Origin of the sequence: Lysinibacillus sp. A4, from assembly GCF_024919535.1 — a bacterium.
Classification (GTDB): Bacteria; Bacillota; Bacilli; order Bacillales_A; family Planococcaceae; genus Lysinibacillus; species Lysinibacillus capsici.
Genome location: NZ_JANWTB010000008.1, coordinates 1 through 57,671, shown reverse-complemented (window position 1 = coordinate 57,671; position 57,671 = coordinate 1). Strand labels below are relative to the sequence as shown.

The window sequence follows — 57,671 nt, the reverse complement described above, 5'->3', positions numbered from 1 at the left end:
GAGATGAAAATGTTGCAACAATAGCAAATGGATTAGTAACTGCTGTAGGTGAGGGCACGACTACGATTACTATTTCATATGGTGATCATGAAGTTATGGTAAATGTTACAGTTAAAGCACCTGTTGTAGAAACACCAATCGTAACACTAGAAATTGACCAAGCTCAGGTTGAAACTAGAATAGGTAAAGAGGTTATGGTTAAGATTACTGAAGTAACTACTTTTGAGGGTAGAACAACAGAAAAAGATGTTACTACGCTTGCAACCTACGAAGTAGCAAATGATAAAATAGCTACTGTAAAAGCAGGGGTTGTAAAAGGTAAAGGTCAAGGGACTACGACAATTACAGCAACGTATGGTGACCACACATTAACATTTGATGTATTGGTTGAAAAGCCGGGCAATGGCAATGGCAACGGCAATGGTAACGGCAATGGCAATGGCAATGGCAATGGCAACGGCAATGGTAACGGCAATGGCAATGGCAATGGCAACGGCAATGGTAATAATGAAGTTACCGAAGTTAAGTTATAATTAAATAAGTACAGTTCCAGCAAAAAGAGAAATTGCGCTTTGCAATTTCTCCTTTTGCTATTTAAATTTCACTTACTCATGATAAGGTTGGCTGTAACGAGTCTATGTGCAGTTTTTCTGTACAAGCTTTATCTAGTAATCATATATTTAATGCAAACCCATAAGAGATCCAAACCTTACCATTCAGAACCTTTTAGTTTTATTTAAGCATTGTCGCAGTTAAAAATTCTCGTGTTCTCTCCTCTTTTGGATGATTGAAAAATTGTTCAGGTGTGCCGCGTTCAATAATTCTCCCATCATGCATATAGACAATCCAATCAGCTACCTCTTTTGCGAATCCCATTTCATGGGTTACAACAACCATAGTCATTCCTTCTTCAGCCAAATCTTTCATGGTTGTTAAAACCTCTCCCACAAGCTCAGGATCGAGTGCCGATGTTGGCTCATCAAAAAGCATAATGTCTGGTTCCATCGCAAGTGCTCTAGCAATCGCCACCCGTTGCTTTTGCCCCCCTGATAGTTTACTAGGATAGACATCCGACTTATCCTCCAAACCTACTTTTTTCAGTAATTGTTTTGCTTTGATGATAGCTTTTTCTTTGTCTACACCCTTTACCATAACAGGTGCTTCAATAATATTTTCTAAAACCGTTTTATGTGGGAATAAGTTGAAATTTTGAAACACCATCCCAACCTTTTCTCTAATCTTGTTAAGATCATCTGTCCGTGGATTGACTTCATTTCCCTCAATTATAATATTGCCATTATCTTTTCTTTCTAAAAAGTTCAAGCAGCGAAGGAGGGTGCTTTTTCCTGACCCACTCGATCCTATTAGACAAACAACATCGCTCTCGTAGACTGTCATGTCGATATTTTTCAATACATGTAAGTCTCCAAACGATTTATTCAATTTACTTATTTTAATCATTTCCTTAGTGTCCAATTTTTTCAACTCCTATCTGTCGCTTACTGCTAATTTTAGTTCAGTTCGGTTCACTACAAATGTCATCAACGCTACCAGCAATAAATAGTAGACTGCTACAATGAGTAAGTAGGTCATTTCATCGAAATTATTCGACCCAAGTGTTGTCGCCACATTAAACAGCTCATTCATGGAGATAAATGCGGCTAATGATGAATCTTTTAAACTGATGATAAATTGATTGCCTAAAGGCGGCAACGCTCTACGGAATGCCTGTGGGAGAATAATCCTTCTTAATGTCAGTGTCTTTGTCATTCCCAACGAGCGTCCTGCTTCAAATTGGCCATTATCGACTGACTGAATTGCTCCACGAAGGATTTCAGAAATATAAGCTCCATTATGTAGCGCTAGAGCAAGTGAAGCAGCCCAAAAATCAGGAAGAAGGAAAATCCCGCTAATTCCGAAGTAGAGGATAAATATTTGAACAATCAGTGGTGTTCCTCGAACCAAATAGACATATATATCTGAAATAAGTTCTAAAATTTTTATATTAGAAATTTTTAATAAGGCAAAGACTAGTCCGATGATGATTCCCAGTAAGATAGAAACCACCGTCAGCTCTAATGTTAAAAGCATAGCTTTAAAGAATACACCTTTTGTTTCGATTAGTATTTGAAAAAAATGCGAAAAACTTGGCAAAGTACTACTTCCTTTCTTTTATAGCATTGGTTTATTCTGATTTTTTGGTAATGTCCTCACCAAAATATTTGATACTGATTTGAGTCAATGTTCCATTTTCCCGAAGTTGTTCCAAAGATTCATTAACTCGCTTCACTAGCTTTGGATTATCCTGAGGCAACACAATCGCTTGTTCACTGCGATTAATTAATTGCTGTCCCTTAATCTTAAAACCTTCCTTTTCAGCAGTTTTTCCTGTAACAAAATCTGTGATTACTGCATCATGACGCCCACTACTCAACGCCTTTAATGCCGTAATATCGCTGTCATATGTTTTGATGTTGTCTGTATACTTGGAAGCTGTATCGGCATATGTTGATCCTTTTGCAACAGCTACTTCCTTTCCCTCTAAATCTTCAACAGTCCTAATTTTACTATCCGGTCTGGTGAAAATTTTCGGTCCTGAATAATAATAGGGGGTAGAGAAAGAAACATGTTTACTCCGCTGCGGGTTAATCGTGTGACTTGCAACGGCTGCATCCGCTCTTCCTGTTTTCACCCCTTCCACAATCCCTTTGAACTTGATTCGTTTCTGAACCGGCTCAAGGCCCATTTCCTTTGCAATCGCTTCTCCAACCTCAATATCAAAGCCCGACATTGTAAGATCGTCATTTATATAACTAAATGGCTTAAATTCACCAGAAGTAGCAAAAACAAATTGATTTTTATTGATCAGTTCAGATCCATCTTCAAGCTTCTGCTTCTCTCCACAACCAGATAACAAGCAGACTACGATTGTGCTAAAGACCAATAGTAACTTTTTACTCAACAACATGTTGCTATAACTCCTTTCTCTTTCGTTTATTCCTACAATACCTCTTGCTATATAACTTGCTTATGCTAGTTAATACCCAATCCACTCCCAATAAAACAAAAAAGTATCAGGCACTTTTAATAGTGCCTGATACTTTTTCTACAAAGTTCGCATTATATAATTATCTTTCAGGTATTCTCTTTACCCTAAAATGCTGCTTTTTGAATGTATAAAACTTAGAAAACCGCACTTACTTATGATACGGTTCACCGTGATGTGGCTAAGATTGCAGTTGTAACTTGATTGGCTGAAGTCGCAGCTCTAGTTCCTCTAATCCTTTATTGCAAGTCCACTGTAGCAAAGGACGGTTTTAATAGATTTATAAATCTAATGAATCTAATACAACTTGATGAATTTGATTCACCATTTCGTCTAACGTTTGCTTACTTGTATTTAACGCATATTTGTCGACTATATAAGGATTATATTGTCTAACTTCATCCACAGAAACATCATGCCAGATAGGAAGGATAATCACTCTTTTTTCATTGATTTCTCTATTTAAAAAACTTTTGAACTCATATTGTGACCAACCGCTTTCAATAAAGTTTTTGGATAAGAAAATTACAACAAATCTCGAATTCAATATCCCCATATTCATCATATCTGTTTGACTCTGTCCTATTTTAAATACCTTAACATCTTCAAAAACTTTTAATCCTTTATTACTAAGCTTCTCCGATAACTCTGAAACAAAAATGTCTTTATCGAGGCTCGAATGCGATAGAAATACATCAAACTCTATTATTTCTTTATCTTTAACTGAATGCTTAATATCTAATGAAAGTTCATTTAATTTTTTCGACATCTCAGAATAACTGTTTAAATACTCTACGTTTGTGCTGGTTTGTGATTCCATAGATTTTAGCATGGTTTTAAATTGCTTTTCCTGCTCTTTTGCCAGCCGACCTTTATACCTGTTCATACCTTCAGTATTTTTGCGTATCTGTTCCACAAGCGATGTAATATCTTTGTCTTGTTTCAATAAATCTTTATTATATTTCCCCATTTTCTGAATATCCGTTTTTGTTTTATTTCTTTTATTTGAAAGTTTAATAAGCTTATCCGCTAATGAGTTCCTTTTCTTTCTAGTATCTGTCAATTTTTTTTGAAGTTGAACGTCTTTTTCAGTAAGCCTTTTTAAGTTAGTTTCATTTATCCCCATAAAAACACCCTCTTAAATATAATGTGGTACACAAAAAACAAACATTAGTTCCTATTTTACGGTATTAGGAGACAATTTTCAATTTTCTATCATTTCTTTTTGAGGAATACTTGACACTAAACTAGTAGCTAACCTAACTCCCATTTCTAAAACAAAAGAGAATAGCTTTAATTAGCTATTCACTCTAATTTCTTACCTTACAAACAGTGTATAGTACAATTGAAATCACTTATCTCCAAAGCTCAGCCAGAACTTTTAGCTAATTATTGGACATCTAATCCTGTAATATAAAACTCACCATCTATTAATTCAACTGGATATCTGCTGTTTTGTTCCGTATCGCTAAAACCTTGCTCTGGGTTATCTATTGTGAAATATTCCGTCCTTTACTTCTTGGAGACGCTCATCTACATACACGACATCTGACAACTTTTGATGGTCATAGTTAAAAACACCTTGTTTTGTTACATACACATCAGCGTATTTAATGGTTTGACCAGCCTTTAATTCTTCCCACATCATCTCTCACCTCCTCATTCAATTGATTTTTTACTACTATTTATTAGAAGTAATTGATAATGACTAATATTGTAGATTGAGACATGCTTCTTCCACCGAACGAAACTAGGAATGACGGTTTGGGCAACAAAAAAAGCCCAAACATAACAACAGCTAAATTGACCTAATAAAAGGCAATAGCTATTTGTTATGCTTAGGCTTTCTGATACAATCCCTTAACTCGATTGTAGGTCAGTGAAAAGTTAGCATGCGCGTGACATATTGTCGGCAGAGGCTTCCTGTGCATATCATCTTATCTAGTGATTATTCGTTAAAAAAGTAGCTTATTCATACTACAATTCATCATCTGTTCCAACGTTAGTTGGTATTTACAATATATAATAGCAATAATGATTTTTCAATCTAAAAGTCTAAAAACCTTTTATTTTAAGTAATCCCTGAACTATAGTAAGTGAAATAAATTATATTAAAATATATTTTTCTTTTATTCATTCGGCTAAACCCCGGCACGTCCTATCGGTAAAGAAGATTGCTATTTTTTTACCGTCTATTTACTATACAGTTAAAAGTAAATATTTTGTCTAAAATGTGAACGATGACTATTTATTCCCTATTGTGATTCCCATGTAAATCGGAGAAAAAATATTGCTTTCTACTGTAAGTTACGGGTTTTCGGGTTTTTGGCTCTTAAATGATTAAACGAACCTCCTCTATGCAAAAAAATAACTAGCAGCAAATGAATCTACTGCTAGTTACTTAATCATTTATTCTCGTTGATAATCTCTCTTGCCACCTCAGTTGCAACAGCTACTACAACCGCTCCGATTACTTTTTCCCACATTTCATAACACCTCCTCCACTATTGAAATATCGGATTGCTTACTAAACTTCCAATTCAACTGGCACATGGTGAATAAACCACTTTACATATTTGGCATATATCAACTCTTCATTATCAACGCTTTTTATATTGAATCCTCCTGTTCAGATTGCATTATTACTTCATCATTTTTTAGTAATACCTCATAATTTTCTATGTTCCCCGTCTCAACATCAATTAACGTATAGTAATCACCCTTCTCATCCGTATAGTTTGCACTTTCACAAATTACTGGGTCTGCTAAATGTGCAATAACGTGTATTGGCACTAGTTGCTCGTCTATTTCGTCTGGCATCAACCAAACTGTTTCATAACCGATTTCATGAAGCTCAATTACCTTCCCTAATTTCTCCTCCAGTATCTCGATTAATCGTTTAACTGCAATCACCTTCAATATCCTCCTATTCTTTTGAAAATAAAAAGCCCCAACATCCTTTTCAGATGTTAGAGCCTATAAGCCACTTAAATTCATTTTAAAAATATCCTTTCTCCTTTAATGATACATAACGGTCATCACCCAAAATGATATGGTCGATTAACCCAATTCCAACAATTCGCCCTACTTCTGATAATCGCTCCTTTACTTCAATATCTTCTGGACTTGGTGTAGGGTCGCCTGATGGGTGTGGATGACAGCAGATAATGGAAGCAGCATTGCTTAGAATATCTGTTTTCATGACCTCTCTCGGATGAACGATACTAGCGTTGATACTGCCAATGTGAACTGTACTAATGTTTGTTAGTTGATTTTTTGTATCCAAGCACGCAACGATGAAATGCTCTCGATCAACTTCCCCTAGATATTCTCGGAACAGCTCTGCAATATCTTGTGGGCTACGAATATGTCGGTTTCTGTACAACATGCTGGATTCCTTAACTAATTTAACTGATACGATGTTTACTCGTTTTGATGGTTGCATATAATTACCTCCTAGGATGTATTCAAGGAAATAATATATGTCATATTTTTTGTTGAAACATCTTTACAACTAATCCACCTGCTCTACAGTTGGCGTATCGTAAGGTATTAATTTCCATTCATTTTTTTCGCTGGGTACAAGGGATGAAAACCTTTTCTACCTTTTGGACATTCGATTTGAAGTAAGTTTGCTTGTTTATCAAGTAAAATCGCTACCATCATTTTCAAGCGATTAACCGCTAACTTGTTTGACTCAATACCAGTACCAATAGCAATAACGACATCATCCACTTTTGTCATTTCCTCTTGCAGATACTTTAAATTTTCAACTGCTGACTCATTGGAGTTTGCACCTATAATAGTAGGAAATAAATTCATAATGATTACAGAGCCATAGTCTAACCTTGCTAAGTTGTTTGTCACATACATGGTCGTATGATCTTGTTCAACTTCGTTTGTTTCACCAGCACTTTTCATGATAACAAGAGCCGCCTTTTTGCTTTTGTTCCATTCCTTACGTACAACATACTTATTTGCCAATGCATCATCAAAAACAATTTCTGTTTTTAGCGTACTTTTAAAAACCTTCATCTGCTTCAATCCTTTCATTGCAAACTAAAAGCCCTAACACCGATGACCGATGTTAGAGCTTATTTAAATTGCTTATTCATATTAGAAATAACCTTTCTCTTTTAGTGAAATAAACTTATCATCTCCAAGAATGATATGGTCAAGAAGTTCAATAGAAAGTAGTTTACAAGCTGCTGCTAAACGTTCTGTCACTTCTATATCTTCTGGACTTGGAGTTGGATCGCCCGACGGATGTGAATGGCATATCAAAATCGAATTTGAATTTGACAAAATTGCAGTTTTCATTACCTCACGTGGATGTAAGATACTGGCATTAAGACTACCAATGTGGACTGTACTGATGTTTGTTGGTTGGTTCTTTGTGTCGAGACACGCAACGACAAAGTGCTCTCGGTCTACGTCTCCAAGGTAGTCTAGGAAAAGCTCGTAGCTATCTTGTGGACTGCGGACTCTACGTTGCTTGTAGAGCATACTTGATTCTTTTACTAATTTTACTGAAACAATGTTTACACGTTTGGCTGATTGCATCTAGTAACCTCCTTTATTTATATCAATAAAATAATATATATTTAAAAATATATTTAGTACACTTTAAATTTACTATTACTAATTTTTAGACTATTATTGAATAAAGGAGGGAAATTATGGATTTTAAAATTTATGAAAAAGAATTATGTACTGCAATTAAAAATGTTGTTATAAAGATTATCGAAGAAAACCCTATTATGAATATTCCTTCTCGCTCAAGATCTGGAGCAGAAATAAGTGATTTTCTTGAGGCTTGCTTCGTATCAAAAGTAAACGATAATGCTAATCCTCTATTATCAGATGCTTCCCAAGCTCCACCTGGTGCAACAAAAAATCCATTTGATGCAAAATGTACATTTGAATTTCAGGATAGAGAAGAATTAATTTGGATCGACTTTAAAGCTTGTAAGATTTCTTCGGCTGATAGTAATCCTGATATCGGTACACCAAAAAAAGTTGTTGAATTTATAAAAGATGGGCATTTTTACTTAGTTTATGTGATTGTTTATTACACTGCTGAAGGAGATACATCTGTTTTCGCTAAATTTAACAATGAATTTGTAAAAGTCTATTCATTAAAAGATGTTAATCATACTTTTAGACTAAATCCAAAACCACAGCTACAAGTAAATATTTCAGCTGAGCCAGAATATCGTACACGTGAAGAATTTATTGAAATTTTGATTCAAAAGCATTATGAATCATATGATCGACAACTAAAAAGTATAGCTGAAAAACGAAGTAAGTTAGAAGATTTAAAAGAAGATTTAATTAAAGCAAATAAGGTCTCGGAAAGCCGAGTAAATTATAAAGTTAAATAAAAATTATATTAGATTACAAATAAAAAATGTTAGACATACTGTATGTCTAACATTTTTTGCTGTATCACAATATATCAATACTTTATTTGCCCAAAATACCATTGACTTTAAAATGACTTAATATATTCTTCAATATAATTAATTTCCAAAGATGATAATCCATAGTAAGAATACAGTATTTCATCAATTTCTTTCAAAGCTTCTTCTATTTTTACGCTCTCAGTATAAATTGCATTAGTTATTTTTAATAACTTATCGTAAACTTTAGAGCTATATGTTACTCTAATTTTTTTTAAATCTCCTACTTTTATTTGAGGTTGCTTACCTTTAGCTGTTCTGATAATTCTTGTACTTAATGCGTAAAAAGTGCTTAATTTCGAATTTAATTGAGAACAAGTTACTTTCAAATCGTTAATTGTTTCTATAGTTGAGTTCGAAAGTGACAAACAGTATAAGCTGTTATTTGCAGCAGAAAGTTCATCAGTATAAGTAGCTATTATTTCTTTTGCAGATTGTCTAATAAATAATTTGGGAGATTTATACACTTCTAAATCCCCTAAACCTATTCTCTTTTTATTTTTTATCCCTTTTGCTTCGAGTTCCAACTTTAATTTATCATTTATTTCATCTTGCAACGATTTATTATAGATAAAGTATTTTTCAAAATTCAAACTTGAAAATTTGTTTTTTAAACTTTTAGAACCTACATAATACGGCATTACTGGCAGATCATCACTTACATTTGATTTATCAAAAGTAGTAAATTGTTCTTCCATATCTAACATCATTGTGCACGTTCTTAAAGATTTTTTAGGATACTTTGATGCCAGTTCCTTCGATTGTTTTTCAATTTTTTTTATTATTTCTATCGCCTTATCATCAATAACTGAAAATTTATATTCATCTTCATTGTACCAATTTAATTGAGGAATCTCATACTTTTTATTCGTTTCTAAATCTGTTACTTTAACAAGATTATTTAAAGCCTTTTCAGTGCTATTAATTTTCTTGAGTTGAATAATTACTTGCCCACTACCTACATTTTCAAAGCTAGAAAAATCTCTAATTATATTTATAATTTTGGAGTTTATTAATAGATATTTTCTTAAGTCTGCAAAAGCAGTTTCAAATATGCTAATATCTACGATAAAAATTAATTCTCCATTTTCCTTCAACCAATGTAATGACTGTTCAAAGAAAAACATCGTAATATTAAATTTACCATTCTTAACCGTCTTGGGTACAAAATCATAATTATCAATGTAATAGTTTCTAAGTTCCTCTGTTTTTTTCATATCTCTCCTACCATAGAGAGTAATATACGGAGGATTACCGATGATTAAATCGAACTTCGAATCGTCATTCTTTAATTGCTTTTTAAAATTGGTTCCTTCTTCAGACTCAACAAATTCGGTTACATTACCAAATAGATTATCTGATAATAAATCCTGTCCATTATTTTTAAAGGTCGCATCTGTTTGAATTAGTTTTAGAGACCATTTATCAAGTTCTTCTAATTCAATTTTATATAATGCTCGAATACAATTTTTAATATTCAATTCTGTAAAATATAGCATTTCACTAGAAATATCAAGCATGTACACATTTTCAATGATTTCCTTTAAATCATTCAATTTCACATCTTGTTTATACAGTTTATGAATTAAACCGATTACAAATAGACCTACGCCAACAGAAGGCTCTAATAGCCTTTTTCCAATTAAACTTTTATAGTTATTAAAATCTATAACATGCTCTAACATTAGTTCTACAATCTTGATGTTATTTGTATGAAATTGCCCAGTTTTTTTGAGTTCATCGCTTTTATAGACTTTATTAATCTTGCTAGACATTTCAAAAATGAAATTTACTACATTATTTGCTAGATCACTATTAGAATTTATTTTACTAAAGTATGAATTATATTCATCAGTAACTTTCTTGAACTTGTCTTCAATAAGACCATCTGATAATTGCTTTGTTATCATTGTTTGCATTATTTCCACCTTAATATTTTATGTTTTAGTAACTTAAATTCTATCATAACACATAAAAAAACCGCACTTACTTATGATAAGGTTCCCCCTTCATAATCCTAAAACTACGGTAAATCTGCTCGACTAGCACAAGCTTCATGAGCTGGTGAGGAAGTGTCATCTTACCAAAAGATTGTTGCTCATCTGCACGCTTTAACACATCATCATGCAGACCGAGGGAGCCGCCGATGACGAAGGCAATTTTGCTTTTGCCGTAGGTCATGAGGGATTCGATGTCGGCAGCCATTTGTTCGGAGGTTTTCATTTTGCCGTTGATGGCTAGGGCGATTACGTAAGCATCTGGGCTAATTTTCGCCAGGATGCGTTCGCCCTCTTTTTTCTTGACGATATCCATTTCAGCTTCACTTAGTTGTTCAGGTGCCTTTTCGTCTGGCACTTCAACCAAATCCATTTTTGCATAGCCGCCAAGACGTTTTACGTACTCATCGATCCCCATTTTTAAGTACTTTTCTTTTAGCTTGCCGACTGATACAATCGTTATATTCACACGTTATCCACCTTTACAATTCATTTACAAACAAATTATCCACAAAAGTTATCAACATATCCACATGTCATTTCTATATATTGTGTAAAGTTATTTACTTGATACAATATATTCTGCTGCCTGTTCACAGTAGCTACACTTTGTGGATAACTTTTTATCCTCTTCGATTTTATCCATAATTGGGAACACTTTTTGTTCTGCTACAAACATGTCTAAAGCGTGATCTATATGGCTTTCACAGCTGTACTTTTCCATTTTTTGATGTCTCCTTATTTTCCGAAATTTCCACAAACTTATTCACAAATCAGTCTATGTTATCCACAATCTATTGTAACAAAGTAATAGCAGGTATGGAAGAAGTGCCTTTTACTCCCGATTTGCTGTGCGGAAATAGTATTCACAATTTTCTAGTTATCCACAATATTTCATAAAAGTATTTTCTCCATCCTCATAAAAAAGCGATGAAGACCGATTAGATCTCCATCGCTTTTCATATTCTTTACAATGTATTACCGTTTGTTAATGTTAGTGATAGCTCGACTAATTTACCTTGACGGTACACTTTTAATGTTAGCTTATCACCAATTTTTTTGTCATTATATAAATGCTTGCGTAAATCAATGGTTGTTTCAATTTTTTGACCATCCATCTCTACAATAACATCGTATTGTTGAACCCCTGCTTTTAAGGCTGGTGAGTTATTCATGACATCTGTTACAACAACACCTGTTGTCACTTCTGCAGGTAATTTTAATGTTTGTTGTTGATAGAATGATGGCACATCTGTTAAATCTGCAAGTGAAACTCCCATTGTTGGACGTTTCATTTCTCCATTTTTCTCTAGCTCCTCGATAATTGGAATAGCTGAATTAATTGGAATAGAGAACCCTAAACCTTCAACTGAGGATTCAGCAATTTTCATGGAGTTAATTCCTACTAATTCTCCAGCTAAGTTTACAAGTGCTCCACCACTATTCCCTGGGTTAATCGCAGCATCTGTTTGCAAGACTTCTTGTTGCCAATCTTCTGTGCCATCACCATTTAAGTCTACTGGTACAGAACGGTCTTTACCTGAAACAACACCAGTTGTCACAGAACCATAGAAGTCTAAACCAAGTGGGTTACCAATGGCAATCACTGTTTCACCTTGTTTTAATACATCTGAATTCCCGAATGTCGCAACTGTTTTAACATTTTTAGAGTTAATAGAAATAACTGCAAGGTCCGTCCAAACATCGTGACCCACTAATTGTGCAGGTTCTTTTGTTCCGTCTGGCATTGTGACCTCTAACTGCTTTGCCCCTTCAATAACATGGTTATTTGTGATGATAAAGGCTTTGTCACCTTCAATTTTATAAACAACACCTGAACCGCTTCCTGCTTCTTTTGTTGTCGTTGATGGTGGGCTCCAAAAACCTCCGCTTGTGACTTCTTGAATATTTGTGATACCGACAACTGCTTGTGAGGCTTTATCAACTGCAGTTGTCACATCTGTTGTTACTTCTGTAGCTACCTGATTAATTGTTGTGTTATTTTTTCCTGTATTACTTGTTGTTGTTCCAGGCATTTGATTGACAAGTCCTGGTAGCATAAGCCACACAAGTAAAGCACCTATAATGACACCGACCAGACCACTAAAGAAATAGCCGCCTTTACCTCCTCCACCTTTCTTTTTCATGCGCTTAGTCTGCATTTCTTGCTCCTCGCGCTCTAGTCTTTCTTGAAGAGGTGATTTCGGTACTTCATCCTTTTTAAGGAAATCACTGTTTTTATCATCATCTTGGAAATAGCTCATGTTCGTCATCCTTTCCTTTAAGTGCTATCTAATTAGTTGTTACCCTAATCTTACGATTCAAACATTAAAATCAGATGAAAAACAAATAAAATAGGCATAAAAAAAGCTGCTCAATGCATTTTTGTATGCGTTGAACAGCTTCAAATTTTGTCTAAATAGCCTATGATTAAACCGTCACCAATTTTGTTGGTTCTTCTGCATCCGTATCAAATAGATGAACATGCTCACCAACAAGGATGCCACAAGATTGTAAGGTTTGTGCGACACTCATACGTGCTAGCTCTTTCATATTATTATCTTTACTTAAATGTGAAAGATAAATATTGGTCGTCTTATCAAATACAACCTCACTCATTGCAATTGCTGCATCCTCATTAGACACATGTCCTACATCACTTAAAATACGACGTTTAATAGACCAAGGATAGCGTCCCATTTGTAGCATATTGACATCATGATTACTTTCAAAGACAAAAGAATCAGCGCCTCGAATAATTCCTTTCATACGATCACTGACATAGCCTGTATCTGTAATAATAACAAGCTTGCGATCATTTTCATGAAAAGTATAGAACATTGGATCTGCTGCATCGTGTGAAACAGCAAAGGATTCAACAGCTAAAGAACCAAAATGCTTCACTGTATCCATTTCAAATTCAAAACGTTGCTCTACAGGAATGTCCCCAATAAGCCCATCCATTGCCTGCCACGTTTTGGCGTTTGCGTAAATTGGTACATTATATTTCCGTGCCAGTACACCAATTCCTTTAATATGATCACTATGCTCATGTGTAACAAAGATACCACTGAGCTGCTTCATATTACGGTCGATTTTTGTAAATAACTGCTCCATCTTTTTCCCACTAAGACCCGCATCAACGATAAAAGCATGATCGTCATTCTCTACATAAATCGAATTCCCTGTACTGCCACTTGCTAAAACACTAAATCGCATTATTCAACTCCCCAGTCTTCTTCTTCGCTCTCTTGCTTGTCCTCCTGGATTTCGATGACTTTACCTTCTACTGCATTCACAAAGTACTCCTCTTTTGTCCCATCAGATAATTTCACTTGAACTTCCCATGTTGGCACCAATACCTGAGTACGTGTTAATTTAACAAGCGTTGAGTAACCTAGTTTCATTTGTGTAATGCGAGAATCAGGCTTGAGCGGTCCCTTTGCATACAAAGTTTGAATAATTTGAAGTGGTGGAATAACTGTTTCCTGCTGTTCCATTTCTTCAATATTATCAATCATTGTTTGCTCATACATTGTTACTTCGTTATTAGCATTCCATTTTATTTTTAATGAACCACTATAATAGAACATTCGATTGTTTGTCTTTTGGAAAAAAATTGCGACTCGTTCTTCGCGGTCTATTTTCCATAAAGCATAAGATGCACCTTCAATGATGTTTGCTAGGACAAAATCTGTAAAGCTTGCGTCATCACTTACATTACGTAATTTAACAGGCCTCATAAAAATAACACGAGCCTTTGTATTATTATCATCCTTAAATTTAACTTGCTGGTTACTATTATTAAATTCGGCTGGTGTGAATTTATGCACTTGAGCTGTCATATACGAAGCAGATTCAATATTATTTGGTAATGTGCCGTACGTAATATTATCATCCTTTAAACGAGCTTCTATTGTTCTTTCACCTGGTACCTCAATATCTTTTGCTTCATTATAGCGATTGACATAAAGTGAATACAAGAAGATGTTCAGTATTAAAAAAACGAATATAAAAATAGATTTTGTTCTATTCCAATCCATTTTTAACACCTCCTAATACTTCAGGAGTCAGTTTAGTCCATGTACCATTACGAATAACAAACCAACAAGGTTCAAATATAAATATATTCTGTTCTTGATTTTGTGTTAAATAATAGCCTAAGACGATTTCATCGATATCAGACAGAGGAATACTGTTAGCGCTTTTTAATCTCTCTGCGATCTCCGCACCTGATGCTAACTCTTTGATTTCTTTCTCCAATGATATATCCATATCCAATGAGAAGTATGGACGCTTATAATGGAAAATTCGACTATCTCCCCAAATCGTTGTCATTCGTGTAATGACATGATTGCTATAGACAGGGAAACCTTGCAAATACATTTGATAATCTATTTGATTTTTATTGGTATTGGATGAAGCATAGCGGAAATCTGCGGTAAATCCTCCATGCTCATTAATAAATTCAAAGCTATCCTTTAAAAGCTTGGATGGCTCGACTCTAATACTACTTTCTGCAGCAGGATAAACATAGTTTAATGATTTAAGATTTGTTTCTAGGGTCATTAACGACATACCATCTGTATATTTTTCAGAGGATGCACTTTCCACATTCCGCTGCACAATATTTGGATCTGGGAATAATACATTTTTAAATAGTTCTGGCGTAATATCCTCAATAAAATACGTATATTTTACAGATTCAATATTACTGTTCGCCAAATAAAGAGATGTATAGCCTTCTCTTTCTACTTCTTTAAAAACCTCATATTTTTTGGCAGGCTCTATGACTTCCTGTATAAATTGATTCATGTTTGGCACACTGACATGTGAGCGGAATAATGATTGGTTATTACCACTAATGTAATACAACATCAATTCTTTACTATTGTAATTACTCCAATCTATAATCATACGATTGAACGTTGTTTCTGGTAATTCCTTATCAGTGAACTGAAAGGTTGTGTTAAAAGCTGAAAAAGGAATCTCTCCTGTAAAAAATATTGTCATTCGATGATCTGCGCCAATAATTTGATTCACATAGTTTGCAGAAAGATTATTGTTTACAGACACCAAATCTAAAACATTCCAGCCTTTAAATACTTTCATCATGTCTTTCATAGCTGCATTAGAAACTGTGCCTGTAAACTCTTCTTCAGATCGGAAAATAGCCTTGTATGGTCGAATAATATCCTCCATATCCTTTTGCGGCTTAATTAAAATTTCCTCGCCCTCTGTTTTTTCAATATATTTATAATCAGGTGTATAGGTCCAAATTAAAAAAGTTAAAATCACACTCAGCATAACAAGTAGAAATAATACAACAGATTTAACTGGCTCTATATATTTCATTCCCACTCACCTGCCTCACCAAATTCATCTGCATCATATGGTAATGTGAAGAAAATTGTTGTACCCTGTCCTTCTTCACTTTCAGCCCAAATCTTACCGCCGTGTGCTTCAATCATTTCCCGCGCAATAGCTAATCCCAAGCCTGTTCCTCCCATAGAACGAGCACGGGCACGATCCACACGATAGAAGCGATCAAAAATACGGCCAACATTTTCTTTAGGAATACCCATGCCATCATCTGAAATCATGACTTTCAACATGTCATCCTGTCCCGTAAAGCCAAAGCGAATATTGCCACCATCTGGAGAATATTTAATAGCATTGGAAATGATATTATCAATAACCTGTGTGATTTTATCCGTATCAATTTCTACATAAAAGGAGGTTTCAGGGAATAATCGTTCAAAATGTACCTTGTCAGACTTAGACATTTCAAATCTGTCTATAATGCGGTTAAAGAATGAATTAAATAAGACAATATCTTTATTCAACTCGTAATCTGAACTATCCATTCTTGATAACTGCAGTAAATCATTTACTAGACGAATCATACGCTCTGTTTCGGTTTGTGTCACATTTAAAAACGTAGGAGCAATATTTTCATCTTTCCATGCACCATCTGCAAGTGCCTCTAAATAACTGCGCATTGTTGTTAATGGCGTTCTTAACTCATGTGATACATTCGATACGAATTCCCGACGATCCATTTCAATCTTTTCTTGCTCTGTTATATCGTGCAAAACAGTAATCAGACCATTAATAAAGCCTGTTTCTTTTTGAATAACAGAGAAATTAGCACGAAGTATATAGGGAGCATCCGCTGTACTGAAGTTTAAATTCACGGCATCATTCATATGAATTAAGTCTTCAAAACTATATTCCTGATCAATCCCCAATACAGAGGCGATAGGACGTCCTAATGTAATATCTCTTGAAATATGCAGTAATTCCAATGCAGGGTCATTAATGAGAATAATACGTCCCTTACGATCTGTTGCAATTACACCATCTGTCATATTACTTAGAACTGAATCTAGCTTTCGACGTTCAGCTTCTGTGGTCGATTGTGCTTCCTGCAAACGATTGGTTAGATGATTAAAGGTGATGGCTAGTTGGCCGATTTCATCTGTACCATATACACGTACCTTTCGAGAATAGTTCCCCTTCGCCATTGCCTGAGCCTGCTTTCGCATATCAGCAATAGGCTGTGTAATCGTTCTTGCCACAAGAATACCTAAGAAGATGGTAATGACCAAGGACATTGCCGTACCACCAAGGAAAATCTGATTAATATCATTCATTTGTTCAAAAACTGATTCAATATTGGCTTCAATATAGAGTACACCAATGATTTCATCGTCTGGTCCTGCACCCGCACGAATGGGATTCGCTAATACCCACACACGATTTCTCGTCTTATTGTCCAGCTTAATAATATCAAACAATGTTTCGGCAGATATCGCTCGACGTACAAGGTCAGTATTAGAGCGCTGACCTATTAAATTTTGGTTTTCAAGCTCAGATGTTGCAAGTATTCTTTGTCTATTGTCAATGACACGAATTTCTAAAATATCACCATTTGAAACATCCCTTAAACCAGTAGAAAACTCCATAACAATTGATTTTAGGCTCTCCTCTAGTTTAGGCATGCTTTCATCGCGTTCCTTTAAAATTTCCTCACGAAGACTATATTGCATCAAGTCAACTCGCTGAAAAATGGAATCTTGGAAGTTGCTCTTCAAATTTCTTTCTAATTCACGAGCGAAATAGATACCGATAATTTGTAAAGCAAGCAATATTAATAAAATATAAATCAGCACTAGTTTGACATGAATGGATTTAAAGAAGCTCACTTTCTGCATTCCTATTACTCCTGTTCAGGATTTCGTAAATAATAACCTACACCACGTCGTGTGACAATCCAAGCGGGATGACTAGGATTATCCTCAATTTTTTCACGTAAACGGCGAATTGTTACATCAACAGTTCGTACATCACCAAAGTAATCATAGCCCCATACTGTTTGTAGGAGGTGCTCTCGTGTCATTACTTGTCCAATATGTTTCCCTAAATAATGAAGTAACTCAAATTCTCGATGTGTCAATTCAATTGCTTCATCACGCTTCATTACTAAATAAGCATCTGGTTGAATAACAAGCGAACCTACGACAATCTCATTCGACTCCTCCTCAGCCTCTTCTGCTGCTGGAGCGACTACTTGTAAACGGCGCATATTAGCCTTTACACGTGCAATCAGCTCTCTTGTACTAAATGGCTTTGTGACATAATCATCTGCACCCATCTCTAATCCTAATACTTTATCAATTTCAGAGCCTTTAGCTGTTAGCATAATAATCGGAAAATCATATTTTTTACGTACTTCTCTACAAACTTCCATTCCATCACGCTTTGGCAGCATAATATCTAAAAGCATTAAATCTGGTTGCTCTTCCTCTACTTTCTTTAATGCCTCATCACCATCATAAGCACAAATAACTTTATAGCCTTCTTTAATTAAATTAAATTGCAAAATATCTGCGATTGGTTTCTCATCATCAACAACTAAAATTGTTTTATTCATACATACTCTCCCTTTCGCTTCTTATCTATTCTTAAACAATGTGTATTTGTAAATTCACTACTCTTAACTCTATCATGCTTTCGGATTCTATGCATTAATCGATATTCAATCCCTCTAATACTGTGACAAAAAGCGATGTAATTCAACAATTATTTCTCGGGAAATAATAGAAAAAGACAGTCCATTATTCGGACTGCCTTCTATTCAACATGTTTTATCGGCCTACATAAGATAACGGATTTTCTAATGAACCGTTCTTTTCAACTTCAAAGTGCAAATGTGTACCTGTCGAATTTCCAGTGGAACCCATAATACCAATCACAGAACCTTTTTCCACTACTTGTCCGACTTCAACATTAATTGAAGATAAATGTCCATAAAGTGTTGTAAAACCATTATTGTGATTAATAACAATACGATTACCATAGGTGCCAGAAGTGCCAGCAGCAACAACTACACCATTATCAGCAGCTAAGATATTATAATTACTTGGTCGAGCGATATCAATACCACGATGGAAGGCTCCCCAACGTTCACCCATACCACTTGAAATATAGCCCCCGACTGCTGGCCATGCAAATTCTCCAGTTCCACGTGAAGAAATAACCTTTGTACCAACTACTTCAATTTCATCTACTGGTTGTTGAAGTATTTTTTCCTCTAAGGCAACTTTTGATGTCTGTGTACCATTTTCAGATGTTAATGCATAAGTTGTTTCTTTTTTTCCATTAACACCTTCTTGCTTGATGACCTTTTCACCTTTATACATTGTAGGATCTTCTTCAATTACTTTTTTAAACGGAATGACTTCCGCAACTTTCTTTTCCTTTTTTACTTCAAGTGTTACAAATGGCTTTGCCACAGTAACATTTATTTCTTGTCCAATTTGTAAAACTGTATCTACAGTAATACCAGGATTTAGAGCTAGTAGTTCACTTGTTGTTAAATTATGTTTTTTAGCAACTGACCCTAACACGTCTCCTGATTCAATTTTATATGTTTCTTGCTCAAGATAGCCTGTCATTAAAAACTTCACGGCTTGCTCAGGTGATAATATATCAGTTGGTGTCACTTTTTGTGATAACCCTGAAACGCCTTGTTTAAAGGAAACATTTAGAAGTCTAGCCTCACCATCTTTTAATTCTGGTAGATTATTGCTAGCTTGGCGTTTTGATAAGTTATCTAATTCTTGCTGAGAAACATATTGTAGCTTTAACATTTGAACAGTTTTCTCATAAGCTTCCGTATTCTTTAGTGATACTACTGGTTTGTGATTTACTAATAATGTAAAGGCATCTGATTTGGCCACTAAAGATTGCTTAAGTTTTGATAATGTTTCTGCATCTTTTGTTTCATTTGTAAATACTTGTTCTGGGATTATTTTAACAGCTGAGCTAGCATCAATGGATAAACCTTTGAATTGCTGACTTGCCACTTTTTCTTTTGATGCAATTATTTCTTGAATTGCTTTCTCATCAGATACTGCACCAATATATTCATTCCCCACATAGACGTGGTAAATTTTATTTAAGTTTTCTTTGTTATATTCCTTAGCAAATCCCATGTTAATCGTTAGGCTTGTCATTAAAACTACAATGATTGAAGCCTTTTTAAAAGAAGAAAAATTGTAGGTGAATCTATTGTTTTCTTCTTTTCTTTTCCAAAACGAATTCATCAATAAAGCCCCTTCCAACTTTACCCTACTGTAGGATGATTTACCCACAAGGATTTTTTGCACCCCTATAATGTACCATAAAGAAAATGACGTTTGAACGATTTCACTCTTTTGTAATGTAAATGTATTATTTATCTACTTATTGTTACATAGAATATATTTTATATAGTTTATAAATACTGTAATTTTATTCATATATTGGTTCTTAAAATTCAATTTAACTATCATTTGTATACTATTCTCAAATTTTTTCAAGTGAATTTTGACTTAATACTTTTTACTTTTTTAATATTCCGATAAAATATATATAGAAGGTACACTATTTGATTGGAGCGATTAAATTGAGTGATTCACAAACCTCTGAGATCACAACAAAAGTGTTGAGACCTCAGAAAAATAGCATGCGTAAAGTTTTTGCAAGAATTATTATGGTTTCGCTAGGCGCGATTATAATGGCATTGGGCTTGGAACTGTTTTTAGTACCCAACCACATTATGGATGGTGGTATCGTGGGTGTTTCCATTATCACATCTCATTTATTAAAATTACCCCTTGGTATTTTCATCTTCATTTTAAACTTACCTTTTATTTTTTTAGGCTATAAACAAATTGGTAAAACCTTTGCATTGTCCACAGGTCTAGGTATTACCGTACTTTCATTTTCAACACTTGCCTTACATAATATCCATCCATTTACGGAAGACACATTATTGGCAACAGTTTTTGGAGGAATGATTTTAGGAGTTGGTGTCGGAATTGTCATTCGTTATGGAGGTTCATTGGATGGAACTGAAATATTAGCTATTTTAGCTAATAGCAAAACACCTTTTTCAGTTGGAGAAATCATCATGTTCTTCAATATCATTATTTTTACGGTGGCAGGATTTATTTTTAATTGGGAGCAAGCCATGTACTCCATCATTGCATACTATATTGCCTATAAAATGATTGATATTGTTATTCAAGGATTAGAAGAATCTAAATCGGTTTATATCATAAGTGATGACATTGATGAAATTGGACAAACGATTATGGATCGACTTGGTCGTGGCGTTACTTTCCTTCACGGAGAGGGAGCTTATACGGGGAATGACAAGAAAGTCATATTTACCGTTATTACTCGTTTAGAAGAATCTAAATTAAAAACAATCGTCGCTGAAATAGATGACAATGCTTTTCTAGCCATCGGTAATATCGCCGAGGTAAAAGGTGGTCGCTTTAAGAAGAAAGATATTCACTAAAAAAGGGCATGCCGCATTTGGCACGCCCTTTTCATTTTATTTCATTATGCTTCCCAAACGTCCACTAACACGTTTGTTTGCTCACGTGCAGGTCCAACAGAGAAAGTAGCAATTTGAATGCCCGTTAGTTCGCTGATACGCTCCACATAGCGGCGTGCATTTTCAGGTAGCTCTTCTAAAGTTCTGCAGCTTGTTACATCCTCTGACCAGCCTGGAAGCTCTTCATAAATCGGCTCACATTGTTCAATAATATGAAGATTTGCTGGATACTCTGTGATTGTTTCACCTTTATAGTTATAGGCTGTACAAATTTTTACTGTTTCTAAGCCCGATAAAACATCGATAGAGTTAAGAGCAAGATGAGTAATGCCACTTACACGGCGTGAGTGACGAACAACGACTGTGTCGAACCAGCCTACACGACGTGGACGACCTGTTGTTGTACCATATTCGCGACCAACCTCACGAATTTGTTGACCTACTTCATCGAACAACTCCGTTGGGAATGGCCCATCTCCTACTCGAGATGTATAGGCCTTAGATACACCAATAACGCTTGTTACGCGTGATGGCCCAACACCTGCACCAATTGCTACTCCCCCAGCAACAGGATTTGAAGATGTTACATATGGATACGTACCTTGATCGACATCAAGTAAAATTCCTTGTGCACCTTCGAATAGCACTTTACCGCCCTCATCAAGGACATCGTTCAAAATTTTAGACGTGTCCGTAACATACTTAGCAATTTCTTGTCCGTAACCATAGTATTCCTCGAAAATTTCTTCGAATGTTACGCCTTCAACTTCATAGAATTTCTCAAATAACTTATTTTTAATGGCTAAATTATGACGTAGTTTTTCCTCAAAGATTTCCTTATCAAGTAAGTCAGCCATACGGATCCCAATACGTGCTACTTTATCTTGATAACAAGGTCCAATACCTTTACAAGTTGTGCCGATTTTATTGTCTCCACGACTTTCTTCATCCGCAATATCTTGTTTAATATGATAAGGCAAAATCACATGTGCACGATTAGAAATACGTAGATTATCTGTATTAATACCACGCTCTTGTAAACCTTTAAGCTCTGTTACTAATGATTTTGGATTCACAACTAATCCATTACCAATTACTGAAGTTTTATCTTTATAGAATATCCCTGATGGAATTAAATGTAATTTATAAGTTTCACCATCAATTTTAATGGTATGTCCTGCATTATCTCCACCGGCAAAACGAGCGATGGCATCGGCTTTGTGCGAAAGGAAATCTGTAATTTTACCTTTTCCTTCGTCTCCCCACTGTGTTCCTACAACTACTACTGATGTCATAATCAGCACCTCCGTTAGATACCTTTGTATCTCAATTTTCAAGCCTCAATTATTGTAACAATGATAGAAACAACTCGTCAATAAAAAATAGCGAAAAAACACGAACATAAAATCAAAAAATCTGATTCAACGTTCGTGTTTAATAACAGAATGGTATGAATATTATCGAACATTCAGATTAATTTAATCTAAGGGTAATATTTCATTACTAATAGGCAACTTATCTGAATGACGAGTAACTTGACTAATCACGTGGCGGTGGCGGTGGCATTTGTGACCAATCCACATTAATGAATTTATTGAATTCTTTTTTAAAGGCCAATGTAACAGTTCCTGTTGGACCATTACGTTGTTTCGCAATGATAATTTCGATCATATTTTTATTCTCAGATTCTTTATCGTAATAATCATCACGGTATAAAAACGCAACAATATCAGCATCTTGCTCAATACTTCCCGATTCACGTAAGTCACTCATCATTGGCCGTTTATCTTGTCGTTGCTCAACACCACGAGATAACTGTGATAACGCAATAACAGGTACCTTTAATTCACGGGCTAATCCCTTTAAGGAACGGGAAATCTCTGATACCTCTTGCTGACGGTTTTCTCCTGGCTTGCCGCTCCCCTGAATCAACTGTAAATAATCAATTAAGATCATTCCTAGTCCATTCTCCTGAGCTAAACGACGACATTTTGCACGGATTTCATTGATACGTACACCTGGAGTATCATCAATAAAAATCCCTGAATTCGATAAACTACCCATTGCCATAGTTAGTTTACCCCAATCTTCTGTAGTTAAAGCACCTGTACGTAAAACTTGTGCATCTATATTTCCTTCTGCACAAAGCATACGCATGACCAGTTGCTCTGCACCCATCTCTAAAGAAAAGATTGCAACATTTTCACGAGCTTGTACAGCAACACTTTGCGCAACATTCAATGCAAAGGCTGTTTTCCCTACAGATGGACGAGCAGCAACAATGATTAAATCGTTGCGTTGAAAGCCTGCAGTAATGTTATCTAAATCACGGAAGCCAGTCGGGATACCCGTTACTTCTCCCTTTTGTGATTGCAGTTGCTCAATATTATCGAAAGTTTCCACTAGCACATCTTTAACATGCTTAAAGTCACCTGCATTCTTTCGATTGGCAACCTCCATCATTTTCTTCTCTGCCTCGCCTAATAATGCCTCTACTTCGTCTTCACGTGTATAGCCGTCCTCGACAATTTTCGTAGCCACTCGAATCAATCGACGTAAGAGGGCCTTTTCCTCAACGATTTTGGCATAATGAGCGACATTGGCAGCTGTAGGGACAGCATTGGCGAGCTCTAGTAAATAAGAAAGCCCGCCAACGTCCTCAATCTCTTTTTTAGCTGATAATTCTTCTGTAACTGTTACAACATCTATCGCTTTTCCTTGATCACTCAAGCGCAACATCGTTTCGAAAATTTTCTTATGGGCATTTAAATAAAAATCATCTGCCAATAAAATTTCTGATGCTGTTATTAATGCCTGTGGCTCAAGGAAGATAGCACCGATAACCGATTGCTCCGCCTCCCGGTTATGCGGTGGAACGCGGTCCATCATCGGTTCACTCATGGATTGTCGCTCCTTATTCTTCCGTTACATGGACTTTTAACGTTGCTGATACTTCATGATGTAGTTTTACAGGAACATTTGTAAAGCCAAGTGAACGAATCCCATCAGGTAAAGTCATTTTACGTTTGTCAATTTTAATGCCGTGCACTTTTTGTAATGCATCAGCAATTTGCTTTGTAGATACTGAGCCAAATAAGCGGCCACCATCACCTGATTTTGCTTTTAGCTCAACTGTTAGTGCTTCTACTTTTTCCTTTAATGCTTGTGCTTCAGCTAATTCGGCAGCAGCATTTTTGGCCTCTAATTTCTTTTGCCCCTCTATTTGGCTTAAAGCTTGCGCATTTGCTTCCGCTGCATAGCCATTCTTGATTAAGAAATTTTGTGCATAGCCATCAGCTACGTTTTTAATTTCACCTTTTTTTCCTTTTCCTTTAACGTCTTTTAAAAATACTACTTTCATTAGTCAGAACTCCCTTCAAAGACCTCATTTATGGCCTCTTCTAAATGTTTTTTCACACCATCGATGGATTTAGCATCTATTTGGCAGGCAGCATTCGTTAAATGTCCACCGCCGCCAAGCCTCTCCATAATTAGCTGTACATTGACCTCGCCAAGTGATCGTGCACTTATACCAATTTTGCCATCTGCCCGATGTGCAATGACAAAGGATGCACTAACATCCTTCATCGTTAGTAAAATATCGGCTGTTTGCGCAATTAAGACAGAGTCATACACTTTTGATTCCTCACCTACAGCAACAGCTACTCCTGGTTTTACGAACTTAACTGTTTGCACAATTTTGGAGCGCTCTATATATGTGTCCACGTCCTCCTTCAAGAGACGTTGGACCAATACTGTATCGGCACCATTTGTTCGTAAGTAAGAAGCTGCTTCAAATGTACGTGCTCCTGTTCGAAGTGTAAAGCTTTTGGTATCAACGATAATACCCGCTAGTAATGCAGTAGCTTCTAGCATATTAATTTTTGCACGTTTCGGCTGATATTCTAGTAACTCTGTCACTAGCTCTGCTGTGGACGACGCATATGGCTCCATATAAACGAGTGTAGGATTTTCAATAAAGTCCTCACTTCGACGATGATGGTCGATTACAACCACCTTTTCAGCTAATTTCAATAGGTGTGCATCAATTACTAAATTAGGCTTATGTGTATCAACAATAACGAGCAACGATTTCTCAGTCATTTTACCAGCGGCTTCCTCTGGTGTAAGGAAATTTTCATAGAAATCTGATTTACTCTCTATTTCATTCATTAATCGTGTAACGCTACCATTTAATTCATCAAAATTGATAATGACATAGCCCTTTACATCATTCATTTGTGCCATTTTCCGTACACCTACAGAAGCACCAATGGAGTCCATGTCAGGATTTTTATGTCCCATAACAAACACTTGGTCACTGTCTTGAATTAAATCGCGTAATGCATGTGAAATAACGCGCGCTCTAACACGTGTACGTTTTTCGACTGGATTTGTTTTTCCACCATAGAATTTAAGTTTTCCAGTAGGTTGCTTTATCGCCACTTGGTCTCCACCCCGTCCTAATACAAGATCAAGACTGGATTGTGCCAACTCACCAAGCTCCACTAATGAGGATGATCCAGCTCCTACACCAATACTTAATGTTAATGATAAATTCTTTTGAGCTGTTTTTTCTCGAATGGTATCTAATATAGCAAATTTTTTCTTTTCTAGCTCCGTTAAAATGGATTCATTTAAGACTGCTAAGAAACGATCTGATGATATTCGTTTGACAAATACACCATGCTCTGCAGCCCATTCATTGACAATTGAAGTAACCATTGTGTTGGTTAAACTACGTGGTTGATCGTCCATGGCTTGCGTGATTTCATCGTAATTATCGACAAACAATATAGCGATTACTGTACGGTCTGCATAGTATTGCTTTTCAATGGCAATCTGTTCAGTTATATCAAAGAAATACAGTAGTCGTTCCTCTTTTTTATAATAAACACGATATTTCCGATCACGTAGTGTAATCGTCGCCTCATTAGTCTCCTCGGTCTTCATTAATACATAGATGTCATCAGATATATTTACAATACCTTCTCCAACTAATGATTCCATATTTAAAATGCCTTGCATATATGGATTAGACCATTCGATTTCATACTGCTCATTAACCAGCAGTATCCCAATTGGCATTTCAAGCAGTGCCTCTTCCCCTACTTTTTTCATACGGAAGGAGATAGATTCAATGTGCTTTTCTGTTTCCTCAAACGCTATCTTCTCTACTTTCCATGTGTAGGCCATCAGTAAAACAAAACCTACACCATAACCGATACCTATCCCGATATTCCAAATACATAGAAGCACGAACGTCACAGTTCCAAATATGGAAAGAACAAAAAGCGGATAGCGAATTGGTCGTTTTCTAAATGTCCCCATTACAATCAGCCCCTTATTCTTTAGTCTTCCCCTTTACAAGTGAACGTACGTCAAAACCTAAATCAACAATACCGAGTAAGATCATAAAGGATGATAATGGAATTGCTAATAAAGTTGCTACCCATTTAACTCCATTTGGCATCCCCTTTTTAGAGATAAAATAATGGATAAAAGATATTCCTTGTAAAATCAGTAACAACCATAAAATATAAGAAACATTTAATACAATAATATCTAGCGTAGAGCCAGCCTCAGGACGCATGAATAAATTAATACATAAAACGATCATGTAATACCATAAAATAGAGCGTGGTAATCTCATATTTTGGAATGGAGCAAATTTTGGAACATCTACCCCTAGTCGTTTTAGAGCTGGTAAATTGACTGTAATGATAATAAATGCAGCAAAAAATGCTGAGATTGTTATCGTTGCAGGCATAGTCAGTTCAATTGTTTTAAACATTGCCTCAAGCTGCTCTGGATTAATGGCTACTTGGCCTGTTACATTCTTCGCAAATTCATTAGATTGCTCATAATTTTTACGTGCCATCTCTAAACTCATGCTTATGAAGTCAATCCCTGAAAGCTTTACATAAGCAACATAAACAATTGCCATCGAAAGGAGATTAGCAATCCCCGTTGACATAAATAAATAAAGCTTACTCTTCTTCAAATAAATGGCGTTACCCATAACGACACCTACTAGCCCTAAAATAAAGGCAAATGGCAGCATGGATATTCCACTCGTTATAGTGGTTAGGATACAGCCTACTATTGCTACGAGTATTGATGTGGAACGCTTGTAATTTGCGCTATACCAAGCAATCGGTAGTGGAGCGAATAATAAAGCTACTATAAAGATGAATGGTACATATGCAGAAATTAGCATCAAAATTGTAAAAAGTGCAACCATCATTGAGCCTTGTACAAGCGCTTTTGTTTGATTATTCGGCATTGAAAACCTTCCTTTTTTTCAGTCAAACTTACTACCCTTTATTGTACCATTTTTTCATAGTATTGAACAAAAATCACTTAGATCACTATGTACATTGTCATTATTTTTTCAATTTTAATTCGAACTTTTACCTAACTAGCTGATAATTTTCTTTTTAACCATAACAAAAAACCAGCATACCGATACGAATATCGTAATATGCTGGTAGTTAAAATTGATGTAAGGTCAGTTACCTTAACGTCATCAATCTTATTTATCTTCTACTACGAATGGAAGTAATCCCATGATACTAACTAATTTAACTAAATTCAACATAAATTCCGTACCCAACAATACTACCAAGAGTAATAAGTATCCTCGTCAATGTTTGGTTTCTAATCTATCCTATAGATTTTTCTACTAGTTTTTCTTTTCTCTAGTTAACTTAGTTCTTTGTACAGTAGTATTATCATCTCGATTATTTTAATTAAGCTTTAATGAAATAGAATTTGATTCTTGAGTTACAACAATATCTTGTTGTTCAGAGCTTCCATCTGTATATTTTACAATTACTTTGATTATTATGTCGTCATCTATTACCAAATTGCCATCATGAGGAATTGCAAGTGAATATTTATATTTATCCTGTTCATTATACTTAACCGTATAGGTATTTCCAATTTCCTTTGTACCATTGTATATATCTGAACCAGGCGAACTTCCAATCATAAATATCTTTTCTGATAATAACCAGTCTTTGTCTGTATATTCTTTAGCTGTAAGTGTAACATCCTCTATAAACTTGCCTTTGCTAATGGTATAAGTGATTGAGTCGATATGTTCTCCACTTATATTTAGCATAAGCTTTGTAAAGATTAAATTACCTACATCTCCAGTTATATCAGTTGTACTACCTCTAGCTTCAGTTGATAATTCAAAAGTAGCTTTATCTGATGAAAGTTTGGTATTAGGCTGATTCGCATTATCACTCAATGCATAAGCTGTGATTGTAAAATTTGCGACTCGAAAGTTTTCGTTATTATCTAAAAATGGAATACCTATCATAATTAACAATAGGAATCCAAATGCACAAGCTACAGAAATCCGCCCTTTAAAATTTTTCTTTTCTATAATATTGCAATTCTTTTTCACACGATTTTTCATAGTTTTTGACATTTCAATAGAATTAACAGCTTCTTTAATCTTATCAAAGTTCATATTTCATTCTCCTTTCGATATCTTTCTCGAATAAGCTCTCTTCCACGTTGTAATCGTTTTTTAACTGCTGAAGTAGTAATGGCAAGTATTTTTGCTATTTCATCTACTTTATAGCCCTCTACATAATAAAGTAACAATACAATCTTATGTTTATTTGGCAATCTCATAAGATGTTCGATTAAACCATAGTTTTCATCATCCTTACAATATAGTTGCAAATCATTGATATCCATATGTTTACGAATAATATTGTACCTTCTCATATTTTTGCAACGATTTGTAGCAATAGTAATCAACCATGCTTTCTCATGTTCTGAATCGTTAAATGGTGTAGATTTAGTTAGATAGGTAATAAAAGTGTCTTGTACGACATCCTCTGCGTCATTCTCATTGCATAGAATAACAAGACACATTCTAAAAAGCATATTTCCATATTTATCAACAATTCGTTCTATATCTAGTTCGTTCGACCAAACTAATTGTTGCAACATCCATCAACTCCTTTCACTTATAACACACATGAAATTACCATTTGGTGACATTTTATATAAAATAATTTTAGAAAATAATCTTACCTAAAAACTGCTCGATGCATAAAAATTGGAAAAATATTTTCCAATAGTCTTCTATCCGAATCTAATCTTATTATATTGTGTAATTAAGAATGTCATTTTAGGTACCTATCGTTGATCCTTTGCCATATCTATCGTTCCTTAAATAAAACAAGCCCACCGAATAGGTGAGCTTGAAATAATTTTACATTTGATAATTTATTCAACCCAAGCAGAAACTGTTCCCCTGTAATGTCCTCTCCAAGTGCCATTTGTAAGCTTTTCCATTTTGTGAAGATTTATCCAATTTTTATACCATTAACATATATTCTAGGGGGTAAATATATGTTAATGATTAGATGAAAATCATTGAGTTGCGTATGCAGCTCTTTTTTCTTATTGAACTAACCTGGTGCTTTAAGTTCAATAACGATCTTCAACAATCGTGCACGATTGTTGAATAATCCTAACTTTCCTTTATAGCAACAATATTTGAGAAAACAGTATAAATAAAAAAAAGCACCACAAAGGTTATGAAAACCTTGTTGTGCTTTTATTAATAAATAAATTTTATTTATCTTCTGCTACGAATGGAAGTAATCCCATGATACGAGATACTTTGATAGCTGAAGTTAATTTACGTTGGTACTTAGCGCTAGTGCCAGTTACGCGACGTGGTAAAATTTTACCGCGCTCAGAGATGAATTTTTTTAATAAATCTACATCTTTATAGTCGATATGCGTAATGTTATTAGCAGTGAAGTAGCAAACTTTACGGCGTTTGCGGCCTCCGCGACGTGGTGCCATAGTGTGTCTCCTCCTTATCTTTTTTTATCATTTAGAAGCATTAGAATGGAAGATCATCCTCAGATACTTCTATTGGCCCTTTGCTATTCGCAAATGGATCCTCATCTACACGTGTATAATTCGGCTGATTCATAGGTGGTTGATTTTGCTGATACGAATCGCCGCCATAGGAACCCTGCCCTGGCATAGCGCCACCAAACTGTTGTTGTGGTTGACCACCGCCATATGACGGTTGGTTATTACCGTAAGTTTGTCCACCATATTGAGGAGCAGGAGCACCGCTACCATTACGGGGTTCTAAAAACTGTACGCTATCCGCCACGACATCTGTTGTGTATACGCGCTTACCATCTTGTCCTTCATAACTGCCTGTCTGGATACGACCTTCTACCCCAATTAAACTTCCTTTTCGCATGAAGTTCGCTAGGTTTTCAGCCTGTTTACGCCAAGCAACACAGCTAATGAAATCAGCTTCGCGTTCACCTTGTTGATTTGAGAATGCACGGTTTACAGCTACTGTAAATCTTGTAGACGCAACTCCATTCGGTGTATAACGTAGCTCAGGATCTTTTGTTAGTCTTCCAACTAATACGACACGGTTAATCATCAGAATACAACCTCCTTTTCAGCGTTTTGTAAAAAATTAATTATTAAGCTTCTTCGCGAACTGCAATGTGGCGAATGATGTCTTCGCTGATGTTAGCAAGACGTGTATACTCGTTGATTGCATCTGAAGTAGCGTTTACTTTTACGATTTGGTAGTAACCTTCGCGGAAGTCTTGAATTTCATAAGCTAAGCGGCGTTTGCCCCACTCTTTTGATTCGATGACTTCTGCACCGTTAGAAGTTAACATTTCGTTGAAACGTTCAACTAAAGCTTTCTTCGCTTCGTCTTCAATGTTCGGACGTACGATGTACATTAATTCGTATTTTCTCATCTGTTTACACCTCCTTATGGACTTAGGCTCTCCTAATTAAGGGAGCAAGGAGCAAGTAATTAATTATTACTCACATCAATGAATTGTAACATATAGGTACATGTCTTTCAAGTCACAAACTAATAATTCGTTATATAATGGCAGTATATTTCATTATCTATGAAAGGAGTGCCTTCATGTTAACCAACGATAAGGAGCCTATCGTTATCGAATTAGATTTAAAGAAGTTAATGATTGACAATCTTGTGATGACAAGTGGTCTTGTCATATTATTTATTGCCATCCAATATATTTGCTTTAAAGATTTCCATTTTTCTTTTTGGAAGATGATTGGTGGCACAGCACTATTTGTTGTGCTGTATATAATTTTTATTATCCTACACGAGGCTTTTCATTTAATTGGCTTTATGATTTTTGGCAAAGTTCCCTTTAAAGCTTTGAAATATGGCGTAAATTTAGAGCAAGGTATTGCCTATGCAACTACTGAGCAACCTCTCCCCAACCATGCTATGAAAAAAGCTTTATTACTGCCATTCTGGATGACTGGAGTACTCCCAACCATTGTTGGGTTTTATCTTAACAGTACTGTTTTAATATTGATAGGGGCGGTGTTAATAGCTGGAGCTGTAGGCGATTTTGCCATGTATAAAGAGCTACGCAAATATCCACGTAATGCTATCGTACAGGATGATCCTAAATTACCAAAGCTGTATGTTTATCTATTGCAGGAAAAGGATCATCATTAAAGTAAGACTACATAATTAAATAGAATCTGTAGATTAGAAATGAACAACTACAGATTCTATTTATACTTTAAGGAGTTAAAAATCCATGCTGGGCTGCTGTATATAAGTTTCTCCAAATACGGTTAATCGTAGATGTTTCTGTAATGGCATCCATACCGAGACTGCGTATTAAATTATTCGCTATCTCTAAGCATGCAGTAGCTATATCCTTAGCCAATTGAGTAAATTGTGATAATTCCTCTTCCGTTAATTGTTCACCTTTTTGATGCTGTTGCCAAAAGACAGATAATGTTGCATAAAACTGTTCCTCGCATTGCTTGAAACGTTTATGCTGCTGCATCCATAAAAATTGGAAGGCTCCAATTCGTTCAGTTCTGCTTCCATCATGATTTCGTTGCTTCATTAAAGCAAAAGCTTCTTCTAAAAAATTCTCTGTCATCCCAAGACAAACGCCTAAAAAAGAAGCCTCTGCAAAAGTGGTAAATGGAAAGCTATGTACTGAATTGCCATAATCATTTCTGATGACCCCTAATTGAAAAGTAGCTTCCTGTGGTACCCAAACATTGTTTACACGGATTGTATGACTAGCTGTTGCCTTTAAACCCATTGCAGACCAATCATTCAAAATTTCTACATCATGTGGATTTACTGAGCAGCTAATAATTTTTTCGGTTTTGATACCATCTTCTTCAATTAAACAATTCATCGTAAATGTTGATGCATAATTAGAACCACTACAATACTTCCATTGCCCTGTTACATAATAGCCTCCAATTGTTTTTACAGCTATCCCTGTTGGATATCCACTCCCTGCTATAACTGCTTCTTTAGGAGAATAGATTTTTTCACAAATTTCCTTACTGAATGTTGGAATAAATGCGTTTCCACCTGTACCAATAGTAATGAGCCATCCAAAATTGCCATCAAGTGTAGACATCTGTTGAAATATCTTTACACCTTCTACTAAATTTAAATCCATACCACCTAATTCTCTTGGCGTGAACAATTTGAATAATCGTTGTTCATAAATATAATCTAAGACATCTTGTGGTAGCATCCCCAGCTGCTCAAACTCTAAACCACGTTCCTTAATTTGCACAGGATTCATTCATAAGTCGCCTCCATACATTAAAAATTCTGATAACGATGCAATCGAAAAAGGGCAACCATTTTAGATTGCCCTTGTAAGTTTTTTATACATTAAAGCGGAATAACATAATATCGCCATCTTGTACTTCATATTCTTTACCTTCAAGACGTACTTTACCAGCTTCCTTAGCCGCTGCTTGAGAACCTGCCTCAAGAAGATCATCATATGCCACTGTTTCTGCACGAATAAAGCCGCGCTCAAAGTCAGTATGAATAATACCTGCACATTGAGGTGCCTTCATTCCTTTACGGAACGTCCAGGCACGTACCTCCTGTACACCTGCAGTGAAGTAAGTAGCTAGACCTAATAAGTCATAAGAAGTACGAATTAGTTGATCTAAACCAGATTCTTTAATTCCTAATTCTTCTAAGAACATAGCTTTTTCTTCATCATCTAACTCAGAAATTTCTTCTTCAATTTTTGCACAAATAGTAATGACCTGTGCACCTTCAGCGGATGCATACTCACGTACTTTTTTCACATACTCGTTGTTGTCTGCATCTGCTACTTCATCTTCTGAAACGTTTGCTACATAAAGCATTGGTTTAATTGTTAGCAGATGAAGACCTTTAATTACCTTCAATTCATCATCTGATAACTCAGCTGCTCTAGCTGGTTTACCGTTTTCTAGTTGCTCTTTAATTTTTAGAAGCACTGGCTCCTCTAGCATAGCCTCTTTATCTTTTTGTTTCGCCATTTTGCTAACTCGTTGTAAACGTTTATCCACAGATTCTAAGTCAGCTAGTGCAAGCTCTAGATTAATAACTTCAATATCGTCAATTGGATCTACTGCACCAGAAACGTGAGTAATGTTTTCGTCTACAAAACAACGTACTACCTGACAAATTGCGTCTACTTCACGAATATGAGCTAGGAACTTATTTCCTAATCCTTCACCCTTGGAGGCACCTTTAACAATTCCAGCGATATCTGTAAATTCAAATGCAGTTGGCACAGTTTTTTTCGGTACCACTAATTCTGTTAATTTATCTAAACGTGCATCAGGTACTTCAACTATACCAACGTTTGGATCGATCGTTGCGAATGGATAGTTTGCAGCCAATGCGCCCGCTTTTGTTATTGCGTTAAATAATGTTGATTTTCCAACGTTAGGTAAACCAACGATTCCAGCTGTTAATGCCATGGATGGACACAACCTTTCTATACTCAGTTCAAATTTTCTCTCATATAACCTTATCTATTATATTGATTCACCCAGAAAAAGTCTAATATGCCTGATGTTACGACTCTTCCGCAGAAAATAAAACCTTTTTCATTTTTTTCTCAAATTCACGACGTGGAATCATGACACTATGCTGACATCCTTCGCATTTGATACGTACATCCGCCCCCATACGAATAATTTTCCATTTGTTGGTACCGCATGGATGTTGTTTTTTCATTTCAACAATATCATTTAAACCAAATTTTTTTGCCTCCATCTTACACACTTCTCCCCTCATCTTTGCCATAGAACATCATTTTTGGATAGACCATTGGTATATTATTTTCTTCAAAGAGTTTCGTAATATCGCGGCGTATGGTACGTGCTACTCCATATTGTTGCTGCGGTAATGTTTCAGCAACTATACGAATGGTTACTTCTGTCCCTTTAACATTTTGCACACCTAGAAATACTGGAGCTGCAATTAATTCTTTATGCATCTTAGGCAATGTCTCTAAATACTTATTAATAATCCCTTCTGCTTTCTCAAAGTCAGCATCCGTGGCCATTTGTAAATCTATAAAAATTTTGGAGTTGTTAACAGAATAATTGACGACTTCGCCTATGGCACCATTAGGAATGATGAACTGTTCACCAGTAGCACCATTAATTTTTGTTGTACGTAAGCCAATTTCTACAACTGTACCTTCTGCAGCATTTATTTTTATATAATCGCCTACACCAAACTGGTCTTCAAAAATAATAAAGAATCCAGTAATAACATCCTTTACTAAGCTTTGAGCTCCAAAACCTATTGCTAAACCAACAATTCCTGCACCCGCTAATAAACCTGCTACCTTAATATTTAAGGAAGAAAGTATACCAATGATTGCAGAGAAATAAACGACATACGAAATCACACTTTGTAATAATCTTGAAATTGTTCGTTGGCGTCGGTCTGAGTGGCTCAATGGTGAACGCATACGGATTAAAAACACTTTTTTAATAAATTTTTTACCTAATTTTACAGCGATCCACGATACTAATAGAATGAGCAAAATTTCTATAGATGCATCAATAACCTTTTCCCAAAGATCCTCAGATGTGAGCTTGTCCCAGTATTTCTCCATTAACTTTTTATTCTTTTCCATCATTACCACCTCTTGAATAACTTGCTAAAAATTTGCGTATACTGCATAAAAATTGAGCACTTCTAAAAATAAAAAGAAAGTGAGTTTTTTTATGAATACTATACCAAATTCGTTACTACCTTATTCCCTTCATCATGAGAGTAAAAATGCTGTTTGGCAATTAAGTACATTATTTTTAGAACATATACCGTTTCATCATGAAAGACTAATTTTTTGTTGTATTGGCAGTGACCGATGTACGGGAGATACACTTGGTCCATTAACTGGTAGCTTTTTAAAAAAATCTGTTAGCTTTCCTTATGAAATTGTAGGTTCCTTAGAAGATCCTTTACATGCTCTAAACCTAGATTCTACAATGCAACAGCTACACAATCATACTACAAAACCATTCATTATTGCGATTGATGCCTGTCTCGGCAGTGAGCAAAATGTTGGTCATATTTCAGTTCAAAGTGGACCCATTTTTCCTGGAAAAGCTGTAAAAAAAGAATTACCCCCAATTGGAGACATTTCCGTGAAAGGAATCGTCAATATTGGAGGCTTTATGGAAATGCTTGTTTTACAAAATACCAGACTTCATATTTCTTATGCAATGGCTGAAAAGCTTTCAAGAGCATTATTACTAGCTGCTCATCGTTATTCACTAAAAAATGTAGAAGATAGCCACCATAATACCAACAATAACGATACCTGGCAGCAAGTTAGCAGCTTTGATCTTAGCTAAACCTGCAATGTTTAACCCTATTGCCATAATCATAACCCCGCCAACAGCCGTCATTTCTGTAATGAACATTTGTAGTGCTGCATCAGGGATAAAGGAACTTATAACACCTGCAAAAAGAGCTATTAATCCTTGATAAACAAAGACAGGTACAGCGGATAGCATTACACCTATACCTAATGTCGATGCTAGAATAATGGATGTAAATCCATCTATTAATCCTTTAGTAATGAGTACATTATGATCATTACGAAGACCACTATCAAGAGCACCTATAACAGCCATTGATCCTACAACAAAAATTAGTGAGGCAGTGACAAAGCCCTCTGCTATGCTAATTTGATTTTGGTCATCCCTTTTTGTACGAAATAAACTCTCTACCCATTTACCAAGACGATTCATTTGTTTATCTAAATCTAACCACTCACCTACTACTGTACCTACCACTAAACTTACTACCAATATAATAAAATTATCACTTTCAAAGCCCATTTTTATCCCTAATAATGTGACGGCTAAACCAATAATAGAAAGAACCGTAGATTTCATAGATTCAGGGATATTTTTAAAAATGCGCCCTACTAATGCTCCTACTATAATTAACACAGCATTTATCAATGCCCCTAGTAATACCACACTTAAGCCTTCTTTCTCTCTAAAAAATAGAGAGCGCCTATTTGCTTGGCGCTCTGATTAAGTTATAGAAATATTATTTTATTCTTCCTGTATGTTTAATATTTCCAATATTCGCTCTAAATCATCTTCAGAATAAAATTCAATTTCTATTTTCCCTTTATTGCTTGTTTTCTTTATTTGAACATTTGTTCCAAAGTAGTCTCGTAATTGAGACTCCTTTGCAGTTACAAAGATATCTTTTTTCTTAGGAGGGATTGTTTCACGTGAAACTTCTTCATTTAAGTTTTGCACTAATAATTCAACTTGACGTACATTCAATCCTAGATTTATTACCTTATTAGCCACTTCTGATATTCTTCTTTTATTTTTTAAGCCGAGTAATGCCCGTCCCTGCCCCATCGATAAAGTTCCATCATTCATCAATTTACGTACATCTTCTGGTAATGCCAGTAGCCGAACGTGATTGGCAATATGTGGTCTACTTTTTCCTAATCGCTTCGATAACTCCTCCTGAGTTAAATGTAAGTTTTCCATTAAACTCTGATAGGCTTCTGCTTCTTCAATAACAGTTAAATCCTCACGTTGGAGGTTTTCTAAAATAGCAAGCTCCATCATTTGTGCATCTGATAGCTCTTTTATAATGACAGGAATAACCTCGAGGCCAGCTAATAGACAAGCTCTGTAACGACGCTCTCCCGCAACAATTTCAAACTTGCGTGCTTTTTTACGTACAGCAATTGGCTGCAAAACTCCATGTTCTTTAATAGAATCAGCTAATTCTTGTAAACTTTCTTCATCAAAAATTTTACGTGGCTGAAATGGGTTCGCAACAATTAAATCTAATTGGATTTCTTCCACTTGACCACTGTGTTCTAAAGACTCTCCTGGAAATAATGCCCCAATACCCTTTCCTAGACCTTTAGCCATTTTTAATCACTTCCCTCGCCATCTCTAAATAAACTTCTGCACCTCTAGATTTTGCATCATAAGTGATGATTGGTTGACCATGACTTGGTGCCTCACTTAATCGCACATTACGGGGGATTATTGTTTTATATACTTTATCTTGGAAATATTTTTTCACTTCCTCAATAACTTGTAAGCCTAAGTTTGTGCGTGCATCTAGCATTGTTAATAAAACGCCATCGATGTAAAGCTGTTGATTCAAATGCTTTTGAACGAGGCGAACTGTTGATAGTAATTGACTTAACCCTTCCAATGCATAATATTCACATTGTACAGGAATAATAAGCGCATCTGAAGCTGTTAACGCATTGATTGTTAAAAGCCCTAAAGATGGTGGACAGTCAATAATTATATAATCGAAATCCTCTTTCACATTTTGTAAGGCATGTTTTAAACGTACTTCTCGGGAAATAGTCGAAACCAATTCAATTTCTGCACCTGCAAGTGAGATTGTTGCTGGCACGATAGATAAATTTTCTACATTTGTTTTTTGAATGACATTTTGAACATCTTCATCATCAATGAGCACATCATAAATGCAACCCTGTATTTCCCCTTTATTAATACCAAGTCCACTTGTTGTATTCCCCTGCGGATCAGTATCAATTAAAAGCACTTTCTTACCTAAGTATGCTAGGCAAGCGCTCAAATTGACCGAAGTTGTTGTTTTACCTACGCCACCCTTTTGATTGGCGATTGCTATAATTCTACCCATTTAAAAGCACCTGCTTTCATCTATCAAAGTTTACTTTGACAAATCATTTGTAAAATCACTATTTAATCCGCTATCTAACTTTCATTCTATCAAAAAATTTGAAGAGAGTTGTATAAAATATTAAGAATAAATACAAAAAAGGAGATATCTCTATAAACCTTCTGAGATATCTCCCTTGTACAGTGATAAATTTGATCATAAATTATTTTTCCAAAATAATTTATTACACTTTTTTCTTTTTAGGAATCTTCACTGTAATTTGATAGTATTCTTCTGTATCTTCTTCTTCTGTTTTCACCGTAATCCCACTTTTCGTTACCATCGTTAACGACTGTTTGATGGTATTCAAAGCAATACGCACATCTTTACTTATAGCTTTACGTTTCGGCCTAGCTTTCTTTGGAATGGATTCTTCCTGCTCATCAGCTACAGGATGTAATATAGCTTGGATTTGCTCCTCTAACTGTCGCACATTCCAATCATTTTCAATTGCTAGCTGTAAAATTTCTAGTTGCAATGGTTGATCTTTAATAGCAATTAATGCACGTGCATGTCGTTCAGATATTTTCCGCTTCAAAATAGCTTGCTGTACTTCATCTGGCAGCCTTAATAAACGTAATTTGTTGGCTACAGTGGATTGTCCTTTTCCAAGTCTTTGGGCAAGTGCTTCCTGTGTTAGCTCATGAAGCTCTAATAATTTTTGATAGGCTACCGCTTCTTCAATTGCAGTTAACTCTTCACGCTGCAAGTTCTCTATTAACGCAATAGATGCTGTTTCCTTATCAGTTAAATTACGTACAATAGCAGGGACCTCTGTCCATTGTAGCTTTTTCATCGCTCGATAACGACGCTCACCAGCAATAATTTCATATTGATTGTCTGATGTTTTACGTACAACAATTGGCTGAATCACACCATGTGTATGAATGGTTCTTGATAATTCTTCAATTTTTTCATCATCAAAAATAGTACGTGGCTGAAAACGGTTAGGTACAATTTGATCAATAGGCAACTTTATGACTTCTTCCGCTGCATGAACCGCCTCTGCTTGTTCTACTTCATTTTTCACAATAGGCTCTGTTTTACTTCCGCCTCCAAAAAAACGTGAAAAAGGACTTTTCATCCAAGTGGCACCACCTTTAAGTAACTATCTTGCTCTGTGTCATTCTATTATTATTTATTATATTTCTTTAAATGTATATAGTTCATAGATGTCTTTTGCGTGAACCATCCATAACTAGTATGTATGCTCAAAATAGAAAAAATATTTTCCACTTTGAGAAGTTTCACATGAAACACTAATTATTGAATCGGTGTTTTATTTGGTACACCTGGCTTACGCGGATATTTTTTCGGTGTTCCTTTTATTTTATCAAATATATATAAAATGCGTTCACTTTCTTCAACAGGTAGCTTGAAAGAAAATTCCTCTCTCAGTTTAACACCTAATGTTGTTAAAGCTTTTTTAGCATCCTTTAGTTCTTCTGCCCCAGCTGCGGCTTTTAAAGCAACAAAATATCCATCTTGTTTTGCTAAAGGTACACATAACTCTGCTAGAACTGATAAACGAGCTACAGCACGTGCTGTTACTACATCAAATTGTTCACGGTAATTTAAATTTTGGCCAAACTCTTCCGCTCGAGCATGTACAAAATGCATATTCTCTAATTGTAACTCATCACTTAAATGATTTAAAAAGGTAATTCTTTTATTTAAAGAGTCGACAATTGTAACTTGTAAATGTGGGAAACAGATTTTAATTGGGATACTTGGGAAACCAGCTCCTGCCCCAACATCACAAACAGTTATGACTTTTGAAAAATCAAAGTAAAATGAAGGACTAATCGAATCGAAGAAATGCTTTAAATACACGCCTTCTAAATCTGTAATGGCAGTTAAATTCATCTTTTCATTCCACTCAACAAGTAATTCAAAATACTTTTTAAATTGAGCAATCTGTATATCAGAAAGTTCGATACCTTTCTCTTTCAGAGCCTCAATAAATTGTTGTTCGTTCATGTAAAGTCTCCTTTGTTGTTCTAGCTATACAACTCCAACTAATAGTATAGCCTTAAAAATAGGAAGCGGGCACAATGGTATGCCCGCCTCTTATTCACTTTACTGTTGTTGATGATCAGCTGCTTACTTTCGCAATTTTACCTTGTTCAATATAAACAAGCAGAATTGAAATATCAGCTGGATTAACACCAGAAATACGAGAGGCTTGCGCAATAGACAGTGGTGTAACTTGTTTTAATTTTTGACGCGCTTCTGTTGCTAAACCTGAAATAGCATCGTAATCAATATTCTCAGGAATTTTTTTGTTTTCCATTTTGTGTAGTTTCTCTACCTGTTGCAATGCTTTTTCGATATAGCCTTCATATTTAAGCTGAATTTCAATTTGTTCTTTCACTTCATCCGCTAATTCGATTTCTGCCGGAATTAAAGAAGCAATTAACTCATAATGCATTTCAGGGCGTTTTAATAGATCTGCACCACGAATACCGTCTTTTAATTCACTACCACCAACAGAGCGAATAACAGATTGTGTCGCTTCATTTGGCTTAATAATGACTTCACGAAGACGTGCAATTTCATTTTCAATCAGCTCTTTTTTCTCATTGAAACTAGCATATCTTTCTTGTGGAATCATCCCCATATGATAAGCTAACTCTACTAATCGTAGATCTGCATTATCGTGACGTAATAGTAAACGATACTCTGCACGAGATGTTAATAAACGATATGGCTCATTTGTTCCTTTAGTCACTAGGTCATCGATCAAAACGCCAATATAAGCATCCGAACGGCTTAAAATTAATTCGTCTTTACCTAGTACATTAGCAGCAGCATTCATGCCCGCCATTAAGCCTTGTGCGGCAGCTTCTTCATAGCCAGATGTACCGTTAATTTGACCTGCTGTATATAAGCCTTTAATACGTTTGGTTTCTAAAGTTGGCCATAATTGTGTTGGCACAATTGAATCGTACTCAATAGCATAACCAGCACGCATCATTTCCGCATTCTCTAAGCCAGGTATAGATTTTAGTAAACGTGTTTGAACATGCTCTGGTAGGCTTGTTGACAAACCTTGAACATAAACCTCACGTGTATTGCGGCCTTCTGGCTCTAAGAAGATTTGGTGTCTTGGCTTATCATTAAAACGTACAACTTTATCTTCAATAGATGGGCAATAACGTGGACCTGTCCCTTTAATCATCCCTGAATACATCGGTGAAAGATGTAAATTTGCTTCAATAATTTCATGAGTTTCAGGGCTTGTGTATGTTAACCAGCAAGGTAGCTGATCCATAATGAATTCAGTTGTTTCAAAACTAAATGCACGTGGAACATCATCTCCTGGTTGAATCTCTGTTTTGTCATAATTTATTGTACGATTATTCACACGTGGTGGTGTACCTGTTTTAAATCGAACTAGATCAAAACCTAGCTCTTTTAAATTATCAGCTAAGCGAATTGACGGTTGTTGGTTATTAGGTCCACTTGAATATTTAATATCACCAATAATGATTTCACCACGTAGGAAAGTACCTGTTGTCACGACAACTGTTTTAGCACGATAAACGGCACCAATTTGTGTAATGACCCCTTTTACTTCCCCATCCTCAATAATTAACTCTTCAACCATTCCTTGATGGATTGTTAAGTTTGGTGTTTCCTCTAATACTCGTTTCATTTCTTGTTGATACAAAACTTTGTCCGCTTGAGCGCGCAATGCACGTACAGCTGGGCCTTTCCCTGTATTCAACATTCGCATTTGAATATGCGTTTTATCTATCACTTTCCCCATGACGCCTCCTAAAGCGTCAATCTCACGTACGACAATTCCTTTGGCAGGACCACCAATAGATGGATTACATGGCATAAATGCAATCATATCTAAATTGATTGTTAGCATTAATGTGTTAGCACCCATTTTAGCTGCGGCATGTGCAGCTTCTGAACCTGCATGACCAGCACCAATCACAATCACATCAAACGTGCCTGCCTCATATTTTGTTGGCATGCTCGTACCTTCCTTTCTTTCTGAAAATTATTTTCCTAAACAGAACTGAGAAAATAGTTGATTGATGAGGCTTTCTTGAACAGTATCACCAATGATTTCGCCAAGTATTTCCCATGTTCTTGTTACATCAATTTGTACCATATCAACTGGTACACCGTTCTGTGCAGCTGCTATTGCATCTTCTACCGTTGCTTGTGCTTGGTGTAGAAGGGCAATGTGTCTTGCGTTTGAAACATATGTTAAATCGCCCGCTTCGATTTGTCCCTCAAAGAACAATGCAGCAATGGCTTCTTCTAGCTCTGTAATACCTTCCTCTTGTAGCAGAGAAGTTGTTACAATGCGATGCTCACCAGCTAATTCTTTGACACGAGCCAAATCAATTTTTTGCGGTAAATCTGTTTTATTGACAATAACGATGTAATCCATCGCTTCAATTGTTTCGAATAGACGCTCATCCTCAGCAGTTAATTCATCTGCATAGTTTAATACAAACAGAATTAAATCAGCTCCACGAAGAGCTTCCCGTGAGCGTTCTACTCCAATTCGTTCAACAATATCTTCTGTTTCCCGAATACCCGCTGTATCCACTAAACGAAGTGGAACACCTCGGACATTGACGTACTCCTCTATAATATCACGAGTAGTCCCTGCAATATCTGTCACTATGGCCTTATTTTCTTGTACTAAGCTATTTAATAGTGAAGATTTTCCTACATTCGGACGTCCTAAAATAACTGTTGATAATCCCTCACGTAAAATTTTTCCTTGAGAAGATGTTTGCAAAAGTTTTATAATTTCATTTTTTACCCATGTACATTTCTCTACTAATACAGGTACAGTCATTTCTTCTACATCATCATACTCTGGATAATCTATATTAACCTCTACTTGGGCTAATGTCTCTAGTAAAGCTTGGCGCAAATCACCAATAAGTCTCGATAATTTTCCATCCATTTGACCCAGCGCCACATTCATCGCACGATCTGTTTTAGCTCTTATCAAATCCATTACTGCTTCAGCCTGTGATAAATCAATACGTCCATTTAAAAAGGCACGTTTTGTGAATTCACCTGGCTCAGCTAATCTTGCTCCATTTGTTAAAGCAAGTTGCAACACGCGTTTGACTGAAACTAATCCACCATGACAGTTTATTTCAACTACATCCTCACGTGTGAATGTTTTTGGCCCACGCATCAGTGATAGCATTACTTCCTCTACTACCTCATTAGACTTAGGATCGACTAAATGTCCATAATGAATAGTGTGCGAATCTTTCGTTGTTAAACTTTTACCCCCGGGTGATTTGAATATTTTGTCTGCAATCGTCACAGCCTCGTCTCCGCTTAAACGAACGATGGCTATGGCACCTTCACCCATCGGTGTGGATATCGCAGCAATTGTATCGAACTCCATTTAATGACCTCCTCAACGTTATCCACATGTGGATAATCAAAACCGACCAATACTTACTAACACCTTAGACTAACATATTTTCAGCAAAATCTAAAGTAAGGATCATTTCCAAATGTGGATAAAATCAATTTTTCGCTAATCCTATTTTCGACAAAATTTGCTATGTTTCATTAAAAAAGGTCATTTTATCTAAAAGATAAAATGACCTTTCAAAATATATTGTCTGTATGATTATGTGAAATCATCTAATTATTTTTTACTGGTTCTATTACTAAATAACGATTAGGCTCCGTACCTTCTGAATACGTTTCAAGATCTAGACGATTTGCTAATTGATTATGAATTATCTTCCGTTCGTAAGACGGCATTGGTTCAAATGCCACACGTTGATTTAAGCGTAATGCTTTATCCGCCATTCGATCCGCAAGTAATTCTAAAGCTACTTGTCGACGCTCGCGATAGTTTTCTACATCTAGTTTCACCATTAAGAACTGCTTTGCGCTTTTATTTAATACGAGTTGCGTTAATTGCTGTAAGGAATTTAATGTTTGACCTCGTTTCCCTATAAGCAGGGCAGCTTTCTCGCTTTTTAGTTGAAATAATACATATTTCCCTTCGCGTGTCGTAGCAATCTCAAGATCATGAATAGCCAATTGTTCAGCGATATTACTTAAATAAGCCTTTGCCTCTTCAATTGGATTTGCTGAGTCTCCATCCTCATCTTGTTCTTTAACGACTTGTTGAACTTCTTCCATTTCACTTGGTTGTTCAGAAACTTGTGAACTTAGTGTTTCAACATCATCTACTTCTATTGGTTCATATAATTGAGTTACTACCTGCAATTGCGCATTGTCGCTTTCAATTGTCGGAACCTGAACTTCTTTTACTGTTACACGTACCTCTGCAGAACGTGCACCAAAACCTAAAAATCCTTTTTTACCTTCTTGTAAAACTTCAACATCTACTTGTTCACGGGTTTTGCCAAGTTTCTGTAACGCCAATGAGATCGCTTCTTGTGTTGTTGCGCCTATTTGCGTAAGTTGTTTCACTTTTTAGCCCCTCCATTTTGAGCAGGTTGTGTTTTATCTTTATTCCAAGGTTTATAAATGTACAAGTTTTGGAAAATCGAAATAATGTTTCCGATTACCCAGTATAATGATAATGCAGCTGGTAAGGCCATACCAAAACCAATAATCATGAATGGCATAATATACATCATAATTTTCATTTGAGGATTATCCATTGCTGGTCCTGTACGTAACACGATAAATTGCATTAAGCCAGCTGTAATAGCTAATGCAGGTGCAGGATCTGCTAGCGGGAAGATAAAGAAATTCCCTAAATCAAATGTTGATGTTGCATTCATACGGCTAATTGCATGATAGAAACCAATTAAGATTGGCATTTGAATGATTACTGGTAAGCATCCTGCAAGTGGATTTACTCCAGATTCACTCATTAACTTCATCATTTCTTGCTGATATTGTTGTTGTGTCTGAGCATCCTTAGAAGCATACTTCTTTTGCAGTTCCTTCAATTTTGGTTGAATTTCTTGCATCTTTTTAGAACTCTTTGTTTGTTTGATCATCAATGGTAAAATTGCTAAACGAATAATAATCGTTACGGCAATGATCCCCCATGCATACGTACCTAGCAGATCAGCAAAGTATTTTATTGCTGATACCAACGGCCAAACAATGAATTCATTCCAGAAGCCTGTGCTATCTTTGGAAATTGGTTCATTGAATTCTGTACAACCAGAAAGTAGTAAGGCTACCGATACTAGTGACAAAATTACCCAATGTTGTTTTTTCAACCTTCTTCCCCCTACAATTACTATTCACTTTTTCTTATTCTTATGGTTCTTTTTGTACCGACAGTTTCCTATCACATAATCGGTTTAACGTCAGTAGCCTTATCTTTATTTCAGTCCACTTTTGAGAGTCCTCGATGAAGATAAAGTTATCAGTTATTTTATCATGCCTATAACATTCACTCTACTAAATATTCTAACTACACACACTTATTCCTAAGATAAGTTGTGAATTTTACATATTTTTAAGCGAAAACTCTCGCCACAAATACCCCCGTGTGTATAATTCTCTTACATATAATTTTATGCAAAATCACATATTATTTATTCTATTGCTAACAGTACAGGCGTAATTTCACCACTTGGTTGCATACATTACACTTTTTTCATTACCTTTGCGATTCGTAGTACATGCTGCAAACTTTGTTTCACTTCATGAAAATCCATAGTGGCCGCCGGATGTCTGGCGATAATAACATAATCCATATTCGGCTTTAGCTCATCTTTTAATTCATGAATACTTTGTCGAATATAGCGTTTTACTTGGTTGCGTGTTACCGCATTCCCAAGCTTCTTACTAACTGATAAACCTACACGAAATTCCGTTTGTCCCTCTTTTACTAAAAAATAAACAACAAACTGACGATTAGCGAAAGATTTACCTTTTTTAAACACCTTTTGAAAATCATCATTCTTCTTCACTCGTTGGCGTTTTTTCATTTCTTTCACCTGCTATTAGATAATATCTTTTGATCCTCATTTCTAGGTTTACCAAAAATAAAGAAAAAAAAGACCACTGATGTGGCTCAGTGGACTTATTTTATGCTGATAAAACTTTTCTTCCTTTACGACGACGAGCAGCAAGAACTTTGCGACCGTTTTTCGTGCTCATACGTGCGCGGAAACCGTGTACTTTGCTGTGCTTACGTTTTTTTGGTTGGTAAGTACGTTTCATTTATATAGACACCTCCTGATATGAGTTGAATTTTTCAACATACAGACTCGAATATTATATAAAGTATCTAGTTATTTTGTCAATGAATTTCACAAATTTCTTTTAATCCGTCCAACTATCTATTTATTCTATTCTCAATTTTCTAGTGTTTGGAACTCTACTAGAAATATTTTTTCTACATAAACATAAAAATATTTATCCACAGAGTACTTGTTTTTTTTACACAGAGTTGTGTATAGTATTTTTTGCATTATTTTTTATCCACAACAATTATCTACAGGTTTCTCACATAAGCAGTGCTTGTGGACAACTATAAAGTGCATAACTGTAAGCTATGTGGATAAGTTTCACAAACTATTGAAATAGCTTTGTTTTTCTGATACGATTACTGTGCTTCACTTTGTTGAAAACTAAAACGAACATTTTAATTATCCACAACTGTTAATATGCTGTGGATAATTTTCATCACAGCCTTTGGTTAACTTTTATCCACAACTTGTGATTATGTGGACGAGTTATAAAATGAACGTATTTACAATTCTATAAATGCGATTTTTTTTTGTATTGAACACTGTAAAGGAGATTAGCAGCTTGGAACATTTAGAAGAACTATGGAACAATGTCCTGGCTCAAGTTGAACAAAAAATTTCTAAACCAAGCTTCGAAACGTGGCTAAAGTCTACGAAGTTACTATCTTACAATGGTAGTGGGTCCACTGTGACAATTGCTGCGCCAAATTCGTTTGCTCGAGACTGGCTTGAAAATCATTATATTCATTTGATTACAGGTATATTAACGGAGCTAACAGGCGAAGACTTGCTTATTAAATTTGTTGTTCAAAAAAACCAGGATTCGGACGATTTTGATTTGCCAGCGCCGATTATCCAAGCAAAAAATAATGAACATCATGATATTTCACCAGGTATGTTAAACCCGAAATATACTTTTGACACGTTTGTTATTGGCTCTGGTAACCGCTTTGCACATGCAGCTTCGCTAGCTGTAGCTGAAGCACCTGCTAAGGCATACAATCCATTCTTTATTTATGGGGGAGTAGGGCTAGGTAAAACGCACTTAATGCACGCTATTGGTCATTATGTATTAGAGCATAATCCAAATGCTAAAGTAGTGTACTTATCATCCGAGAAATTTACAAATGAATTTATTAACTCAATTCGTGATAACAAAGCACTTGATTTTCGCAATAAGTACCGCAACGTGGATGTACTGCTAATTGATGATATTCAATTCCTTGCTGGAAAAGAATCAACTCAAGAAGAATTTTTCCACACTTTTAATACTTTACATGAAGAATCCAAACAAATTGTTATATCAAGTGACCGACCTCCTAAGGAGATCCCAACTTTAGAAGATCGGCTCCGTTCACGTTTCGAGTGGGGGTTAATAACTGATATTGCGCCACCCGATTTGGAAACTCGTATCGCTATTTTGCGTAAAAAAGCAAAAGCAGACGGTCTAGAGGTACCAAATGAAGTAATGCTTTATATTGCGAACCAGATTGACTCCAATATTAGGGAGCTTGAAGGTGCGCTTATTCGCGTCGTTGCCTACTCATCACTTGTAAACAAAGATATTACAGCGACATTAGCTGCCGAGGCATTGAAGGATATCATTCCAAATTCAAAACCGCGAACAGTGACAATATTAGACATTCAAAATGCAGTAGGGGAACATTTTAGTATACGATTGGAAGATTTCGCTGCCAAAAAACGTACTAAATTAATTGCTTTTCCACGTCAAATCGCTATGTACTTATCACGCGAGTTGACAGATTTTTCGCTGCCCAAAATTGGCGAAGAATTTGGTGGCCGTGATCATACAACTGTCATCCATGCGCACGAAAAAATATCTTCTATGTTGAAAAATGACGTTCAACTTCAACAAGATGTTAAACAAATTCGTAGTATGCTAGGCAAGTAATTGCTGTGGACAAACTAACTATTTAAACACAAACTTATACACAGTCTATCTACATGTGGATAGACTGATTTTATTCATAAAAATACACTTATCCACAAATCCACAGGACCTATTACTATATCTTTTTATTTTATATAAATAAATAATATAAATATGTGAGGGAAAACGAATGAAATTTGATATTTTACGTGACCGTTTATTAGAAGGTTTAAATGATGTCATGAAAGCAGTAAGTTCAAAAACAACTATTCCGATTTTAACTGGGATTAAAATTGACGTAACAGAGGAAGGTATCCGCTTAACTGGTAGTGATGCAGATATAACTATTCAAACATTTATTCCAGTAGAGGAAGATGGACAACAAATTATTCACATTACAGAAACAGGCTCAATTGTTGTACAAGCACGTATGTTTAATGAAATCGTACGTAAATTACCAACAAACGATGTTGAAATACAAGTAACACCTGGTTTCCAAACGCATATTCGTTCAGGGAAATCGGAATTCCATTTAATTGGCTCAGATGCAGCAGAGTATCCTTTATTACCAGAGCTTACAGAAGATCAAAAATTTACTATTCCTGCTGATCTCTTAAAAACAATTATCCGTGAAACAGTATTCGCTGTTGCCACTTCAGAAAGTAGACCCGTGTTGACAGGTGTAAACTGGCAGATCAAAAATGAAACATTAATCTGTGTTGCAACAGATAGTCATCGTTTAGCAAGACGAAAAGTACAACTCGAAAATTTACCAGAAGTTGAACATAGTGTAGTAATTCCAGGGAAAAGTTTGAATGAATTAAATAAAGTACTTGAAGATTCTACAAATCTTGTCCAAATCGTTATTACAAGTCAGCAAGTATTATTTAAAACTGGTGATGTATTATTCTTCTCTCGCTTACTGGAAGGAAATTATCCTGACACAACTCGTTTAATTCCTGAAGAATATCAAACAAATGTAACAATTAATGGTAAATCATTATTGCAAGCTATTGACCGTGCATCACTTGTTGCACGAGGAGATCGTAATAATGTTGTCCGTTTTGAAATCCTAGATAACCAAGCAGTTGAGGTTTCTTCTAATTCCCCTGAAATCGGTAAAGTACAAGAAGAAATTCCTGTGGAAGCATTAGAAGGGGATGGTTTGAAAATCTCATTCAGTGCAAAATATATGATGGAAGCATTAAAAGCAATAGATGGACAAGACGTGGTTATTCAATTTACTGGGGCAATGAGACCGTTTATTTTACGTTCCGTTCATGATGATGCTATTTTACAATTAATTTTACCTGTACGAACTTACTAAAGAATATAAGATCTGTTAAGATAGTCGCTCATAGTGACTATCTTTTTTTACTTATGACGTAATTTTAGGTATGATAGAGAGATAGACAGTCTGTATTCGGAGGGGAACACACTATGCAGGACATTAAAATTGATGAGGAGTTCATCACGTTAGGGCAACTTTTAAAAATTACTGATGCCATTAGTTCAGGTGGAATGGCCAAGTGGTTTTTACAAGAACATGCTGTATATGTAAATGGAGAAGTAGACGATCGTCGAGGTCGGAAATTACGTAATGGAGATATTATAAATATTCCTGGATGTGGTCGTTTTCAAATTATAGGACCAACTGGACAATAAATTATGTATATTGAGCAATTAAAACTTACAAATTACCGTAACTATGATGCCTTAGCTTTAAACTTCTCTCCAAAAATTAATGTTTTCATTGGTGAAAATGCACAAGGAAAAACAAATGTTATGGAGTCCATCTATGTTTTAGCAATGGCTAAGTCCCATCGAACAACGAACGATAAAGAATTGATACGTTGGGATTCAGACTATGGTAAAATAGAAGGGGCCGTTAAAAAAAGGCATGGTATTTTACCGATCGAACTTACGATTACAAAGAAAGGTAAAAAGGGCAAGATAAATCATATAGAGCAAAGTCGCCTTAGTCATTATATTGGTCAAATGAATGTCGTTATGTTTGCGCCAGAGGATTTGAACGTTGTAAAGGGAAGTCCGCAAATACGTCGACGTTTTATTGATATGGAGATTGGGCAAATTTCGCCTGTCTATTTACATGATTTATTAACCTTTCAAAAAGTTTTAAAACAACGTAACCATTTTTTAAAAATGAACCAAGGGAAGTCCATGTCCAATGATGTGATGTATGAGGTCTACAATGAACAATATATTCACGCTGCTACCCAAATTATTCGTAAAAGATTTCAATTTATGGATTTATTGCAGGAGTGGGCGGAACCCATACACGCAGGTATATCGCAAGGTAAGGAAACACTGGTTATAAAATATCGTACGGTAGCTGGTATTGAAAAAGAGCACTCTACTAGTGAAATTGAAAATACTTTACATCAAAAATTAATTGAAGCGAGAGAACGTGAATTTGATAGAGGCGTGACATTAGTTGGTCCACACCGAGATGATTTACAGTTTTTAGTGAATGGCTATGATGTACAAACTTATGGTTCACAAGGACAGCAGCGTACTACTGCATTGTCTTTAAAGCTTGCTGAAATTGAATTAATTAAACAAGAAACAAATGAAACACCCATACTACTTTTAGATGATGTTTTATCGGAACTCGATGATTATCGCCAATCGCATTTATTAAATACCATTCAGGGTGAAGTCCAAACCTTTGTTACAACCACTAGTGTGGAGGGAATTCATCATGAAACGATGGAACAGGCTCAACTGTTCCACGTGAAACAAGGTGCGATTGAAAGAAGTTAGCCAGGGTAGTTTTTTAGATTACAAAAAGAATGGTAATAGTCAGCTCGGTTGACTGTTCATTCATTTACACACAATGATGTTATGAAGGAGTAGATGAAAGCCGTGGCTATAGAGAACGAAGGTTTACAAAACCAAGCTTATGAGGCCGATCAGATACAGGTATTAGAAGGTTTAGAAGCAGTACGTAAAAGACCAGGGATGTATATCGGTTCAACTAGCTCTAAAGGGCTTCACCATTTAGTATGGGAAATTGTTGATAATAGTATCGATGAAGCACTTGCAGGATTTTGTACAGATATCAAAGTAACAATTGAAAAAGAAAACTGGATTCGTGTAGAAGATAACGGTCGTGGTATTCCCGTCAGTATTCAAGAAAAAATGGGTAAGCCAGCTGTTGAAGTTATTATGACTGTTTTACATGCTGGTGGTAAATTTGGCGGTGGAGGCTATAAAGTTTCTGGAGGGCTTCATGGAGTTGGAGCATCAGTAGTAAATGCACTTTCTGTTGAAACAATTGTCCAAGTACATCGTGAGGGTCATATCCATGAAATAAAATTTGAACGTGGAAAAACAGTTCAAGAGTTAACAGTTATCGGTGATACAGATCATAATGGTACAACAACGCGTTTTAAAGCTGACCCAGAAATATTTAAAGAAACAACTGTTTATGAATATGATATTTTAGCTCATCGTATTAGAGAATTGGCTTATTTAAATCGTGGTATTAAGATTACGATTGCTGATGAACGTGAAGAAGAGATTCGCTCAACAACATACCACTATGAAGGTGGTATTCGTTCTTATGTTGAACATTTAAATCAATCTAAAGAGCCAATCCATGATCCAATTGATGTTCTTGGAGAGAAGGATGGTATCACAGTAGAAATTGCTATGCAATATAACGCTGGATTCTCTTCTAATATTTTTTCATTTGCCAATAACATTAATACGTATGAGGGCGGTACACATGAGTCAGGGTTTAAAACAGCCCTTACACGCGTTATTAATGACTATGCACGAAAAAGTGGATTACTAAAAGAATCTGACGCTAATCTTACAGGTGAGGATGTACGAGAAGGGTTAACAGCTATCGTTTCTGTTAAACACCCAGATCCGCAATTTGAAGGACAAACAAAAACAAAGTTAGGGAATTCAGAAGTAAGTCAAATTACCAATTCTTTGTTCTCAGATGGCTTTGAGCGTTTTATGCTAGAAAATCCAACGGTTGCACGAAAAATTGTGGAAAAAGGACTGATGGCAGCCCGTGCTCGTGTAGCTGCGAAAAAAGCACGTGAGTTTACTCGTCGTAAAAATGCGCTCGAAGTATCAAGCTTACCAGGTAAATTAGCAGATTGTTCTTCTACTAACCCAGCTGATTGTGAAATTTATATTGTTGAGGGTGATTCTGCCGGCGGTTCAGCTAAATCTGGACGTGATCGACACTTCCAAGCAATTTTACCTTTACGTGGTAAAATCCTTAACGTTGAGAAAGCTCGACTAGATAAAATTTTATCGAATGCGGAAATCCGTGCGATGATAACAGCATTTGGCACTGGGATTGGTGAGGAGTTTAATTTAGAGAAAGCTCGTTATCATAAAATCATTATCATGACAGATGCCGATGTCGATGGGGCACATATTCGTACATTACTTTTAACATTCTTCTTCCGTTTCCTTCGACCACTTATAGAAGCAGGCTATATTTATATTGCACAGCCACCACTTTATCAAGTGAAACAAGGTAAACATATTGAGTATTGCTATGATGAAGAGACATTAAAAGAAATTTTAGAACGGCTACCAAAAATGCCAAAGCCAAATGTGCAGCGTTATAAAGGTCTTGGTGAAATGAACGCTGAGCAGCTTTGGGAAACAACAATGGATCCTGAGTACCGCACATTATTACAAGTAGAATTAGATGATGCAATTAAAGCAAACCAAGCATTTGAACGTTTAATGGGCGATGAAGTTGAACCTCGTCGTCAATTTATAGAGGAAAATGCCGTATACGCTAATTTAGATATCTAATTTTTCTTGAGAGGAGGTCTACACTTTGTCAGAACAAGAACGCTCCGGTGTTAAAGGAGTTAATATCACAGAAGAAATTGAAACATCCTTTCTTGATTATGCAATGAGTGTAATTGTATCACGTGCATTACCTGATGTACGTGATGGATTAAAACCAGTTCATCGTCGTATTTTATATGGGATGCAGGAATTAGGTAATACAGCAGATAAAGCCTACAAAAAGTCAGCGCGTATCGTTGGGGATGTCATGGGTAAGTATCATCCACATGGTGACTCTTCCATCTATGATGCAATGGTACGTATGGCACAAGATTTTAGCTATCGCTATATGCTTGTTGATGGTCACGGAAACTTCGGTTCTGTTGATGGTGATGGCGCAGCAGCCATGCGTTATACAGAATCACGTATGTCTAAAATAGCAATGGAAATGCTCCGTGATATTAATAAAGATACAATTGACTATACAGACAACTATGATGGATCAGAAAAAGAACCAATAGTTTTACCAAGTCGCTATCCAAATCTTTTAGTCAACGGTGCTGCAGGGATTGCTGTAGGTATGGCAACAAATATTCCACCACATCAATTGGGCGAAACAATTGATGCTGTTATAGCACTTTCTGAAAATCCAGCCATTACGACTGAAGAGCTGATGGAAATCATTCCTGGTCCTGATTTTCCCACTGGAGGATTAATTTTAGGACGTAGTGGTATTCGTAGAGCCTATGAAACTGGTCGAGGTTCCATTATCATCCGGGCGAAAGTGGAAATTGAGCAAAAGGCAAATGGTAAGGAAACAATTCTTATTCATGAATTGCCTTACCAAGTGAATAAGGCTAAGCTCATTGAAAAAATTGCAGAGCTTGTACGTGATAAAAAAATAGATGGAATCACAAATTTACGTGATGAATCAGACCGTCGTGGTATGCGTGTAGTGATTGAAGTTCGTAAAGATGCAAATGCTAATGTTGTACTAAATAATTTATATAAACAAACAGCTATGCAATCTAGCTTCGGTATCAATATGCTATCTTTAGTAAATGGTCAGCCTAAAGTATTAGGCTTAAAAGAAATGCTATACCATTATTTAGAACACCAAAAAGTAATTATTCGTCGTCGTACAGAGTTTGATCTTCGAAAAGCTGAAGACCGCGCTCACATTTTAGAGGGCTTACGAATCGCACTCGATCATATTGATGAAATAATCGCTATTATACGTGGTTCACGTAGTGGTGAAGAAGCAAAACCTCAATTAATGGAACGCTTTAGCTTATCGGAGCGTCAGGCTCAAGCTATTTTAGATATGCGCCTCGTTCGATTAAGTGGCTTAGAACGTGAAAAAATTGAAGCAGAATATCAAGAGCTTCAAGTTCTTATAGCTGAATTAAAGGCAATATTAGCAGATGAAGAGAAAATTGTAGATATTATTCGTACTGAAATCTTAGAGTTGAAAGAACGTTTTAATGATACGCGCCGTACTGAGATTACATCAGGTGGAATTGAAATGATTGAGGATGAGGATTTAATTCCTGTTGAAAACTCAGTTGTTACTTTAACACATAATGGCTATATCAAGCGTTTAGCTGCGAATACATATCGTAGTCAAAAGCGTGGTGGTCGTGGTGTACAAGGAATGGGTACAAATGAAGACGACTTTGTAGAGCATCTAATGAATACTTCTACCCACGATACAATTTTATTCTTCACGTCTAAAGGTAAAGTATTTAGAGCAAAAGGATATGAAATTCCTGAGTTCGGTCGTACTGCTAAAGGGTTACCAATCGTAAACTTGCTTAATATAGAAAAAGGCGAAAAAGTAACAGCTATGATTCGTGTTGCGTCGTTTGATGAAGATGCTTACTTTATCTTTACCACAAAAACAGGTATTACAAAACGTACCCCTGTATCACAATTTGCTAACATCCGAACAAATGGTTTAATCGCAATCAGCTTGAGAGAAGACGACGATCTTATTTCGGTACGTCTTACAGATGGAGAGAAACAAGTGATTATTGGTACTCGCGATGGTATGCTCGTTCGTTTCCAAGAAGACGACATTCGATCTATGGGCCGTACAGCTGGTGGTGTTCGAGGCATTAAGCTACGTGATGGTGATGAAGTAGTTGGCATGGAGATTGTTGAACCAGGGCAAGAAATATTAGTAGTAACTGAAAAAGGTTACGGTAAACGTACTTCTGAAGAGGACTATCGTTTACAAAGTCGTGGTGGAGTAGGACTGAAAACTATTCAGATTACAGATAAGAATGGTCCAATGGTGGCTGTAAAAACCGTCGATGGTTCTGAGGATTTAATGCTTATAACTATTAATGGTATGCTTATCCGTATGGATGTAAATGATATTTCATTAATTGGGCGCAGTACGCAAGGTGTACGTTTAATTCGACTAGGAGATGACGAATTGGTTGCAACTGTCGCTAAAGTGGAAAAAGCAGAAGAGTCTTTTGAAGACGAAGAGGAAGTCGAAGAATAATATAATCCGATGACGACATTATTGAATGTCGTCATCGGTTTTTTTACGTAAATAATGAAAAATAAGTAATTATTTTGAATTCCATGATAAAATGATAATACCTTATTTTGAAGCAAGAAATAGTGGAGAGGTGTTCATTCTGTGGAAACTATACATGTTCCAATTTCAGAGCTAGGTGTTGGCAAGGTAATTTCTGAAGATATATTTGCTAATACACAGTATCCGATTATTTTCAAAGATACAATGATTTCTTATGTACACTTGCAAGTTTTTCATGCATTTAATATTTTCACCGTCCCCGTTTATAAAAGTGAAAATGATATTCGTGTAGAAAAGAATGAAAGTGATGTCGAAGTTATAATAGAAGAACTTCCAACTTTTAGGAAAATCTATAATCATTCTGTTGAACAGTTTAAAAAAGAATTTAAAAACTGGGAAGCGGGCGCCAAGGTGGATATTGCAAAGGCCAGAACAATTATTTTACCTTTAGTAGAGATGGTACTAGAAGATCGTACTATTATTTTTGATTTAAATGAGTATTCAAATCCAAAAGACTACCTGTATCATCATTGTGTAGCAACTGGTCTGATTGCCTCAGTTATTGCTCAAAAACTTGGTTATGATAGAGGAACCACTATTCAAGTAGCCATCGGTGGTTTATTGGCTGATTGTGGTATGGCTAAAGTACATCCTCGTATTAGGGATAAGAAGACACCATTAACAGAGCAAGAATATGATGAGATATATAAACACCCGATTTATAGCCATAATATGGTGAAAGATTTGACCATTTTAAAAGAAACGATGAAAGAAGCAATCTTCCAACATCATGAACGTTTAAATGGTAGTGGATATCCGAAGAACGAAAAGATCGCCAATATTTCTATATTTGCACAAATCATTGCTGTTGCAGACGTTTTTCATGCTATGACATGTGAACGAGTATATAGAACGAAACAATCTTCATTTAAAGTAATTGAAATGATTAATGAATCTGAGTTTGGTAAATTTGATATTAAAGTAGTACGTGCATTAATTGATATTGTTGCAGATCTTCCGATAGGTACAATTGTAGAGCTTTCTAATTTAGAACGTGGGGAAGTAATGTTTGTAAATAAATTTGCCCCAACAAGACCACTTATTAAATTAATTCATTCAGGGGAAATTTTTGATTTAGGGAAAAATCGCAGTTTTTATATTTCACGTATCATAACTAATTTATAGATAGACGGGCAAACTATATTATGTGGTTTGCCTTTTTTATTAGGTAAGAGATGTACTCTACGCAAGTGCTAATATAATTTTTTCTTAACAAACACTTCGCAATAATAGTAATCAATTAAATAGTGAGCATTTTAACCATAATTGTTTTTTGAAACATTTATATATTGTATTAAAATATTTTTGGAGAAACTGTTGACTTTATTTTGGAATCTTGATATTATAAATGAGTCGCCAAGAGGTGACAACGAAATAAACAAAATGAACCTTGAAAACTGAACAAGCAAAACGTAATCAATAAAGTTTTAAGTAGCTAGTTTTGCTAGTGAACGAAACATAATTTTGGACATCAAACATGATGCCAGCAAAACAATTTGAGCTAATCAAATTTCTTTTATGGAGAGTTTGATCCTGGCTCAGGACGAACGCTGGCGGCGTGCCTAATACATGCAAGTCGAGCGAACAGAAAAGGAGCTTGCTCCTTTGACGTTAGCGGCGGACGGGTGAGTAACACGTGGGCAACCTACCCTATAGTTTGGGATAACTCCGGGAAACCGGGGCTAATACCGAATAATCTCTTTTGCTTCATGGTGA

Annotated in this window: 56 protein-coding genes and 1 rRNA gene (1 of these 57 running past the window's edge); 13 read left to right on the top strand and 44 right to left on the bottom strand. The window is 35.8% G+C overall.

Annotated features, from left to right (window positions below):
- Positions 1 to 533, top strand: the 3' portion of a protein-coding gene (locus NY607_RS16695) for a S8 family serine peptidase (RefSeq protein ID WP_259420020.1). 3,211 nt of this gene lie to the left of the window's left edge; the window shows 533 of its 3,744 coding nt (coding positions 3,212-3,744); the start codon falls outside the window, past its left edge; its stop codon occupies positions 531 to 533.
- 199 nt (positions 534 to 732) lie between these two features.
- Here NY607_RS16695 and NY607_RS16690 read toward each other — a convergent pair whose 3' ends face one another.
- The 9 genes from NY607_RS16690 to NY607_RS16650 form a co-directional block, all read right to left on the bottom strand.
- Positions 733 to 1,461, bottom strand: a complete 729-nt coding sequence (locus NY607_RS16690) for an amino acid ABC transporter ATP-binding protein (RefSeq protein ID WP_193767398.1) — start codon at positions 1,459 to 1,461, stop codon at positions 733 to 735.
- A 27-nt stretch (positions 1,462 to 1,488) separates the two neighbouring features.
- Positions 1,489 to 2,154 carry an amino acid ABC transporter permease gene (locus NY607_RS16685; RefSeq protein WP_036077909.1) on the bottom strand — a complete coding sequence of 222 codons (666 nt, stop codon included), beginning with the start codon at positions 2,152 to 2,154 and terminating at the stop codon, positions 1,489 to 1,491.
- A 31-nt stretch (positions 2,155 to 2,185) separates the two neighbouring features.
- Entirely contained in the window at positions 2,186 to 2,968 is a 783-nt protein-coding gene (locus NY607_RS16680) for a transporter substrate-binding domain-containing protein (protein ID WP_131521737.1), read from the bottom strand.
- Between the two features lie 358 nt (positions 2,969 to 3,326).
- Positions 3,327 to 4,172 carry a TIR domain-containing protein gene (locus tag NY607_RS16675; protein WP_259420019.1) on the bottom strand — a complete coding sequence of 282 codons (846 nt, stop codon included), beginning with the start codon at positions 4,170 to 4,172 and terminating at the stop codon, positions 3,327 to 3,329.
- A gap of 360 nt (positions 4,173 to 4,532) precedes the next feature.
- Complete coding sequence (locus NY607_RS16670; RefSeq protein WP_259420018.1) at positions 4,533 to 4,694, bottom strand: hypothetical protein; 162 nt, start codon at positions 4,692 to 4,694, stop codon at positions 4,533 to 4,535.
- 962 nt (positions 4,695 to 5,656) lie between these two features.
- The gene (locus tag NY607_RS16665) at positions 5,657 to 5,959 is read right to left on the bottom strand and encodes a hypothetical protein (protein ID WP_259420017.1); all 303 of its coding nucleotides are present in this window, start codon (positions 5,957 to 5,959) and stop codon (positions 5,657 to 5,659) included.
- An 85-nt stretch (positions 5,960 to 6,044) separates the two neighbouring features.
- A complete protein-coding gene (locus NY607_RS16660) occupies positions 6,045 to 6,491 on the bottom strand; it encodes a JAB domain-containing protein (RefSeq protein ID WP_259420016.1) in 447 nt (148 codons plus the stop codon).
- Between the two features lie 107 nt (positions 6,492 to 6,598).
- Positions 6,599 to 7,081, bottom strand: coding sequence for a DUF1643 domain-containing protein (locus NY607_RS16655; RefSeq protein ID WP_259420015.1), 483 nt, complete (start codon positions 7,079 to 7,081; stop codon positions 6,599 to 6,601).
- An 81-nt stretch (positions 7,082 to 7,162) separates the two neighbouring features.
- Positions 7,163 to 7,609 (bottom strand): JAB domain-containing protein, encoded by a 447-nt coding sequence (locus tag NY607_RS16650; RefSeq protein WP_259420014.1) that lies wholly within the window; start codon positions 7,607 to 7,609, stop codon positions 7,163 to 7,165.
- Positions 7,610 to 7,725: 116 nt separating this feature from the next.
- Between NY607_RS16650 and NY607_RS16645 the strand changes: the two genes are divergently transcribed.
- Positions 7,726 to 8,430, top strand: coding sequence for a hypothetical protein (locus NY607_RS16645; RefSeq protein WP_259420013.1), 705 nt, complete (start codon positions 7,726 to 7,728; stop codon positions 8,428 to 8,430).
- A gap of 107 nt (positions 8,431 to 8,537) precedes the next feature.
- On the opposite strand, the gene NY607_RS16640 is transcribed toward NY607_RS16645, so the two are convergent.
- The 10 genes from NY607_RS16640 to NY607_RS16595 all read right to left on the bottom strand — a co-directional run bounded on the left by NY607_RS16640 (position 8,538) and on the right by NY607_RS16595 (position 20,116).
- The gene (locus NY607_RS16640; protein ID WP_259420012.1) at positions 8,538 to 10,427 is read right to left on the bottom strand and encodes an Eco57I restriction-modification methylase domain-containing protein; all 1,890 of its coding nucleotides are present in this window, start codon (positions 10,425 to 10,427) and stop codon (positions 8,538 to 8,540) included.
- Between the two features lie 67 nt (positions 10,428 to 10,494).
- Positions 10,495 to 10,974: a 23S rRNA (pseudouridine(1915)-N(3))-methyltransferase RlmH gene (gene rlmH, locus NY607_RS16635; protein WP_016992305.1), complete on the bottom strand. Its 480-nt coding sequence runs from the start codon at positions 10,972 to 10,974 to the stop codon at positions 10,495 to 10,497.
- A 90-nt stretch (positions 10,975 to 11,064) separates the two neighbouring features.
- Positions 11,065 to 11,229: a CxxH/CxxC protein gene (locus tag NY607_RS16630; RefSeq protein ID WP_004233391.1), complete on the bottom strand. Its 165-nt coding sequence runs from the start codon at positions 11,227 to 11,229 to the stop codon at positions 11,065 to 11,067.
- 244 nt (positions 11,230 to 11,473) lie between these two features.
- Positions 11,474 to 12,769, bottom strand: coding sequence for a S1C family serine protease (locus NY607_RS16625; RefSeq protein WP_131521735.1), 1,296 nt, complete (start codon positions 12,767 to 12,769; stop codon positions 11,474 to 11,476).
- Between the two features lie 166 nt (positions 12,770 to 12,935).
- Entirely contained in the window at positions 12,936 to 13,724 is a 789-nt protein-coding gene (locus tag NY607_RS16620; protein ID WP_048395252.1) for an MBL fold metallo-hydrolase, read from the bottom strand.
- A complete protein-coding gene (locus NY607_RS16615) occupies positions 13,724 to 14,548 on the bottom strand; it encodes a two-component system regulatory protein YycI (RefSeq protein WP_048395249.1) in 825 nt (274 codons plus the stop codon). Before NY607_RS16615 ends, NY607_RS16620 begins: the two co-directional genes overlap by 1 nt.
- Positions 14,535 to 15,860 (bottom strand): YycH family regulatory protein, encoded by a 1,326-nt coding sequence (locus tag NY607_RS16610; protein WP_048395247.1) that lies wholly within the window; start codon positions 15,858 to 15,860, stop codon positions 14,535 to 14,537. The genes NY607_RS16615 and NY607_RS16610 overlap by 14 nt, the downstream gene beginning before the upstream one ends.
- Entirely contained in the window at positions 15,857 to 17,722 is a 1,866-nt protein-coding gene (gene walK / locus NY607_RS16605; RefSeq protein WP_131521732.1) for a cell wall metabolism sensor histidine kinase WalK, read from the bottom strand. Before walK ends, NY607_RS16610 begins: the two co-directional genes overlap by 4 nt.
- Before the next feature lie 5 nt (positions 17,723 to 17,727).
- Positions 17,728 to 18,441 (bottom strand): response regulator YycF, encoded by a 714-nt coding sequence (gene yycF, locus NY607_RS16600; protein WP_036077923.1) that lies wholly within the window; start codon positions 18,439 to 18,441, stop codon positions 17,728 to 17,730.
- Positions 18,442 to 18,655: 214 nt separating this feature from the next.
- The gene (locus NY607_RS16595) at positions 18,656 to 20,116 is read right to left on the bottom strand and encodes a peptidoglycan DD-metalloendopeptidase family protein (RefSeq protein ID WP_259420011.1); all 1,461 of its coding nucleotides are present in this window, start codon (positions 20,114 to 20,116) and stop codon (positions 18,656 to 18,658) included.
- Between the two features lie 401 nt (positions 20,117 to 20,517).
- Here NY607_RS16595 and NY607_RS16590 point away from each other — a divergent pair, with 401 nt between their 5' ends.
- Positions 20,518 to 21,357, top strand: coding sequence for a YitT family protein (locus tag NY607_RS16590; protein ID WP_227744975.1), 840 nt, complete (start codon positions 20,518 to 20,520; stop codon positions 21,355 to 21,357).
- A gap of 44 nt (positions 21,358 to 21,401) precedes the next feature.
- On the opposite strand, the gene NY607_RS16585 is transcribed toward NY607_RS16590, so the two are convergent.
- From NY607_RS16585 to rpsF, 10 genes are all read right to left on the bottom strand, one after another.
- Complete coding sequence (locus NY607_RS16585) at positions 21,402 to 22,691, bottom strand: adenylosuccinate synthase (RefSeq protein WP_004233375.1); 1,290 nt, start codon at positions 22,689 to 22,691, stop codon at positions 21,402 to 21,404.
- A gap of 244 nt (positions 22,692 to 22,935) precedes the next feature.
- On the bottom strand, positions 22,936 to 24,297 hold the full coding sequence (gene dnaB / locus NY607_RS16580; RefSeq protein WP_004233370.1) for a replicative DNA helicase: 1,362 nt from the start codon (positions 24,295 to 24,297) through the stop codon (positions 22,936 to 22,938).
- Positions 24,298 to 24,310: 13 nt separating this feature from the next.
- Positions 24,311 to 24,757 (bottom strand): 50S ribosomal protein L9, encoded by a 447-nt coding sequence (gene rplI, locus NY607_RS16575; protein ID WP_004233368.1) that lies wholly within the window; start codon positions 24,755 to 24,757, stop codon positions 24,311 to 24,313.
- Positions 24,757 to 26,727, bottom strand: a complete 1,971-nt coding sequence (locus NY607_RS16570; protein ID WP_004233367.1) for a DHH family phosphoesterase — start codon at positions 26,725 to 26,727, stop codon at positions 24,757 to 24,759. The genes rplI and NY607_RS16570 overlap by 1 nt, the downstream gene beginning before the upstream one ends.
- A gap of 13 nt (positions 26,728 to 26,740) precedes the next feature.
- Entirely contained in the window at positions 26,741 to 27,682 is a 942-nt protein-coding gene (locus tag NY607_RS16565; RefSeq protein ID WP_066038355.1) for a YybS family protein, read from the bottom strand.
- A gap of 462 nt (positions 27,683 to 28,144) precedes the next feature.
- Positions 28,145 to 28,879 (bottom strand): hypothetical protein, encoded by a 735-nt coding sequence (locus NY607_RS16560; protein WP_131521728.1) that lies wholly within the window; start codon positions 28,877 to 28,879, stop codon positions 28,145 to 28,147.
- The gene (locus NY607_RS16555; protein ID WP_131521727.1) at positions 28,876 to 29,370 is read right to left on the bottom strand and encodes an RNA polymerase sigma factor; all 495 of its coding nucleotides are present in this window, start codon (positions 29,368 to 29,370) and stop codon (positions 28,876 to 28,878) included. Before NY607_RS16555 ends, NY607_RS16560 begins: the two co-directional genes overlap by 4 nt.
- A gap of 630 nt (positions 29,371 to 30,000) precedes the next feature.
- Complete coding sequence (rpsR, locus tag NY607_RS16550) at positions 30,001 to 30,237, bottom strand: 30S ribosomal protein S18 (RefSeq protein ID WP_012296211.1); 237 nt, start codon at positions 30,235 to 30,237, stop codon at positions 30,001 to 30,003.
- A gap of 40 nt (positions 30,238 to 30,277) precedes the next feature.
- The gene (ssb, locus tag NY607_RS16545; RefSeq protein WP_048395233.1) at positions 30,278 to 30,844 is read right to left on the bottom strand and encodes a single-stranded DNA-binding protein; all 567 of its coding nucleotides are present in this window, start codon (positions 30,842 to 30,844) and stop codon (positions 30,278 to 30,280) included.
- 43 nt (positions 30,845 to 30,887) lie between these two features.
- Complete coding sequence (gene rpsF, locus NY607_RS16540) at positions 30,888 to 31,175, bottom strand: 30S ribosomal protein S6 (protein WP_016992320.1); 288 nt, start codon at positions 31,173 to 31,175, stop codon at positions 30,888 to 30,890.
- 176 nt (positions 31,176 to 31,351) lie between these two features.
- Between rpsF and NY607_RS16535 the strand changes: the two genes are divergently transcribed.
- Positions 31,352 to 31,921, top strand: a complete 570-nt coding sequence (locus NY607_RS16535) for a DUF3267 domain-containing protein (protein ID WP_131521726.1) — start codon at positions 31,352 to 31,354, stop codon at positions 31,919 to 31,921.
- Between the two features lie 67 nt (positions 31,922 to 31,988).
- Here NY607_RS16535 and NY607_RS16530 read toward each other — a convergent pair whose 3' ends face one another.
- The 4 genes from NY607_RS16530 to NY607_RS16515 all read right to left on the bottom strand — a co-directional run bounded on the left by NY607_RS16530 (position 31,989) and on the right by NY607_RS16515 (position 35,387).
- Positions 31,989 to 33,029, bottom strand: a complete 1,041-nt coding sequence (locus NY607_RS16530; protein WP_259420010.1) for an acyl-CoA dehydrogenase family protein — start codon at positions 33,027 to 33,029, stop codon at positions 31,989 to 31,991.
- An 85-nt stretch (positions 33,030 to 33,114) separates the two neighbouring features.
- A complete protein-coding gene (gene ychF, locus NY607_RS16525; RefSeq protein ID WP_131521724.1) occupies positions 33,115 to 34,215 on the bottom strand; it encodes a redox-regulated ATPase YchF in 1,101 nt (366 codons plus the stop codon).
- 97 nt (positions 34,216 to 34,312) lie between these two features.
- A complete protein-coding gene (locus tag NY607_RS16520) occupies positions 34,313 to 34,513 on the bottom strand; it encodes a DUF951 domain-containing protein (protein WP_048395226.1) in 201 nt (66 codons plus the stop codon).
- 1 nt (position 34,514) lies between these two features.
- Complete coding sequence (locus NY607_RS16515) at positions 34,515 to 35,387, bottom strand: mechanosensitive ion channel family protein (RefSeq protein ID WP_131521723.1); 873 nt, start codon at positions 35,385 to 35,387, stop codon at positions 34,515 to 34,517.
- A 91-nt stretch (positions 35,388 to 35,478) separates the two neighbouring features.
- On the opposite strand from NY607_RS16515, the gene yyaC reads away from it, so the two are divergent.
- Positions 35,479 to 36,111 carry a spore protease YyaC gene (gene yyaC / locus NY607_RS16510; protein WP_259420009.1) on the top strand — a complete coding sequence of 211 codons (633 nt, stop codon included), beginning with the start codon at positions 35,479 to 35,481 and terminating at the stop codon, positions 36,109 to 36,111.
- Here yyaC and NY607_RS16505 read toward each other — a convergent pair.
- The 11 genes from NY607_RS16505 to rpmH form a co-directional block, all read right to left on the bottom strand.
- On the bottom strand, positions 36,031 to 36,744 hold the full coding sequence (locus tag NY607_RS16505) for a DUF554 domain-containing protein (RefSeq protein WP_259420008.1): 714 nt from the start codon (positions 36,742 to 36,744) through the stop codon (positions 36,031 to 36,033). The two genes, yyaC and NY607_RS16505, sit on opposite strands and share 81 nt — an antisense overlap.
- A gap of 78 nt (positions 36,745 to 36,822) precedes the next feature.
- Complete coding sequence (locus NY607_RS16500) at positions 36,823 to 37,671, bottom strand: ParB/RepB/Spo0J family partition protein (protein WP_259420007.1); 849 nt, start codon at positions 37,669 to 37,671, stop codon at positions 36,823 to 36,825.
- The gene (locus NY607_RS16495; protein ID WP_048395216.1) at positions 37,664 to 38,425 is read right to left on the bottom strand and encodes a ParA family protein; all 762 of its coding nucleotides are present in this window, start codon (positions 38,423 to 38,425) and stop codon (positions 37,664 to 37,666) included. Before NY607_RS16495 ends, NY607_RS16500 begins: the two co-directional genes overlap by 8 nt.
- A gap of 223 nt (positions 38,426 to 38,648) precedes the next feature.
- On the bottom strand, positions 38,649 to 39,548 hold the full coding sequence (gene noc, locus NY607_RS16490) for a nucleoid occlusion protein (protein ID WP_131521720.1): 900 nt from the start codon (positions 39,546 to 39,548) through the stop codon (positions 38,649 to 38,651).
- A gap of 179 nt (positions 39,549 to 39,727) precedes the next feature.
- Complete coding sequence (gene rsmG, locus NY607_RS16485; protein WP_131521719.1) at positions 39,728 to 40,444, bottom strand: 16S rRNA (guanine(527)-N(7))-methyltransferase RsmG; 717 nt, start codon at positions 40,442 to 40,444, stop codon at positions 39,728 to 39,730.
- A 115-nt stretch (positions 40,445 to 40,559) separates the two neighbouring features.
- On the bottom strand, positions 40,560 to 42,452 hold the full coding sequence (mnmG, locus tag NY607_RS16480) for a tRNA uridine-5-carboxymethylaminomethyl(34) synthesis enzyme MnmG (protein WP_259420006.1): 1,893 nt from the start codon (positions 42,450 to 42,452) through the stop codon (positions 40,560 to 40,562).
- Positions 42,453 to 42,479: 27 nt separating this feature from the next.
- Complete coding sequence (gene mnmE, locus NY607_RS16475; RefSeq protein ID WP_131521717.1) at positions 42,480 to 43,865, bottom strand: tRNA uridine-5-carboxymethylaminomethyl(34) synthesis GTPase MnmE; 1,386 nt, start codon at positions 43,863 to 43,865, stop codon at positions 42,480 to 42,482.
- Positions 43,866 to 44,110: 245 nt separating this feature from the next.
- Positions 44,111 to 44,914 (bottom strand): RNA-binding cell elongation regulator Jag/EloR, encoded by an 804-nt coding sequence (gene jag, locus NY607_RS16470; RefSeq protein ID WP_259420005.1) that lies wholly within the window; start codon positions 44,912 to 44,914, stop codon positions 44,111 to 44,113.
- Entirely contained in the window at positions 44,911 to 45,681 is a 771-nt protein-coding gene (yidC, locus tag NY607_RS16465) for a membrane protein insertase YidC (protein ID WP_025115704.1), read from the bottom strand. Before yidC ends, jag begins: the two co-directional genes overlap by 4 nt.
- A gap of 372 nt (positions 45,682 to 46,053) precedes the next feature.
- A complete protein-coding gene (gene rnpA, locus NY607_RS16460; RefSeq protein ID WP_048395204.1) occupies positions 46,054 to 46,398 on the bottom strand; it encodes a ribonuclease P protein component in 345 nt (114 codons plus the stop codon).
- Positions 46,399 to 46,498: 100 nt separating this feature from the next.
- Complete coding sequence (gene rpmH / locus NY607_RS16455) at positions 46,499 to 46,633, bottom strand: 50S ribosomal protein L34 (RefSeq protein WP_004233310.1); 135 nt, start codon at positions 46,631 to 46,633, stop codon at positions 46,499 to 46,501.
- 546 nt (positions 46,634 to 47,179) lie between these two features.
- On the opposite strand from rpmH, the gene dnaA reads away from it, so the two are divergent.
- The 8 genes from dnaA to NY607_RS16415 all read left to right on the top strand — a co-directional run.
- Positions 47,180 to 48,574, top strand: a complete 1,395-nt coding sequence (gene dnaA, locus NY607_RS16450) for a chromosomal replication initiator protein DnaA (protein ID WP_369700628.1) — start codon at positions 47,180 to 47,182, stop codon at positions 48,572 to 48,574.
- 169 nt (positions 48,575 to 48,743) lie between these two features.
- The gene (gene dnaN / locus NY607_RS16445) at positions 48,744 to 49,880 is read left to right on the top strand and encodes a DNA polymerase III subunit beta (protein ID WP_131521715.1); all 1,137 of its coding nucleotides are present in this window, start codon (positions 48,744 to 48,746) and stop codon (positions 49,878 to 49,880) included.
- A gap of 113 nt (positions 49,881 to 49,993) precedes the next feature.
- Entirely contained in the window at positions 49,994 to 50,218 is a 225-nt protein-coding gene (gene yaaA / locus NY607_RS16440; protein WP_131521714.1) for a S4 domain-containing protein YaaA, read from the top strand.
- A 3-nt stretch (positions 50,219 to 50,221) separates the two neighbouring features.
- The gene (gene recF, locus NY607_RS16435; protein ID WP_131521713.1) at positions 50,222 to 51,337 is read left to right on the top strand and encodes a DNA replication/repair protein RecF; all 1,116 of its coding nucleotides are present in this window, start codon (positions 50,222 to 50,224) and stop codon (positions 51,335 to 51,337) included.
- Between the two features lie 93 nt (positions 51,338 to 51,430).
- A complete protein-coding gene (gene gyrB, locus NY607_RS16430) occupies positions 51,431 to 53,365 on the top strand; it encodes a DNA topoisomerase (ATP-hydrolyzing) subunit B (RefSeq protein WP_131521712.1) in 1,935 nt (644 codons plus the stop codon).
- A 25-nt stretch (positions 53,366 to 53,390) separates the two neighbouring features.
- Positions 53,391 to 55,856: a DNA gyrase subunit A gene (gyrA, locus tag NY607_RS16425; RefSeq protein ID WP_066038361.1), complete on the top strand. Its 2,466-nt coding sequence runs from the start codon at positions 53,391 to 53,393 to the stop codon at positions 55,854 to 55,856.
- Between the two features lie 141 nt (positions 55,857 to 55,997).
- Positions 55,998 to 57,080 (top strand): HD-GYP domain-containing protein, encoded by a 1,083-nt coding sequence (locus NY607_RS16420; protein ID WP_048395194.1) that lies wholly within the window; start codon positions 55,998 to 56,000, stop codon positions 57,078 to 57,080.
- A gap of 390 nt (positions 57,081 to 57,470) precedes the next feature.
- Positions 57,471 to 57,671 (top strand): 16S ribosomal RNA (locus NY607_RS16415); the annotation flags it as partial.

Bases quoted from the DNA above. Each gene is read 5' to 3' on its own strand.
- NY607_RS16690 (WP_193767398.1), bottom strand. From the start codon at position 1,461: ATGATTAAAATAAGTAAATTGAATAAATCGTTTGGAGACTTACATGTA.
- NY607_RS16680 (WP_131521737.1), bottom strand. From the start codon at position 2,968: ATGTTGTTGAGTAAAAAGTTACTATTGGTCTTTAGCACAATCGTAGTC.
- NY607_RS16675 (WP_259420019.1), bottom strand. From the start codon at position 4,172: ATGGGGATAAATGAAACTAACTTAAAAAGGCTTACTGAAAAAGACGTT.
- NY607_RS16670 (WP_259420018.1), bottom strand. From the start codon at position 4,694: ATGATGTGGGAAGAATTAAAGGCTGGTCAAACCATTAAATACGCTGAT.
- NY607_RS16660 (WP_259420016.1), bottom strand. From the start codon at position 6,491: ATGCAACCATCAAAACGAGTAAACATCGTATCAGTTAAATTAGTTAAG.
- NY607_RS16655 (WP_259420015.1), bottom strand. From the start codon at position 7,081: ATGAAGGTTTTTAAAAGTACGCTAAAAACAGAAATTGTTTTTGATGAT.
- NY607_RS16650 (WP_259420014.1), bottom strand. From the start codon at position 7,609: ATGCAATCAGCCAAACGTGTAAACATTGTTTCAGTAAAATTAGTAAAA.
- NY607_RS16645 (WP_259420013.1), top strand. From the start codon at position 7,726: ATGGATTTTAAAATTTATGAAAAAGAATTATGTACTGCAATTAAAAAT.
- NY607_RS16640 (WP_259420012.1), bottom strand. From the start codon at position 10,427: ATGCAAACAATGATAACAAAGCAATTATCAGATGGTCTTATTGAAGAC.
- NY607_RS16630 (WP_004233391.1), bottom strand. From the start codon at position 11,229: ATGGAAAAGTACAGCTGTGAAAGCCATATAGATCACGCTTTAGACATG.
- NY607_RS16625 (WP_131521735.1), bottom strand. From the start codon at position 12,769: ATGAGCTATTTCCAAGATGATGATAAAAACAGTGATTTCCTTAAAAAG.
- NY607_RS16620 (WP_048395252.1), bottom strand. From the start codon at position 13,724: ATGCGATTTAGTGTTTTAGCAAGTGGCAGTACAGGGAATTCGATTTAT.
- NY607_RS16615 (WP_048395249.1), bottom strand. From the start codon at position 14,548: ATGGATTGGAATAGAACAAAATCTATTTTTATATTCGTTTTTTTAATA.
- NY607_RS16610 (WP_048395247.1), bottom strand. From the start codon at position 15,860: ATGAAATATATAGAGCCAGTTAAATCTGTTGTATTATTTCTACTTGTT.
- walK (WP_131521732.1), bottom strand. From the start codon at position 17,722: ATGCAGAAAGTGAGCTTCTTTAAATCCATTCATGTCAAACTAGTGCTG.
- yycF (WP_036077923.1), bottom strand. From the start codon at position 18,441: ATGAATAAAACAATTTTAGTTGTTGATGATGAGAAACCAATCGCAGAT.
- NY607_RS16595 (WP_259420011.1), bottom strand. From the start codon at position 20,116: ATGAATTCGTTTTGGAAAAGAAAAGAAGAAAACAATAGATTCACCTAC.
- NY607_RS16590 (WP_227744975.1), top strand. From the start codon at position 20,518: ATGCGTAAAGTTTTTGCAAGAATTATTATGGTTTCGCTAGGCGCGATT.
- NY607_RS16585 (WP_004233375.1), bottom strand. From the start codon at position 22,691: ATGACATCAGTAGTAGTTGTAGGAACACAGTGGGGAGACGAAGGAAAA.
- dnaB (WP_004233370.1), bottom strand. From the start codon at position 24,297: ATGAGTGAACCGATGATGGACCGCGTTCCACCGCATAACCGGGAGGCG.
- rplI (WP_004233368.1), bottom strand. From the start codon at position 24,757: ATGAAAGTAGTATTTTTAAAAGACGTTAAAGGAAAAGGAAAAAAAGGT.
- NY607_RS16570 (WP_004233367.1), bottom strand. From the start codon at position 26,727: ATGGGGACATTTAGAAAACGACCAATTCGCTATCCGCTTTTTGTTCTT.
- NY607_RS16565 (WP_066038355.1), bottom strand. From the start codon at position 27,682: ATGCCGAATAATCAAACAAAAGCGCTTGTACAAGGCTCAATGATGGTT.
- NY607_RS16560 (WP_131521728.1), bottom strand. From the start codon at position 28,879: ATGAACTTTGATAAGATTAAAGAAGCTGTTAATTCTATTGAAATGTCA.
- NY607_RS16555 (WP_131521727.1), bottom strand. From the start codon at position 29,370: ATGTTGCAACAATTAGTTTGGTCGAACGAACTAGATATAGAACGAATT.
- rpsR (WP_012296211.1), bottom strand. From the start codon at position 30,237: ATGGCACCACGTCGCGGAGGCCGCAAACGCCGTAAAGTTTGCTACTTC.
- ssb (WP_048395233.1), bottom strand. From the start codon at position 30,844: ATGATTAACCGTGTCGTATTAGTTGGAAGACTAACAAAAGATCCTGAG.
- rpsF (WP_016992320.1), bottom strand. From the start codon at position 31,175: ATGAGAAAATACGAATTAATGTACATCGTACGTCCGAACATTGAAGAC.
- NY607_RS16535 (WP_131521726.1), top strand. From the start codon at position 31,352: ATGTTAACCAACGATAAGGAGCCTATCGTTATCGAATTAGATTTAAAG.
- NY607_RS16530 (WP_259420010.1), bottom strand. From the start codon at position 33,029: ATGAATCCTGTGCAAATTAAGGAACGTGGTTTAGAGTTTGAGCAGCTG.
- ychF (WP_131521724.1), bottom strand. From the start codon at position 34,215: ATGGCATTAACAGCTGGAATCGTTGGTTTACCTAACGTTGGAAAATCA.
- NY607_RS16520 (WP_048395226.1), bottom strand. From the start codon at position 34,513: ATGGAGGCAAAAAAATTTGGTTTAAATGATATTGTTGAAATGAAAAAA.
- NY607_RS16515 (WP_131521723.1), bottom strand. From the start codon at position 35,387: ATGGAAAAGAATAAAAAGTTAATGGAGAAATACTGGGACAAGCTCACA.
- yyaC (WP_259420009.1), top strand. From the start codon at position 35,479: ATGAATACTATACCAAATTCGTTACTACCTTATTCCCTTCATCATGAG.
- NY607_RS16500 (WP_259420007.1), bottom strand. From the start codon at position 37,671: ATGGCTAAAGGTCTAGGAAAGGGTATTGGGGCATTATTTCCAGGAGAG.
- NY607_RS16495 (WP_048395216.1), bottom strand. From the start codon at position 38,425: ATGGGTAGAATTATAGCAATCGCCAATCAAAAGGGTGGCGTAGGTAAA.
- noc (WP_131521720.1), bottom strand. From the start codon at position 39,548: ATGAAAAGTCCTTTTTCACGTTTTTTTGGAGGCGGAAGTAAAACAGAG.
- rsmG (WP_131521719.1), bottom strand. From the start codon at position 40,444: ATGAACGAACAACAATTTATTGAGGCTCTGAAAGAGAAAGGTATCGAA.
- mnmG (WP_259420006.1), bottom strand. From the start codon at position 42,452: ATGCCAACAAAATATGAGGCAGGCACGTTTGATGTGATTGTGATTGGT.
- mnmE (WP_131521717.1), bottom strand. From the start codon at position 43,865: ATGGAGTTCGATACAATTGCTGCGATATCCACACCGATGGGTGAAGGT.
- rnpA (WP_048395204.1), bottom strand. From the start codon at position 46,398: ATGAAAAAACGCCAACGAGTGAAGAAGAATGATGATTTTCAAAAGGTG.
- rpmH (WP_004233310.1), bottom strand. From the start codon at position 46,633: ATGAAACGTACTTACCAACCAAAAAAACGTAAGCACAGCAAAGTACAC.
- dnaA (WP_369700628.1), top strand. From the start codon at position 47,180: ATGCGATTTTTTTTTGTATTGAACACTGTAAAGGAGATTAGCAGCTTG.
- dnaN (WP_131521715.1), top strand. From the start codon at position 48,744: ATGAAATTTGATATTTTACGTGACCGTTTATTAGAAGGTTTAAATGAT.
- yaaA (WP_131521714.1), top strand. From the start codon at position 49,994: ATGCAGGACATTAAAATTGATGAGGAGTTCATCACGTTAGGGCAACTT.
- recF (WP_131521713.1), top strand. From the start codon at position 50,222: ATGTATATTGAGCAATTAAAACTTACAAATTACCGTAACTATGATGCC.
- gyrB (WP_131521712.1), top strand. From the start codon at position 51,431: ATGAAAGCCGTGGCTATAGAGAACGAAGGTTTACAAAACCAAGCTTAT.